Origin of the sequence: Bacillus sp. LB7, from assembly GCF_030449715.1 — a bacterium.
Taxonomy (GTDB): Bacteria; Bacillota; Bacilli; order Bacillales; family Bacillaceae; genus Bacillus; species Bacillus paralicheniformis.
Map to the genome: position 1 here is coordinate 57,672 of NZ_JASGCA010000004.1, position 55,894 is coordinate 113,565.

65 protein-coding genes (2 of these 65 only partly in view) are annotated in these 55,894 nt (G+C 45.8%); 14 read left to right on the plus strand and 51 right to left on the minus strand.

Going from position 1 to position 55,894, the window contains the following annotated elements:
- From QMZ64_RS06830 to QMZ64_RS06860, 7 genes are all read right to left on the minus strand, one after another.
- Nucleotides 1-176, minus strand: partial view of a zf-HC2 domain-containing protein gene (locus QMZ64_RS06830; RefSeq protein ID WP_265627132.1) — the 5' portion only. It extends 121 nt beyond the left edge of the window; the window shows 176 of its 297 coding nt (coding positions 1-176); the start codon lies at nucleotides 174-176; its stop codon lies off the left edge, out of view.
- Nucleotides 177-180: 4 nt separating this feature from the next.
- Nucleotides 181-696, minus strand: a complete 516-nt coding sequence (locus QMZ64_RS06835) for a sigma-70 family RNA polymerase sigma factor (protein WP_265627133.1) — start codon at nucleotides 694-696, stop codon at nucleotides 181-183.
- On the minus strand, nucleotides 697-969 hold the full coding sequence (locus QMZ64_RS06840; RefSeq protein WP_265627134.1) for a hypothetical protein: 273 nt from the start codon (nucleotides 967-969) through the stop codon (nucleotides 697-699).
- Nucleotides 959-2,881: a hypothetical protein gene (locus QMZ64_RS06845; RefSeq protein WP_301441207.1), complete on the minus strand. Its 1,923-nt coding sequence runs from the start codon at nucleotides 2,879-2,881 to the stop codon at nucleotides 959-961. The genes QMZ64_RS06840 and QMZ64_RS06845 overlap by 11 nt, the downstream gene beginning before the upstream one ends.
- A 117-nt stretch (nucleotides 2,882-2,998) precedes the next feature.
- Nucleotides 2,999-3,454 carry a GNAT family N-acetyltransferase gene (locus QMZ64_RS06850; RefSeq protein WP_243940122.1) on the minus strand — a complete coding sequence of 152 codons (456 nt, stop codon included), beginning with the start codon at nucleotides 3,452-3,454 and terminating at the stop codon, nucleotides 2,999-3,001.
- Nucleotides 3,447-4,241: an inositol monophosphatase family protein gene (locus QMZ64_RS06855; RefSeq protein WP_265627136.1), complete on the minus strand. Its 795-nt coding sequence runs from the start codon at nucleotides 4,239-4,241 to the stop codon at nucleotides 3,447-3,449. Before QMZ64_RS06855 ends, QMZ64_RS06850 begins: the two co-directional genes overlap by 8 nt.
- 141 nt (nucleotides 4,242-4,382) lie before the next feature.
- Nucleotides 4,383-4,571 (minus strand): hypothetical protein, encoded by a 189-nt coding sequence (locus QMZ64_RS06860; RefSeq protein ID WP_020451253.1) that lies wholly within the window; start codon nucleotides 4,569-4,571, stop codon nucleotides 4,383-4,385.
- A 242-nt stretch (nucleotides 4,572-4,813) separates the two neighbouring features.
- Here QMZ64_RS06860 and QMZ64_RS06865 point away from each other — a divergent pair, with 242 nt between their 5' ends.
- Nucleotides 4,814-5,449 (plus strand): YktB family protein, encoded by a 636-nt coding sequence (locus tag QMZ64_RS06865; protein ID WP_243940120.1) that lies wholly within the window; start codon nucleotides 4,814-4,816, stop codon nucleotides 5,447-5,449.
- A gap of 52 nt (nucleotides 5,450-5,501) precedes the next feature.
- On the opposite strand, the gene QMZ64_RS06870 is transcribed toward QMZ64_RS06865, so the two are convergent.
- Complete coding sequence (locus QMZ64_RS06870; RefSeq protein ID WP_301441208.1) at nucleotides 5,502-5,777, minus strand: UPF0223 family protein; 276 nt, start codon at nucleotides 5,775-5,777, stop codon at nucleotides 5,502-5,504.
- A gap of 5 nt (nucleotides 5,778-5,782) precedes the next feature.
- Nucleotides 5,783-6,037: a hypothetical protein gene (locus QMZ64_RS06875; RefSeq protein WP_265627138.1), complete on the minus strand. Its 255-nt coding sequence runs from the start codon at nucleotides 6,035-6,037 to the stop codon at nucleotides 5,783-5,785.
- On the opposite strand from QMZ64_RS06875, the gene QMZ64_RS06880 reads away from it, so the two are divergent.
- Nucleotides 6,026-7,498: an aminotransferase class I/II-fold pyridoxal phosphate-dependent enzyme gene (locus tag QMZ64_RS06880; protein WP_265627139.1), complete on the plus strand. Its 1,473-nt coding sequence runs from the start codon at nucleotides 6,026-6,028 to the stop codon at nucleotides 7,496-7,498. The two genes, QMZ64_RS06875 and QMZ64_RS06880, sit on opposite strands and share 12 nt — an antisense overlap.
- Nucleotides 7,499-7,543: 45 nt before the next feature.
- Here QMZ64_RS06880 and QMZ64_RS06885 read toward each other — a convergent pair whose 3' ends face one another.
- On the minus strand, nucleotides 7,544-7,663 hold the full coding sequence (locus QMZ64_RS06885) for a GapA-binding peptide SR1P (RefSeq protein WP_020451249.1): 120 nt from the start codon (nucleotides 7,661-7,663) through the stop codon (nucleotides 7,544-7,546).
- Nucleotides 7,664-8,189: 526 nt separating this feature from the next.
- Between QMZ64_RS06885 and QMZ64_RS06890 the strand changes: the two genes are divergently transcribed.
- On the plus strand, nucleotides 8,190-8,420 hold the full coding sequence (locus QMZ64_RS06890; RefSeq protein WP_301441209.1) for a hypothetical protein: 231 nt from the start codon (nucleotides 8,190-8,192) through the stop codon (nucleotides 8,418-8,420).
- A 90-nt stretch (nucleotides 8,421-8,510) separates the two neighbouring features.
- Here QMZ64_RS06890 and lpdA read toward each other — a convergent pair whose 3' ends face one another.
- The 5 genes from lpdA to QMZ64_RS06915 form a co-directional block, all read right to left on the minus strand.
- Nucleotides 8,511-9,923, minus strand: coding sequence for a dihydrolipoyl dehydrogenase (gene lpdA / locus QMZ64_RS06895; RefSeq protein ID WP_020451247.1), 1,413 nt, complete (start codon nucleotides 9,921-9,923; stop codon nucleotides 8,511-8,513).
- A gap of 4 nt (nucleotides 9,924-9,927) precedes the next feature.
- On the minus strand, nucleotides 9,928-11,220 hold the full coding sequence (locus QMZ64_RS06900; protein WP_265627140.1) for a dihydrolipoamide acetyltransferase family protein: 1,293 nt from the start codon (nucleotides 11,218-11,220) through the stop codon (nucleotides 9,928-9,930).
- A gap of 162 nt (nucleotides 11,221-11,382) precedes the next feature.
- Nucleotides 11,383-12,360, minus strand: coding sequence for an alpha-ketoacid dehydrogenase subunit beta (pdhB, locus tag QMZ64_RS06905; protein ID WP_243940110.1), 978 nt, complete (start codon nucleotides 12,358-12,360; stop codon nucleotides 11,383-11,385).
- 3 nt (nucleotides 12,361-12,363) lie between these two features.
- Nucleotides 12,364-13,479: a pyruvate dehydrogenase (acetyl-transferring) E1 component subunit alpha gene (gene pdhA / locus QMZ64_RS06910; RefSeq protein WP_075753024.1), complete on the minus strand. Its 1,116-nt coding sequence runs from the start codon at nucleotides 13,477-13,479 to the stop codon at nucleotides 12,364-12,366.
- A gap of 397 nt (nucleotides 13,480-13,876) precedes the next feature.
- A complete protein-coding gene (locus QMZ64_RS06915) occupies nucleotides 13,877-14,545 on the minus strand; it encodes a YkyA family protein (protein WP_265627141.1) in 669 nt (222 codons plus the stop codon).
- Nucleotides 14,546-14,802: 257 nt separating this feature from the next.
- On the opposite strand from QMZ64_RS06915, the gene QMZ64_RS06920 reads away from it, so the two are divergent.
- The gene (locus tag QMZ64_RS06920; RefSeq protein WP_003181399.1) at nucleotides 14,803-14,934 is read left to right on the plus strand and encodes a YjcZ family sporulation protein; all 132 of its coding nucleotides are present in this window, start codon (nucleotides 14,803-14,805) and stop codon (nucleotides 14,932-14,934) included.
- A 120-nt stretch (nucleotides 14,935-15,054) separates the two neighbouring features.
- The gene (gene def / locus QMZ64_RS06925) at nucleotides 15,055-15,609 is read left to right on the plus strand and encodes a peptide deformylase (protein WP_265627142.1); all 555 of its coding nucleotides are present in this window, start codon (nucleotides 15,055-15,057) and stop codon (nucleotides 15,607-15,609) included.
- A gap of 37 nt (nucleotides 15,610-15,646) precedes the next feature.
- On the opposite strand, the gene QMZ64_RS06930 is transcribed toward def, so the two are convergent.
- A complete protein-coding gene (locus tag QMZ64_RS06930; protein WP_265627143.1) occupies nucleotides 15,647-16,423 on the minus strand; it encodes a Cof-type HAD-IIB family hydrolase in 777 nt (258 codons plus the stop codon).
- Nucleotides 16,424-16,821: 398 nt separating this feature from the next.
- Between QMZ64_RS06930 and QMZ64_RS06935 the strand changes: the two genes are divergently transcribed.
- Both QMZ64_RS06935 and rnjA read left to right on the plus strand, forming a co-directional pair.
- Nucleotides 16,822-17,031, plus strand: a complete 210-nt coding sequence (locus QMZ64_RS06935; protein WP_020451240.1) for a DNA-dependent RNA polymerase subunit epsilon — start codon at nucleotides 16,822-16,824, stop codon at nucleotides 17,029-17,031.
- A 4-nt stretch (nucleotides 17,032-17,035) separates the two neighbouring features.
- A complete protein-coding gene (gene rnjA, locus QMZ64_RS06940; protein ID WP_243940106.1) occupies nucleotides 17,036-18,703 on the plus strand; it encodes a ribonuclease J1 in 1,668 nt (555 codons plus the stop codon).
- Between the two features lie 46 nt (nucleotides 18,704-18,749).
- On the opposite strand, the gene ade is transcribed toward rnjA, so the two are convergent.
- From ade to QMZ64_RS06960, 4 genes are all read right to left on the minus strand, one after another.
- Nucleotides 18,750-20,471: an adenine deaminase gene (ade, locus tag QMZ64_RS06945; protein ID WP_265627822.1), complete on the minus strand. Its 1,722-nt coding sequence runs from the start codon at nucleotides 20,469-20,471 to the stop codon at nucleotides 18,750-18,752.
- 127 nt (nucleotides 20,472-20,598) lie between these two features.
- Nucleotides 20,599-21,261: a potassium channel family protein gene (locus QMZ64_RS06950; RefSeq protein WP_020451237.1), complete on the minus strand. Its 663-nt coding sequence runs from the start codon at nucleotides 21,259-21,261 to the stop codon at nucleotides 20,599-20,601.
- 63 nt (nucleotides 21,262-21,324) lie between these two features.
- On the minus strand, nucleotides 21,325-22,662 hold the full coding sequence (locus QMZ64_RS06955; protein WP_243940102.1) for an ATP-binding protein: 1,338 nt from the start codon (nucleotides 22,660-22,662) through the stop codon (nucleotides 21,325-21,327).
- Between the two features lie 167 nt (nucleotides 22,663-22,829).
- Nucleotides 22,830-23,117, minus strand: coding sequence for a transcriptional regulator AbhA (locus tag QMZ64_RS06960; RefSeq protein WP_020451235.1), 288 nt, complete (start codon nucleotides 23,115-23,117; stop codon nucleotides 22,830-22,832).
- Nucleotides 23,118-23,422: 305 nt separating this feature from the next.
- Here QMZ64_RS06960 and mreBH point away from each other — a divergent pair, with 305 nt between their 5' ends.
- From mreBH to QMZ64_RS06975, 3 genes are all read left to right on the plus strand, one after another.
- A complete protein-coding gene (mreBH, locus tag QMZ64_RS06965; protein ID WP_003181381.1) occupies nucleotides 23,423-24,430 on the plus strand; it encodes a rod-share determining protein MreBH in 1,008 nt (335 codons plus the stop codon).
- A 73-nt stretch (nucleotides 24,431-24,503) separates the two neighbouring features.
- Entirely contained in the window at nucleotides 24,504-24,635 is a 132-nt protein-coding gene (locus QMZ64_RS06970) for a protein YkpC (protein ID WP_003181378.1), read from the plus strand.
- A 90-nt stretch (nucleotides 24,636-24,725) separates the two neighbouring features.
- Nucleotides 24,726-25,958 (plus strand): aminopeptidase, encoded by a 1,233-nt coding sequence (locus QMZ64_RS06975; RefSeq protein ID WP_265627144.1) that lies wholly within the window; start codon nucleotides 24,726-24,728, stop codon nucleotides 25,956-25,958.
- Between the two features lie 115 nt (nucleotides 25,959-26,073).
- Here QMZ64_RS06975 and QMZ64_RS06980 read toward each other — a convergent pair whose 3' ends face one another.
- Entirely contained in the window at nucleotides 26,074-26,448 is a 375-nt protein-coding gene (locus QMZ64_RS06980; protein WP_265627145.1) for a YybH family protein, read from the minus strand.
- Nucleotides 26,449-26,504: 56 nt separating this feature from the next.
- Complete coding sequence (locus tag QMZ64_RS06985; protein ID WP_065644046.1) at nucleotides 26,505-28,124, minus strand: ABC-F family ATP-binding cassette domain-containing protein; 1,620 nt, start codon at nucleotides 28,122-28,124, stop codon at nucleotides 26,505-26,507.
- A gap of 172 nt (nucleotides 28,125-28,296) precedes the next feature.
- On the opposite strand from QMZ64_RS06985, the gene QMZ64_RS06990 reads away from it, so the two are divergent.
- A complete protein-coding gene (locus tag QMZ64_RS06990; RefSeq protein WP_075753038.1) occupies nucleotides 28,297-28,539 on the plus strand; it encodes a hypothetical protein in 243 nt (80 codons plus the stop codon).
- Nucleotides 28,540-28,551: 12 nt separating this feature from the next.
- Nucleotides 28,552-28,821: a hypothetical protein gene (locus tag QMZ64_RS06995; protein ID WP_265627146.1), complete on the plus strand. Its 270-nt coding sequence runs from the start codon at nucleotides 28,552-28,554 to the stop codon at nucleotides 28,819-28,821.
- Nucleotides 28,822-28,866: 45 nt separating this feature from the next.
- Here QMZ64_RS06995 and lepB read toward each other — a convergent pair whose 3' ends face one another.
- From lepB to QMZ64_RS07045, 10 genes are all read right to left on the minus strand, one after another.
- The gene (gene lepB, locus QMZ64_RS07000; protein WP_043928613.1) at nucleotides 28,867-29,427 is read right to left on the minus strand and encodes a signal peptidase I; all 561 of its coding nucleotides are present in this window, start codon (nucleotides 29,425-29,427) and stop codon (nucleotides 28,867-28,869) included.
- Between the two features lie 164 nt (nucleotides 29,428-29,591).
- Nucleotides 29,592-31,484, minus strand: coding sequence for a PTS fructose transporter subunit IIABC (locus QMZ64_RS07005; protein ID WP_265627148.1), 1,893 nt, complete (start codon nucleotides 31,482-31,484; stop codon nucleotides 29,592-29,594).
- Nucleotides 31,485-31,497: 13 nt separating this feature from the next.
- Entirely contained in the window at nucleotides 31,498-32,409 is a 912-nt protein-coding gene (gene pfkB, locus QMZ64_RS07010) for a 1-phosphofructokinase (protein ID WP_043928615.1), read from the minus strand.
- A complete protein-coding gene (locus QMZ64_RS07015) occupies nucleotides 32,406-33,161 on the minus strand; it encodes a DeoR/GlpR family DNA-binding transcription regulator (RefSeq protein WP_243940095.1) in 756 nt (251 codons plus the stop codon). The genes pfkB and QMZ64_RS07015 overlap by 4 nt, the downstream gene beginning before the upstream one ends.
- Before the next feature lie 409 nt (nucleotides 33,162-33,570).
- Nucleotides 33,571-34,764, minus strand: coding sequence for an ABC transporter permease (locus tag QMZ64_RS07020; protein WP_243940093.1), 1,194 nt, complete (start codon nucleotides 34,762-34,764; stop codon nucleotides 33,571-33,573).
- The gene (locus QMZ64_RS07025) at nucleotides 34,761-35,453 is read right to left on the minus strand and encodes an ABC transporter ATP-binding protein (protein ID WP_243940091.1); all 693 of its coding nucleotides are present in this window, start codon (nucleotides 35,451-35,453) and stop codon (nucleotides 34,761-34,763) included. The genes QMZ64_RS07020 and QMZ64_RS07025 overlap by 4 nt, the downstream gene beginning before the upstream one ends.
- On the minus strand, nucleotides 35,450-36,586 hold the full coding sequence (locus tag QMZ64_RS07030) for an efflux RND transporter periplasmic adaptor subunit (RefSeq protein WP_265627149.1): 1,137 nt from the start codon (nucleotides 36,584-36,586) through the stop codon (nucleotides 35,450-35,452). Before QMZ64_RS07030 ends, QMZ64_RS07025 begins: the two co-directional genes overlap by 4 nt.
- Nucleotides 36,587-37,267, minus strand: coding sequence for a YknW family membrane protein (gene yknW / locus QMZ64_RS07035; protein WP_265627150.1), 681 nt, complete (start codon nucleotides 37,265-37,267; stop codon nucleotides 36,587-36,589).
- Between the two features lie 124 nt (nucleotides 37,268-37,391).
- Complete coding sequence (locus QMZ64_RS07040; RefSeq protein ID WP_265627151.1) at nucleotides 37,392-39,212, minus strand: ABC transporter ATP-binding protein; 1,821 nt, start codon at nucleotides 39,210-39,212, stop codon at nucleotides 37,392-37,394.
- Between the two features lie 12 nt (nucleotides 39,213-39,224).
- Complete coding sequence (locus tag QMZ64_RS07045; protein ID WP_301441210.1) at nucleotides 39,225-40,982, minus strand: ABC transporter ATP-binding protein; 1,758 nt, start codon at nucleotides 40,980-40,982, stop codon at nucleotides 39,225-39,227.
- 266 nt (nucleotides 40,983-41,248) lie between these two features.
- Here QMZ64_RS07045 and QMZ64_RS07050 point away from each other — a divergent pair, with 266 nt between their 5' ends.
- Nucleotides 41,249-41,626: a Rok-like winged helix domain-containing protein gene (locus tag QMZ64_RS07050; protein WP_243940082.1), complete on the plus strand. Its 378-nt coding sequence runs from the start codon at nucleotides 41,249-41,251 to the stop codon at nucleotides 41,624-41,626.
- Nucleotides 41,627-41,656: 30 nt separating this feature from the next.
- Here the strand turns inward: QMZ64_RS07050 and moaD are convergent, their stop codons facing one another.
- The 6 genes from moaD to mobA form a co-directional block, all read right to left on the minus strand.
- On the minus strand, nucleotides 41,657-41,890 hold the full coding sequence (gene moaD / locus QMZ64_RS07055; protein WP_265627153.1) for a molybdopterin converting factor subunit 1: 234 nt from the start codon (nucleotides 41,888-41,890) through the stop codon (nucleotides 41,657-41,659).
- A complete protein-coding gene (locus tag QMZ64_RS07060) occupies nucleotides 41,887-42,381 on the minus strand; it encodes a molybdenum cofactor biosynthesis protein MoaE (protein ID WP_265627154.1) in 495 nt (164 codons plus the stop codon). Before QMZ64_RS07060 ends, moaD begins: the two co-directional genes overlap by 4 nt.
- Nucleotides 42,360-42,887, minus strand: a complete 528-nt coding sequence (gene mobB, locus QMZ64_RS07065) for a molybdopterin-guanine dinucleotide biosynthesis protein B (RefSeq protein ID WP_265627155.1) — start codon at nucleotides 42,885-42,887, stop codon at nucleotides 42,360-42,362. The genes QMZ64_RS07060 and mobB overlap by 22 nt, the downstream gene beginning before the upstream one ends.
- Complete coding sequence (locus tag QMZ64_RS07070) at nucleotides 42,854-44,146, minus strand: molybdopterin molybdotransferase MoeA (RefSeq protein WP_265627156.1); 1,293 nt, start codon at nucleotides 44,144-44,146, stop codon at nucleotides 42,854-42,856. The genes mobB and QMZ64_RS07070 overlap by 34 nt, the downstream gene beginning before the upstream one ends.
- 18 nt (nucleotides 44,147-44,164) lie before the next feature.
- Nucleotides 44,165-45,178: a molybdopterin-synthase adenylyltransferase MoeB gene (locus tag QMZ64_RS07075; RefSeq protein ID WP_265627157.1), complete on the minus strand. Its 1,014-nt coding sequence runs from the start codon at nucleotides 45,176-45,178 to the stop codon at nucleotides 44,165-44,167.
- Nucleotides 45,179-45,283: 105 nt separating this feature from the next.
- Nucleotides 45,284-45,871: a molybdenum cofactor guanylyltransferase gene (gene mobA / locus QMZ64_RS07080; protein WP_265627158.1), complete on the minus strand. Its 588-nt coding sequence runs from the start codon at nucleotides 45,869-45,871 to the stop codon at nucleotides 45,284-45,286.
- Between the two features lie 152 nt (nucleotides 45,872-46,023).
- Here mobA and QMZ64_RS07085 point away from each other — a divergent pair, with 152 nt between their 5' ends.
- Nucleotides 46,024-46,980, plus strand: coding sequence for a coiled-coil domain-containing protein (locus QMZ64_RS07085; RefSeq protein WP_265627159.1), 957 nt, complete (start codon nucleotides 46,024-46,026; stop codon nucleotides 46,978-46,980).
- Between the two features lie 144 nt (nucleotides 46,981-47,124).
- Here QMZ64_RS07085 and rok read toward each other — a convergent pair whose 3' ends face one another.
- The 13 genes from rok to QMZ64_RS07150 form a co-directional block, all read right to left on the minus strand.
- On the minus strand, nucleotides 47,125-47,712 hold the full coding sequence (gene rok / locus QMZ64_RS07090; protein WP_020451209.1) for a transcriptional regulator Rok: 588 nt from the start codon (nucleotides 47,710-47,712) through the stop codon (nucleotides 47,125-47,127).
- 547 nt (nucleotides 47,713-48,259) lie between these two features.
- The gene (locus QMZ64_RS07095; protein WP_020451208.1) at nucleotides 48,260-48,718 is read right to left on the minus strand and encodes a redoxin domain-containing protein; all 459 of its coding nucleotides are present in this window, start codon (nucleotides 48,716-48,718) and stop codon (nucleotides 48,260-48,262) included.
- Nucleotides 48,719-48,807: 89 nt separating this feature from the next.
- Nucleotides 48,808-49,350, minus strand: a complete 543-nt coding sequence (gene ahpA / locus QMZ64_RS07100; RefSeq protein WP_020451207.1) for a biofilm-specific peroxidase AhpA — start codon at nucleotides 49,348-49,350, stop codon at nucleotides 48,808-48,810.
- A gap of 295 nt (nucleotides 49,351-49,645) precedes the next feature.
- Nucleotides 49,646-49,891: a YkuS family protein gene (locus tag QMZ64_RS07105; RefSeq protein ID WP_003181323.1), complete on the minus strand. Its 246-nt coding sequence runs from the start codon at nucleotides 49,889-49,891 to the stop codon at nucleotides 49,646-49,648.
- A 62-nt stretch (nucleotides 49,892-49,953) separates the two neighbouring features.
- Nucleotides 49,954-51,078, minus strand: a complete 1,125-nt coding sequence (locus QMZ64_RS07110) for an N-acetyldiaminopimelate deacetylase (protein WP_265627160.1) — start codon at nucleotides 51,076-51,078, stop codon at nucleotides 49,954-49,956.
- A gap of 69 nt (nucleotides 51,079-51,147) precedes the next feature.
- Complete coding sequence (dapD, locus tag QMZ64_RS07115; protein ID WP_265627161.1) at nucleotides 51,148-51,858, minus strand: 2,3,4,5-tetrahydropyridine-2,6-dicarboxylate N-acetyltransferase; 711 nt, start codon at nucleotides 51,856-51,858, stop codon at nucleotides 51,148-51,150.
- A 106-nt stretch (nucleotides 51,859-51,964) separates the two neighbouring features.
- Nucleotides 51,965-52,417, minus strand: coding sequence for a flavodoxin (locus tag QMZ64_RS07120; RefSeq protein WP_265627162.1), 453 nt, complete (start codon nucleotides 52,415-52,417; stop codon nucleotides 51,965-51,967).
- Between the two features lie 19 nt (nucleotides 52,418-52,436).
- A complete protein-coding gene (locus QMZ64_RS07125) occupies nucleotides 52,437-53,330 on the minus strand; it encodes a WD40/YVTN/BNR-like repeat-containing protein (RefSeq protein WP_265627163.1) in 894 nt (297 codons plus the stop codon).
- The gene (locus tag QMZ64_RS07130) at nucleotides 53,320-53,799 is read right to left on the minus strand and encodes a flavodoxin (RefSeq protein WP_265627164.1); all 480 of its coding nucleotides are present in this window, start codon (nucleotides 53,797-53,799) and stop codon (nucleotides 53,320-53,322) included. Before QMZ64_RS07130 ends, QMZ64_RS07125 begins: the two co-directional genes overlap by 11 nt.
- 130 nt (nucleotides 53,800-53,929) lie before the next feature.
- A complete protein-coding gene (locus tag QMZ64_RS07135) occupies nucleotides 53,930-54,805 on the minus strand; it encodes a transcriptional regulator CcpC (RefSeq protein ID WP_265627165.1) in 876 nt (291 codons plus the stop codon).
- Nucleotides 54,806-54,947: 142 nt separating this feature from the next.
- Nucleotides 54,948-55,391, minus strand: a complete 444-nt coding sequence (gene cbpB / locus QMZ64_RS07140) for a cyclic-di-AMP-binding protein CbpB (RefSeq protein WP_265627166.1) — start codon at nucleotides 55,389-55,391, stop codon at nucleotides 54,948-54,950.
- 180 nt (nucleotides 55,392-55,571) lie between these two features.
- Nucleotides 55,572-55,751, minus strand: a complete 180-nt coding sequence (abbA, locus tag QMZ64_RS07145) for an antirepressor AbbA (protein ID WP_003181305.1) — start codon at nucleotides 55,749-55,751, stop codon at nucleotides 55,572-55,574.
- Nucleotides 55,752-55,889: 138 nt separating this feature from the next.
- A protein-coding gene (locus QMZ64_RS07150; protein ID WP_020451199.1) for a ribonuclease H-like YkuK family protein crosses the window boundary here: on the minus strand, nucleotides 55,890-55,894 show its final stretch. It continues 514 nt past the right edge of the window; the window shows 5 of its 519 coding nt (coding positions 515-519); its start codon lies beyond the right edge, outside the window; it ends in the stop codon at nucleotides 55,890-55,892.

Consider the following 55,894-nt stretch of genomic DNA (forward strand, 5'->3'; position numbering starts at 1 on the left):
GCTTCCTTTGGCAATCTGCCGTCATCATGAAAATTGACAGGTTCGCTCATCATGTCGTACATTTCCCGGCAATCTGCGCACGTTTTGATGTGCGCTGTAACCAAACGTTCCGTTTTGCGGCTGCAATCGCCTTCTATGTATAGAGGCAGTAAATCTCTCACAAGATGACATTTCATATTGTTAAACCTCCCTGCCTTCCAAGCTTTTTCTCAGCTCAAGGCGGGCCCGGTGAAGATTGGTTTTTACCTTTGACAGTTTCCAATTCAGCACTTCCGCTATTTCCTCATAGGAAAGCTCCTGAAACTCTCTTAAAATAAGTACGGTCTGGTAATGTTCTTTCAGTCGGTTAATGTGATGTCTTAACTCCTCCTGCCTTATGGCGTTTGCCAAATGGCGCTCAGGCATTTCAAACGTGTGCTGTTCCATGTCGCCACAGGCCGTCACATCGGAAAACTGGATTTTTATATCTTTTCTGTACCAGTTGATAAACGTATAATGCGCGATCGTATACAGCCATGTTTTGATCGAGGAATGGCCCCTGAAAGACTCCAGGCCCGCAAAAGCTTTCAGAAACGTATCCTGTGCCAGGTCTTTCGCCGTCTCAAGCTGATGGGTTCGCCTGTACAAATAGTACATAATGTCATGATAATATTCCCTGTACAGTTCTTCAATCGTCTGTTTTTTATTGGAAGCCATTTAGAAAAAAAACCACACCGTCATCCAAATCGAAAGGAGCAGGAAAGAACCATACAACGAGTAAACAAAAACCTTGATATGACGGAGCTGTTGACGATCATCCGCCTTTTGTATGCCGGGGAGCTTTCTATTTTCGACTGCTGCCGCTTCAGCCTGGCTTTGAAAAAGCGGCTCATGCTCTTTCATCCAGTTCACGGTTTCCTCTTCCAGTTCACCTTCTTGATAGAGCTCATACAAATCAAGAAACACCGCTTTTTTTTCTTCACTTGTCATCAAATTGTTTCACCTCATTTGTCACGGCATCAACCAAGTATGAATCATGTTCGTTTGAGCCGAACGACTGGATGATGACAAGCCACGCATACCGGCTCTCTTGATCCCAGTCTGAAACAATCACAAGCTTCGTCCGTTTATAATAGACCAGCCCTTTTTGATAGCGTTCAGACACTTTCCGAAAAGCTTTTTCCCCGTCTTGATACGTGTAGGGGGGCTTTTCATCCGCTTCGCGAAATTCCTTTCTCACTGTCAGATAAGCACCCTCTTCATGTTTCGTCATGGTCCAGCTCGTATTTAATACAGCATCGCTTTCTTTTTTCTGAAATTCTATCAGACCCTTTTCTAACTCCACCCTTTTCAGCTGAGAAAAATCTTGATCAAATAATGAAAGCAAGCGTTTTTCGAGCTCTTGTCCGCGATAGGGCAAGGCGCTTTCAGATTTGAACGAAATAGCCGTTAATGCACCTGTTACAGGATGAAAACTCATCTCTGTTCCGTCGTTTGTCTTCACGTTGATGGCTGTCGAGTTGAGGTTGAATAATAATGATAAATTGAAGTCTGTCAGCTTATAATGTTGAACAGGCATATCCAGTTTCCGATAGACCGCTTCAACACCCCGCTCGATATCCTGATCAGAAACACGGGCTTGTTTGACGCTTTCTAAGCTGTAAACAGACGCGTCCTCATGGAATTCCATCAGAGTCTCCTTCCGCCATGTAAACCTCATTGTGCTTAACTCAGGGTCCTGTCCCTCAGGGTAAAATTCAACAATAGCTTCTCCGTCATCACGGCTTACCTTTGCCTTGATTTGTTTGTCAAGTTCCCGGCCGTGTTCCCGCAGAAATTGCTTTGACCGCTTGATATATGCCTGATCGGACAGTGTGTTCCCTTTAGGCTCCTTTTGGTTGTAATAATTAGTAACCATTCCTGTCCAGCCGTCAACGTACGCCTCGTAATCTTTCGTTTTGAAATGATAAACGTTATGAAAATCCTGGTTGGTGGCTGACAAATAGATCAAGCTGTCCGTCGGAAAAAACGAGCTGACAGTCTGCTTTGCTTCTTTAACCGAAACAGGTCGAAAATTGGCATCAACCACATCTGAAACCTCCGGGTGTGAGATTGTAAAAGCGGCATCTGCAAAATTGTAAAAAGGGTTAAGAAGTAGTGTGAAAAATACGGCGGTGCCCGCTGTTAAAACACGCTTCACCCTCAAAAAAGGCTTTCTCGAGCCATTCAGCAAGTGATATGTCATAAGAAAACCGAGCATTGTCAGAAATACGTTCAACGGAAAAAATTCGTAGCCGAGTTTTTTGATGAAGAAACCGCCGATCGTCACAATATAAAAAATCAAAAGGAGAACATAACGGTTTCTTTTCCAATAAAGTTGAAAAAACAAGCTGATCATAAGCCCCGGGATCCCGACAATGAACAACAGAACGAGTGGCAATTGCTCGAGATCAGCCCCGTTTTCCTTTAAATAGACAGCAGAGCCGAACAGCGATTGAAAAAACGGCATCGTCATCACCGCAATGTCAAATGCAAAAAACAGCCCCTTGCCCCCTTTTTCCGCGAGTGTCATCATATAATGAAAAGAGACAAGCAAAATATAGCCGAACAGCAAAAACTGCATAAAAGGCAGGAGCGCATCTTGTCCCTCTATGTACAGGTTTGAAAACTCAGCCGCTTTCATTTGGTGTGCCAATTCAAACGAAAGGGCGCCCACCAAAATCAGCCTGAGCGCGATGCCTGCATAAAAAAAGAGACTCCGTCTGCTCACTTTCGGATGAAATGACACGGCATACAGAAGGGCAAGCCCTGTCAAACACCATTGAATGACAAGCATGCTCTGCCTGCTTAAAATAAAATAACGTTCAAAATGGAGTACATAATCACTAAATCGTTCAATCAATTTCCACAATTCCTTTACATCAAATTAAGGCCTCATCATCATAGACAAACGAGGCTGCATTATGTTTCAAAAAATCATAAAAAATGAGACCTGTTGTCAAACAAGTCTCATTGAGCCTCAAGCAAGGGGCAACACCATAATCAAATATCGTTTTCCCCGCTCGTCTTTTTCCGTTTTCAGCTGTTCAAATCCCGAACGGGCAAGCATGTTGAGCCACGCGTCCTTTTCATAAGGCACCGCCGCAAACAACGCTTTATGCCCCTTTTCTCTCAAGCGTTTTCCGATCGTTTCAATCACTTCTTTTGCCCGGCCTTTTTGGCGGAAATCGGGATGGACAAGAAGCGTTCCGAGCCAAGGCTTGCCATTGGAAGGCGCCCATTCGAGATGAAAGCTGAGAGCCGCCGGCAGGCCCCTGTCTTCCCACACGAGCCATTCACCGTTATACATCGCATAAGTACTCATATAGCGTTCCAGGCTGTTTCCGTCAAGCTCTTCCTTCGCCCACCCGGGGCTTGCTTCGGCCAGCTCCTCAAAAAAGGCGAAATCAGAAGAAGAGAAAGACCTGCTATTCATGCGGCAAATATTCGTCGAAAATCGCCCGGTGAGCTGCCGGATTGCCGGCTACGATGCTGTGGTTTTCAAGAAAATTGAGCGGTTTCCCGTCAATGGTCGTATATGTTCCGCCGACTTCATCAAGCAGGATGCAGCCGGCGGCGTAATCCCAAGGAGCAAGTCTCATCGTCACATACACATCCATTCTGCCGGCCGCTACATAAGCGAGTTCCAAAGCCGCTGAACCGTATGAACGGGTCCCTCTGACGCGCTTGACAAGCGGAGATAATACATTTGGATCGATCCGTCTGTTCTCGGTGATCCATGTCGCATTGATGGCCAGAATCGATTCTTCAAGCGGCACTTCTTTCATCTTGCCGAGCTTTGTATCATTCATGTAAGCACCTTCGCCTTGAAAAGCATGATAAAGCTCGTCGTGAGTCACATCATAAATCAAACCGATTTTGCCTTTTCCGTTTTCAAAAATGCCGATTGAAATCGCAAAATTGCGTTTTTGATGAATAAAGTTCATCGTACCATCGATCGGATCGATGATCCAAACGATGCCGTCCAAAGATGTAAGCTTGTCCCCCTGGCCTTCTTCGCCAAGAATATGATGATCCGGAAAAACCGATTGGATTTTTTCAATGAAAAAACGCTCTGTTTCCTTGTCAATGTTTGTGACAAGGTCATTTGGATTCGATTTCGTTTCAATTGTCATCTTTTCTTTCATTGACTGCTGAATTCTCTGACCAGCTTCTTTCACCCAGCTTTTCGCCAGGCGGTCGATTTCCTTCCAGTTTGTCATCACACTACCTCTTTTCTATGTATACCTGTTGATTTATTCATAGCATACTGATATTAGCCGGGAAAAATCAAGAAAAATGACAAATGATCAGGCGGCCCAGATAAAAACGAACCTCTCAACCGGTTCGTTTTTATTATGGTTTCAACCATATAATCTAATCCATTCTTTTCTGAGTCGTTCCAGTTTGCGCTTGCTCAACTCGATTTGGGTTTCATCCTTTTTTTCCATGGCTTCAAAAAGCGTTGCAAGTTCATAATCGACCTCAAGCCTCCAAACAGCGGCCCGATTGTCTTTTTCCTCTTTCAATCCTTGTTTCACAATTGGTTTCATGTGCCCTACGCCCCCTCCAGAGAAAATTGATTTCAAAGAGAATCCTTCTGGTTTTAGTCCTAAGCGTGATTTATATTAATTTCTTATTCATATCGTATGAACTGCTCAAACATTCGCAACGTTATTCTAAAAATTGTGTGTTTACCTAACGATTCCCCAAAAACGCGAAGCGAAACGTAATTTTTTGTTTGAAAAGCCGACTGTGATACAATATCTTTACTGATTGGACAAGGAGGAACACAATGAGCAGTCTGCGTTTTACTGAAGAGGATTTTCGTACATTTACAATAGAAGGTTTAGATGCGCGGATGAACGTTCTGAAAGAAACAGTGCGCCCGAAACTTGAAGGGCTCGGCGATCATTTTGCGCCTGTTCTGTCCGCATTGACAGGAGACGAAATGTTTGTCCACGTCGCAAAACACGCGCGCCGCTCGGTCAATCCGCCGGACGACAGCTGGGTTGCTTTCGCAAACAATAAGCGCGGCTATAAAAAGCTGCCTCATTTCCAAATTGGTTTATGGGAAACCCACGTGTTCGTATGGTTTGCATTGATCTATGAGTCTCCTCTCAAGCAGGAATACGGCCAGCTGTTTAAAAAGCATCTGCCGGACATTGAAAGCAACATTCCAAGCCGTTTTGTCTGGTCGGCCGATCATACGAAACCGGGCGTCATAAGACAGTCTGAGATGGACGATAAAGAGCTGGAGAACCTGTTTGAACGGCTCGTCAACGTGAAGAAAGCAGAAGCGCTTTGCGGTATTCAGCTTGCAAAGGACGAAGTGCTGCAAATGAGCGAAGAGACATTTCTATCCGAAATCGAAGCGGCTTTTGAAAAGCTCGCCTTCCTTTACCGCCTGACGCAGAAAGTATCGGTTTAAACAAAAAGGGATGGCCTGTTGTGCCCATCCCTTTTTGTTTTGGATTTTCTCATTACATTTTAATTTTCGTATTTTCCGTTTGTTCCTTTGCTTTTTTGACTGCCTGATACGGAGAGTAATTGCTCGCTTCTTCAAACTGGCTGCAGAGCTTTTTTTCCTCCGCTTTTCCCGGAACGATTTCTTTAAAGCGGCGGTAAGCACTCATCAGTACGTCGCGCTCTACGCCTTTTTCATAAGCGAGCTCAACCTTCTGAAAAAACGATATGACGTCTATCGCTTCCTCTGTGCTCCAGTCTTCATTCATCGGATATTGGTATCCTTCTTCCATTTGGTTCATCTCCTTGTGCAGTTCGCCCTGACGGCTTGTTTTGCTTTAGTATTGGTTTTCTTTTTTGCGACTATCCAAAGGGACAGAGCAGCCTTAAAGATGATAAAATGTTCTTTACATTCTTTCAAGAACATAATATAATTCATTTGTTTTATGCCATCAAGCAAAAACGCAAAATAACTCAACGATTTTTGATAAAGAATAGTCTTTAAAGAAATAGCAGGTTTATCATGAAGGTGGGAAAACAATTGTTGCAGCACGAAACACCCCTATATACCGGATTAAAAAAACACGCCGGCAAAAACCCGATCCAGTTCCATATACCCGGGCACAAAAAAGGCTCCGGGATGGACCCTGAATTCAGGGCGTTTATCGGAGAAAACGCATTAAGCATAGATTTAATCAATATCGAGCCTCTCGATGATCTGCATGCACCGAAAGGAATCATCAAACAGGCGCAGGATCTGGCGGCTGAAGCATTCGGAGCCGACTACACGTTTTTTTCCGTTCAGGGAACGAGCGGCGCCATCATGACGATGGTCATGGCCGTATGCGGCCCCGGAGACAAAATCATCGTGCCGAGAAATGTTCATAAATCGGTCATGTCAGCGATCGTCTTTTCAGGCGCAGTACCGATCTTCATCCATCCGGAAATTGACGATGAGCTGGGAATTTCACACGGAATCACCCCTGAATCAGCGAAAAAAGCGCTGCTTGAGCATCCTGACGCAAAGGGGCTTCTCGTTATCAACCCGACTTATTTCGGCATAGCTGCAGACTTAAGAAGCATTGTGGAGCTGGCTCATTCATTTCATGTCCCTGTGCTTGTCGACGAAGCACACGGCGTTCACATCCATTTCCACGAAGATCTGCCTCTTTCGGCCATGCAGGCCGGAGCGGATATGGCGGCAACGAGCGTTCATAAGCTCGGAGGATCCCTTACACAGAGCTCGATTCTCAATATGAAAGAAGGTCTCGTTTCAAAAGAAAGGGTTCAATCGATTTTAAGCATGCTGACGACGACATCGACCTCCTATTTATTGCTCGCTTCACTTGATGTCGCAAGAAAACGCCTAGCCACAGAGGGACACGAACTGATCGAACAAACGATTAAGCTCGCTGACGAAACAAGGATCCGCATCAATGATATCAACGGTATTTCATGCGTCGGGAGGGAAATTCTCGGCTCCAAAGCGGCTTTTAACTATGATCCGACCAAATTGATCATATCTGTGAAAGATCTCGGCCTGACCGGGCATGATGTGGAAAAATGGCTGCGCGAGTCATATCAAATCGAAGTGGAGCTTTCTGACTTATACAACATCCTGTGCATTTTTACACCGGGAGACCGGAAAGAGGATGCGGATGCGCTGATCAAAGGCTTAACCGACATCGCTCAACAGGCCGCCTCTGCTGCGGAAAACAGACGCAAGCCTGAAGTGCTTCTGCCAAACATTCCGGCGCTTGCAATGACACCGCGTGACGCTTTTTATGCAAATACGGAAATCATTCCGTTTAAAAAAGCGGCTGGCAGAATCATTGCCGAATTTGTGATGGTTTATCCGCCGGGAATACCGATCTTCATTCCAGGCGAGATCATTACCGAGGATAATATCAACTACATCGAAAAGAACCTCGAAGCAGGGCTGCCTGTTCAGGGACCGGAAGATGACACCCTCCATATGATCCGCGTCATTAAAGAACAGCAAGCAATCCTTTAAAAAACATAAAAGCATGCGGCACTGTAAATGGCCGCATGCTTTTTTCTATTCTTCCTCTCTAAGATGGCAGTTGCACTGTCCGCACGTTCCGTAAAGAATCGTCACTTTCTCATCTTCAAAATGCTGAATAGTTTCATTGCAGTCTTGACAAACGATCGTGCCCATCTTTCATTCCCCTTTTCTTTTCAAAATGGAAGCGTTTAAATTTGTTACCCTTATAATATTATGTCACATTAATATTGTCAACGGTTAATTGTATAACACATTTAAATCATTTTTGCTCTTTTTTCAAAAAAGGGCCATTCATGTTATATATGTATTCCTGCTTAAAGCGTATGCAGAACGCTTCTCTGCTGATCCCGACTATGTACCCATCAAATCCGTTCAATCTACAACGTCTCATAAATAAAACGGCAGTTATCAATTGTGTAACAAATGGGTAACAACGAAAGATTATTTCAATTATCATGATAAAATAGGAATTGTTTACTAATCGAACAGGAAAATCGGCTTGCATTATATAGAGAGGTGAGGAGACGTCATGTGGTTTCGAGCGATATTCACCGCCGCAATTTGTTTCCTTTTTTTGACGAGTGGATGTTCTTTATCTCACATCATGCCTGACCATCAGCAGCAGCAAAGCGCCAACCAACGCCACCTCAAGCTCATCTTTTTTTCCGATGACGAGCATATGGGGCAGGAAGTGGCTTATTATGATGCGCTTTTGGATTTAAAAAAAGAATTTCCCGAACAGGTTTCAAATATGGAAATTTCACATGAGAAAGGCCAGTGGAAAAAAGAGGTTAAAATCTTTCCAAGCTTGCTGCTTGTTCATGATAAAAAAGTACTGGTTAAAATTGAAGGAAAAATAAAAGATAAAGATAAAATTGTAGAGCTTCTTCAAAAAGAATTGAAGCATTAAATCCCCTGTGTATGTGCAAGGGGATTTTTTATCTTGAGCTATTGCTAAAATACAAAGAAAAAAACCCCCAGCAGGGGGTTTTTCTGTTAATTATTTTACAACGTGAATCGGCATGCCAATGGCAACTTCTGCAGCTTCCATTGTGATTTCTCCCAATGTAGGGTGAGCATGGATTGTCATGGCGATATCTTCAGCAGTCATGCCTGCTTCGATCGCCAAGCTCAGCTCAGAAATCATGTCAGAAGCGCTTGCTCCGGCGATTTGTGCACCGATAACTAAGCCGTCTTCTTTGCGTGTTACAAGTTTAAGGAAACCGTCAGTTTCGTTTAATGACAGCGCACGTCCGTTTGCAGCAAACGGGAATTTGGCTGCAGTCACTGCAAGACCTTCTTCTTTAGCCTGTGCTTCAGTGTATCCCACAGATGCAAGTTCAGGTTCAGAGAAGACGACCGCAGGAATTCCGAGATAATCGATTTCCGCTGCTTCTCCGGCAATCGCTTCAGCAGCGATTTTACCTTCATAAGAAGCTTTATGTGCAAGCGGAGGACCTTCGATGATGTCACCGATCGCATAGATGTTCGGAATGTTTGTACGGCATTGTTTGTCCGTTTTGATGATGCCGCGGTCCGTCATTTCAACGCCCACTTGTTCAAGTCCGAGCTCGTCCGTGTTTGCAACGCGGCCGACAGTAACAAGTACGTAGTCCGCATCGATCGTTTGCTCTTCGCCTTTTACTTCGAACGTAACGGTTACGCCGTCAGCTTTTTCTTCTACGCCTTTAGCCATAGCTTTTGTATGGATTTCAACGTTGCCTTTTTTCTTCAGGTTGCGTTTGACAAGAGAGCTCATTTGCTTCTCAAAGCCTGGAAGGATTTCTTCTCCGCCTTCAAGAATGACAACTTCAGTGCCGAAGTTTGCATATGCAGTACCGAGCTCTGTTCCGATGTAGCCGCCGCCGATGACAACGAGCTTCTTAGGAATTTCTTTCAGTGCAAGCGCGCCGGTTGAATTCAGTACGCGGTCGCTATATTTGAAGTTTGGCAATTCGATAGGGCGAGAACCTGTTGCAATGATCGCATTTTTGAACGTGTAAGTCTGAGCTGAATTCTCATCCATCACGCGTACAGAATTGCTGTCTACAAAGTACGCTTCACCTTTTACGATGTCGACTTTGTTGCCTTTCAGAAGGCCTTCAACACCGCCGGTCAGCTTATTGACGACAGAGGCTTTCCATTCTTGAACTTTTGTAAAGTCAACTTTTACGTTTTCAGCAGTGATCCCCATCTCTTCAGAATGCTTTGCATTCTCATAACGGTGGCCTGCATTGATCAGCGCTTTTGAAGGGATACATCCGACATTCAGACATACGCCTCCAAGATTGCCTTTTTCAACGATTGTTACTTTTTGTCCAAGCTGAGCAGCGCGGATGGCAGCTACATAGCCGCCAGGTCCCGCACCAATGACAAGAGTATCTGTTTCAATAGGGAAATCTCCTACTACCATTACATTACGCCTCCATTAAAATTAATTGTGGATCGTTCAGCAAACGCTTGATGTGATTTAATGCGTTTTGTGCAGTTGCGCCGTCGATCATACGGTGGTCGAAGCTTAGAGAAAGAGCCAGAACAGGTGCAGCGACGATTTCGCCGTCACGAACGACAGCTTTCTCAGCGATGCGGCCGATTCCAAGGATCGCAACTTCCGGATGGTTGATAACCGGTGTGAACCATTGACCGCCGGCAGAGCCGATATTCGTAATTGTGCAAGAAGCGCCTTTCATTTCAGCAGGAGCAAGTTTGCCTTCGCGTGCTTTTGTCGCAAGTTCGTTGATTTCGTTTGAAATCTCAAAAACAGCTTTGCGGTCCGCATTTTTAACGACCGGCACAAGCAGGCCTTTGTCAGTGTCTGCCGCAATACCGATGTTGTAGTAATGCTTCTGAATCACTTCATCTGTATTGTCGTCAATTGATGTATTCAAGACTGGATATTTTTTCAGAGCTGATGTTAAAGCTTTTACCACGTAAGGCAGGTAAGTCAGCTTAATTCCTTGATCAGCCGCAACTTGTTTAAACTGCTTGCGGTGAGCGACAAGGTTTGTCACATCGACTTCGTCCATTAGTGTAACGTGTGGAGCGGTATGTTTTGAGTTGACCATAGCTTTCGCGATGGCTTTGCGGATTCCGCTCATTTTCTCGCGCGTTTCAGGGAGTTCGCCTTCAGGCACTTGAACCGCCGCTGCAGGTTTTTGTGCAGCAGGCTCTGCTTTTTCTTCAGCTTGAGCAGCCTGAGCGTTTCCGGCAGTTCCTCCGTTTAAGAAGCTATCGATATCTTCTTTCAGAACGCGGGCGTTTTTGCCGGAACCTGAAACATTCACGATATCAACGCCTTTTTCGCGGGCATACTTGCGGACAGATGGCATTGCAATGACGCGCTTATTCGGATCTGCATCCGCTTGCTCGTTTGCTTCCGCTGCTTCTGCAGGTGCATCAGTTTCTTGTTTTTCAGCTTCTTCCGCTTTCGCTTCGCCTGATTCGTCGCCTTTGAATTGAAGATCTTCGTAACCTGGTGCATCAAATGTGATGATTGTCTGCCCAACGGTTGCGACTGTTCCCTCTTCAACTTTTAATTCTAATACTTTTCCTTTAACAGGTGAAGGAATTTCTACAACTGCTTTATCGTTTTGCACCTCTGCCAAAACGTCGTCTTCGTTTACCTCGTCGTTTGGCTTGACGAACCATTTCACGATTTCGCCTTCGTGGATTCCTTCCCCGATATCCGGAAGTTTAAATTCAAATGCCACAGTTTTCGACCTCCTAAGATTATTACGTAGTTGATATAGTTGTCAGCCTGCTTGTTGAGGCTGACTGTCAGTAGACGGCTACAGTTTCTCCGACTGACTGTGGAAATGCATGAAGGGAAAAAGACTGATATCAGCTTTTCCCTTTGAATTGTTCAGATCTAATTAAAATTCCAATACTTTTTTCGCAGTTTCAAGCACGTCTTTATGGTTCGGAAGCCATACGCTTTCAGCTTGAGAGAATGCGAATACAGTATCAGGAGCAGTGACGCGAAGCACCGGAGCTTCGAGGCTCAAAATGGCGCGGTCGTTGATTTCGGCAACAACGTTTGCAGCCACTCCAGCCTGTTTTTGCGCCTCTTGAACGACGATCGCGCGGCCTGTTTTTTCCACAGATGCGATGATCGTGTCGATGTCAAGCGGGCTGACTGTGCGAAGGTCGACAACCTCAGCAGATACGCCTTCTTTTTCAAGCTCTTCTGCAGCTTTTAATGACTCGTGAACCATCGCTCCATATGTGATGATGGAAAGGTCTTTTCCTTCGCGTTTCACATCGGCTTTGCCGATTTCAATTGTGTATTCCTCTTCAGGAACTTCCTGACGGAATGAACGGTAAAGTTTCATGTGCTCAAGGAAGACAACCGGATCGTTATCGCGGATCGCGGAGATTAAAAGTCCTTTAGCATCGTACGGAGTTGAAGGAATGACGACTTTAAGTCCAGGCTGCTGTGCAACGAGTCCTTCCAAGCTGTCCGCGTGAAGTTCAGGCGTATGAACACCGCCGCCGAATGGAGAGCGGATTGTCACTGGTGAAGTCCAGCGGCCGCCGGAACGGTAGCGCATCCGTGCCATTTGTCCGGAAACTGAGTCCATCACTTCGTACACAAAGCCGAAAAATTGAATTTCCATTACAGGACGGAAGCCTTGTAAGCCTAAGCCGAGTGCAAGGCCGCCGATACCAGATTCAGCAAGAGGAGTGTCAAATACGCGATCCTCACCAAACTCTTTTTGCAATCCTTCAGTCGCACGGAACACGCCGCCGTTAACACCGACGTCTTCTCCGAAAACTAAGACATTTTCGTCATTTTTCAGTTCTGTGCGTAACGCATCAGTGATTGCTTGAATCATTGTCATTTGCGCCATGGCTTACTTCGACTCCTTCTCTTTATAAATTTCCTTTTGTTCTGCAAGGTTGTAAGGAAGCTCTTCATACATGATGTCGATCAGGTCGGTTACTTTTTGCTTCGGCTCTTCGTCAGCTTTTTTGATCGCCTGCTTGATTTCTTCTTTCGCTTCTTCAATTACCTTGTTTTCTTCTTCTTCAGACCAAAGGCCTTTGTTTTCCAAGAATTTGCGGAAACGGACAAGCGGATCTTTCTGCTCCCACTCATTCTCGATTTCTTTCGTACGGTATTTCGTCGGGTCGTCACCGGCCATAGTATGAGGACCGTAACGGAAGCAAAGCGTTTCGATCAGGGTAGGGCCTTCGCCGTTTACAGCGCGCTCGCGTGCTTCGCGTGTCGCAGCGTATACAGCAAGGGCATCCATGCCGTCTACTTGAACGCCGACGATACCTGCAGCCGCAGCTTTTTGTGCGATTGTTTGAGCTGCTGATTGCTTCTCAACAGGTGTAGAAATCGCATAGCGGTTGTTTTGAACAACGAAAATAGCTGGAGCTTTATACGCACCGGCAAAGTTGATTCCTTCGTAGAAGTCACCTTGGGAAGCACCGCCGTCTCCAGTATAAGTGATCGCCACAGCCTGTTTGCCGCGTTTTTTCAAGCCGAGTGCAACGCCAGCCGTCTGGATGTATTGCGCACCGATAATAATTTGCGGTGACAGCGCATTGACATCATCCGGCATTTGGTTGCCGCGGAAATGTCCGCGAGAGAACAAGAATGCTTGATAAAGCGGAAGTCCGTGCCAGATCAGCTGCGGAACATCACGGTAGCCCGGAAGAACGAAGTCTTCTTTTTCAAGCGCGAAATGCGTGGCAATTTGAGACGCTTCCTGACCGGCAGTCGGCGCGTAGAAGCCAAGGCGGCCTTGTCTGTTCAAAGAAATAGAACGCTGATCCAAAATGCGTGTATACACCATGCGGCGCATTAATTCTTTTAATTGATCATCAGATAGATCGGGCATTGCCGCTTCATTAACGACTTCGCCTTCTTCATTCAAAATTTGAAACGTTTCGAACTGCTTTTTAATGGCATCGAATTGCTTTTTGCTATCAACGATTGCTTTTTTCGTTTTTGCAGCCATATAAAGTCACCTCTTCCTTTCTTTTGACAGTCATAGACGTGTATCCCTTATACATACAGAATTAGGGTGTCCTAAATTGACGGGCGCAACTCATATTTATTTCTTATTAGCCGCTTTGATGGTTGTCGAAACTTTTATGTAAGGACAGCACAACGCGTTCTAAAACTGTATCATTTATAGTTTATGACAAACTAATACAACAAGTTCCACCAAGGCTAAGTTTACACCAGTCGATCATGCTCGTCAATCGATTTCATTCCTGAAATTCAATAAATGTATTCGCTTTACTGAATTTCTGTTTCAGCGTTGTTCAGACTGTTTCAAACTGTTCTAGTATAGATAGCATTCTGTATTACAATAGCAATACAGATTTTGTCGAAAAAAGAGGGCTGAATATTCAGCCCTCTTTCATCTCGAACCCCGCAGCCTTGTAAAAATCCTTTCTGGCTTTGTTGTAATCCTTTGTATACTCATTGAAATGTTTGCTTTCTTTCAGCACTTTGTCATACGATTGATTGATTTTTTTCAGCTGTGCCTCGAGGTCATCCAGTTCAAGACCTTTGTTTTTGAGCAGCTTGTACAGCTCTTTGTCAAGGCCGATTGCGTTCTGATAGGCGTCATAAAGCGAGTCGTAGGCTTTGTAGCGCTTTTCCATAAAAGAAGCAGCGTTCTCAGCTTTTTTCCTGACCTTCTGATCATCGATTTTTTCTGCCGACGCTTTGTTCGCTTCAAACTCCTGCTTTGCTTCGTCTATGCTTTTTTTCTCAGAATTCAAGTGCTTCTCGCGGTTTCCGGCTGTCTTGAGCGCTTTGTCGGAGAGCGCAGTGATCCGGTCAAAATCATCCATATTGAGCCTGATCATCTCCTCGTAAAGCTTTGATTCGGCTTTTTCCAGACTTTTAAGGGAACCCTGCTCTTGTTTAAAAGGCTCTTCCAATTTCACGATCTTCTCCAGCGAGCCGTGAAAAGACTCGATAGGATCTTTCCAGAGACAGCCCGATAATACAAATGCTGCCGTGAAAAGAACAACGATGCCTGCTGGCACCCGCATGTTTGAAAATTTCACTCTGAACTTCCCCCAATCTCGACAAATTCCACTATAAAATGAATTCGTTTGTTTGACAACAGAAGTCTAAAGCGCATGGACAAGCCGATATCAGATCGGTATGCCCCCGCCTTCGCTTTTAGACCAAAACATTTAGGGAAAATTCCTTGAAGTTGGGCATTCGACTATACAACCTTTGGACTTTTACATAATTTATATTAGACGCCATGCCTACCAAAAAGAAAAGGCTGGCGTAAAATAACGGAGGAGGTCTTCATATGTACGGTTATTGCTGCCCTGGATACGGGTACGGCGGCGGTTATGGATACGGCTACGGCCGCACATTCGCTTTGATCGTCGTTCTCTTTATTTTGCTGATTATTGTAGGGGCCGCTTATTTAGGCTGCTAGCCCCTGATGAATCCGTCATGACCAGCCTCCTTTGGCTGGTCATTTTATCATGCACAGAGATTGCGCGAAAAGAGCAAGATCCGCTATACTTTACATAATGAATCGTTGGGAGTGAAGATGTTGATCACAATGGAAAACATTGTCCGCGACGGGCACCCCGCTTTAAGAGCCGTCGCCGAAGAAGTTCAATTGCCAGCTAGCGAAGAAGAAATCAAACAGCTGAGCGACATGATCGAGTTTGTCAAAAACAGCCAGGACCCTGAAATCGCTCAAAAGTACAACCTTCGTCCTGGTGTCGGCCTAGCCGCTCCGCAAATTAATATCAATAAACGAATGATCGCTGTTCATGCCGAAAATGAAGACGGGACACTTTACAGCTATGCGCTTTTCAATCCGAAGATCGTCAGCCACTCTGTTCAAAAATGCTATTTGACAAGCGGCGAGGGCTGCCTGTCCGTCGACGAACCGATTCCCGGATATGTTCCGCGCTATGAACGGATCCGTGTCAAAGGAACGACACTTGATGGCGAAAACGTCGACATCCGCTTAAAAGGATTTCCGGCAATCGTATTCCAGCATGAAATCGATCATTTAAACGGCGTTATGTTTTACGATCATATCGACAAAGAAAACCCGCTGAAACAACCCGAAAACGCAACGCCTGTCGGCAGATAATGCCGCAAAAAAAACGGATCAGACATGATCCGTTTTTTTATGGTTTCAAAAGCCCGAGGGCTTCTACCGCGTATTGAATGCCGTCTTCATCGACGGGCTTTGTGACAAAGTCGGCTATTTTTTTCAGCTCGGGCACAGCGTTGCCCATCGCCACTCCTGTTCCCGCAAACTCGATCATCTCGAGGTCGTTCAGACCGTCTCCGAACGCGTAAGTATCCTCTCTGTCGAACGGAAGCTTTTCAATGACTTTTTTGATTCCTTCTGCTTTCGAACCGCCAGAAGGCAGCACATCTGTGGAGCGCTCGTGCCAGCGGACGAGATCAAACTCCTGAAACCGGCTGTACCGCTCTTCCTCGTCTTGCGTACAGAACAAGAGGACCTGAAAAATATCCCTGCCTTTAAAATAGGCGCGATCCTCTTCCGGCGGATTGACTTTTAAGCTGCCGATCCCTTCATGGACGAACGGATGGCCGGCAGTTGTAGCGCGCATCCCCTCTTCTCCCATGAAGACGAGGGGATGGCCGCAGCTGTCCGAATGCGCAAGCAGCGCTTCCAGTGACTGTTCGGCAATGGGGTTTTTATAAATGACCTTTCCTTCAAAAACGACATATTGTCCGTTATAAGAGACAAAAGAATCGATGCCCAGTTCTTCAAGCACAGGCCTGACCATAAACGGCGCCCGGCCTGATGCGATGAAAACATGATGGCCGTGCGCTTTCAAATCGGAGACAGCCTGTTTCGCGGTGTCGGGAATACGTTTATCATGATCATAAATCGTTCCGTCGATATCAAAGAAAATCAGCTTTTTATCCATGGCAGTGAATCCTTCTCCCTTAGCTAGTATGATTGATGGTTCTCCTGTACCATCATACAAAAACTGCGTACGCGAGAAAACCTTTTCACTCCAAAATCAAAACAAAATCAACATGCCAATAATATCCATGTAACAATAGACGGATTCATCATATAATAGAACTAAAGAGATACGGTAGTGACCGGACAAATCAGAGAAAGGAGGAATCCGTATGCTACGCCGACTGCGGAAAAAATTAAAAAAACAGCTGAATGGCATGATGCGCAGAAAGTCGATTGCCTAAAAGGACCTTCACTCGTGTGGAAGGGTCCTTTTTTTCTCAAGCGCTTTTCTTATGAGGCAATTTCGAATATAATAGAAAGATGAGTCTAACAATCGGCAGTTAAGGAGAGATTTGGATGATCTATAAGGTATTTTATCAAGCAAGCAATGACGAAGTACCTGTTCGTGAAAAAACAGATTCAATTTTTGTGGAAGCTCAATCTGAACGTGAAGTCAGATCTAAATTAAAACAATACAACTACAATATTGAGTTTATACAGCAAGTTGAAGACGCTTTTTTAGAATATGAAAAGCAAAGCGAAAATTTTAAAGTATTGGAGTTATGAATGCATGAAATTTGTTAAAAATGATCAAACGGCTGTATTTGCCCTTGGAGGACTTGGGGAAATCGGCAAAAACACGTACGGGGTCCAGTTCCAGGACGAGATCGTGCTCATCGATGCGGGGATTAAGTTTCCGGAAGACGAGCTCCTCGGAATCGACTATGTCATCCCCGACTATACTTATTTAGTCAAAAACGAAGAAAAAATCAAAGGTCTTTTTATTACGCACGGCCACGAAGACCATATCGGCGGAATACCGTACCTGCTCAAACAGGTGAACATTCCCGTTTACGGCGGGCAGCTCGCCATCGGCCTTCTCAGAAAGAAGCTTGAAGAGCACGGTCTGCTGCGCCAAACAAAGCTTCATATCATTGAAGAAGACGATATCGTCAAATTCAGAAAAACGTCGGTTTCTTTTTTCAGGACGACCCACAGCATTCCGGACTCATACGGGATTGTCGTAAAAACACCGCAAGGAAACATCGTACATACCGGTGACTTTAAATTCGATTTTACACCGGTAGGCGAACCCGCCAACTTGACCAAGATGGCCGAAATCGGAAAAGAAGGCGTGCTTTGCCTGCTTTCTGACAGCACCAACAGTGAAATCCCTGATTTCACGATGTCAGAGCGCAAAGTCGGAGAAAGCATTGATGACATTTTCCGAAAAGTCGAAGGGCGGATCATCTTCGCAACCTTCGCGTCAAACATCCACCGCCTGCAGCAGGTGATCGAAGCAGCTGTTGCAAACGGACGGAAGGTTGCCGTATTTGGGAGAAGCATGGAGTCGGCGATTGAAATCGGCCAAACGCTCGGGTATATTAAGGCTCCGAAAAATACGTTTGTTGAAGCGAATGAAATCAACAGGCTTCCTGCCGGCAAAGTGACGATTCTCTGTACCGGAAGCCAAGGTGAACCGATGGCTGCGCTATCTCGAATTGCTAACGGCACACACCGGCAGATCTCCATCAATCCCGGGGATACGGTCGTATTTTCATCATCTCCGATCCCGGGCAATACAATCAGCGTCAGTCGCACAATTAACCAGCTTTACCGGGCGGGTGCCGATGTCATCCACGGTGCTGTGACTAACATTCATACATCAGGACATGGCGGCCAGGAAGAGCAGAAGCTGATGCTCCGCCTCATCAAGCCAAAGTTTTTCATGCCGATTCACGGTGAATACAGAATGCAGAAAATGCACGTCAAACTGGCGACAGACTGCGGAATTCCTGAGGAAAACTGCTTTATTATGGACAACGGCGAAGTGCTTGCTTTGACAAGCGAAGAAGCCTCAGTCGCAGGTAAAATCCCGTCAGGCAATGTCTATATTGACGGAAGCGGCATCGGCGACATCGGGAACATCGTGCTTCGCGACCGCCGGATTCTTTCTGAAGAAGGGCTTGTCATTGTCGTTGTCAGCATCAACATGAAAGAATTCAAAGTGTCCGCAGGACCTGACTTAATTTCCAGAGGGTTTGTTTACATGAGAGAGTCCGGTGATTTAATCAATGATGCTCAGGACCTGATTGCAGGACACCTTAAAAAAGTGATGGAGCGCAAAACAACGCAGTGGTCTGAAATTAAGAACGAGATCACAGACACGCTTGCTCCGTTCCTCTATGAAAAAACAAAACGCCGGCCGATGATCCTTCCGATTATTATGGAAGTCTAATCGCGGCTTTAGCAAAAAACGGATGCACCGGTGTGCATCCGTTTTTTTATGGTTGAATCGGGATATGCCTGAACGCTTTAACATCAAACAAGCCTTCCGTCGTCATTTTAATGTCGGGAATAACAGGAAGCGCTAAAAAAGAAAGCGTCAGAAAAGGATTGAACGCTCCTGAAAATCCTGTCTCCGTTAATGCTGCATGAAGAGATTTTAAGCTTTCGTTTACCGTCTCAAGCGGTTTGTCCGACAAGAGGCCGGCAATCGGCAGAGCGACGGATTGAAGCTCCTTTCCTCCTTTTGCAATGGTGAGGCCTCCCCCGATTTCTCCGAGACGTTCAACCGCTTTTAAGATGTCTTGATCATTTGTACCGACAGCGATTAAATTGTGGGAATCATGAGAAATCGTTGTCGCGATGGCGCCTTCTTTTAAACCGAAGCCCCTGACAACGCCGAGTCCGATTCCTTTAACGCCGCGATGGCGCTCAATCACTGCAATTTTCATCAGATCGCTTTCCAGATCCGGCTGAAAAAAAGCGCCGCTTTTCGGCTTGGCCAAGGACAGCTTTGTTTCAAGCTGATTGGGGATAATGTCAATGACCCTGATTTCACTCCCTTGAACGATCGGAATTTCCAGATCATTCGCATGCAAATCAGGGAGATGGACAGATTGGAGCAGAGCGGTTGCCGCATTGCCGCCCGTCGATTCGCTTTGTTCTGCCGCGCTCCAGATCACGCCGTTAATCATCGTCTTTGAAATGCTGACGTTCTCAAAATCGCTGATGAAAAGGAGGTCTGCGTCATAACCCGGCGCGACCGCTCCCTTCGTCTTTAACCCGAAGCATTCCGCTGCATTGAGGCTGCCCATTTGATATGCGAGAAACGGGTCAAGTCCCTCTTGAATGGCAAGCTTGACCTGGTGGTTAATGCTTCCTTCATCGATCAGTTCATCCAAATGCTTATCATCCGTACAGAAAAAGAAGCGTCTCGCATTTTTCTCATTGACCGCAGGCAAAACATGACGTGTATTCTTTGCCGCAGAGCCTTCTCTCAGCATGACGTACATACCTCTTCTGACCCGTTCAAGCGCCTCTTCAGGTGTTGTGACCTCATGGTCTGTCAGCACGCCCGCCGCTCTGTAGACATTGACGAACCCGGCTGACAAGCCGGCCAGATGTCCGTCAATACGCTTGCCTGCTGTATGGGCATCCATGAGCTTTTGCACCATATCCGGCTCTCCCGCTTCAACAGCCACATAGTCCATCACTTCCGCAAGCCCGAGCACCTCTTCGCGGCTGTAAAAAGGATGTAAATCTGCGGCGTTCAAAACCGCACCCGATTTTTCAAATGGTGCCGCAGGCACACAAGAAGGGAGCATAAAACGAATGTTCAGCCTGGTCATCTTAGCCTGCTCCAACATGAACTCAAGACCCCTCACTCCTGAGACATTCGCGATTTCATGGGGATCGGTGACAACGGTTGTCACACCGTGGGGAATCACCGCTTTGGCAAATTCGGGCGGCGTCACCATTGAAGACTCAATGTGGACATGACCGTCGATAAAGCCGGGAACGATCATTTGTCCTTCTGCGTCAATGGTATTCTCCCCCTCATAATCGCCCAAACCGACGATGGCCCCGTCTGTGATAGCGATGTCTGTCTTCAACCATTCCTGATTAAAAACATCCATGATCTTTCCGTTTTTAATTGCAGTATCCGCTTTTTTACGATGACTGGCGGCGCCAAGCCGGCGAATGAACATCTCTTTGTCCAAAGATATATGTCCCCTCTCTTTTTTATATGGATATGGTTCAATATCGTAGCTGAATCGTTTGAAACAGTCAATGAAAAGATCAAAAAAACCGCGGGCTGTGGGGTTCCCGCGGCTGATCGATGGCATTTTAATGTTGAAAGACTTTTTTTTCAAATCTCTCGATGTCAGGATTTGAGCCGATGACGATTAAAATATCGTCTTTTTGAATCTCTTCGGTGGCAAGCGGAGATACGATGACTTCTTTCCCCCGCTTGATCGCGACAATATTAATTCCGTATCTGGCCCTGATATCAAGGTCAAGCAGCGTATTTCCGGCCAGTTTGCCGTTCGCTGCGATTTCGACAAGGCTGTGTTCATCAGAAAGTTCAAGATAATCAAGCACATTGTTGGAGACGATATTGTGGGCGATTCTTTTTCCCATTTCACGCTCCGGATGAACGATCCGGTCCGCTCCGATTTTGGATAATACTTTTTCGTGATAATCGTTTTGAGCTTTGACGGTAATCATTTTCACACCAAGCTCTTTCAAAATCAGCGTTGTCAAAATGCTCGCTTGAATGTTCTCCCCGATCGCTACAATGACGTGGTCAAAATTGCGCAGTCCAAGGTTTTTCAGCACTGATTCATCTGTAGTGTCTCCTATCACAGCATGTGAGGCAATTTTGGCGTATTCGTTTACGCGATCTTCATCTCTGTCGATCGCCATTACCTCAAGCCCTTCTTCACTCAATGCTTTACAAATGCTGCCGCCGAACCGGCCGAGTCCAATTACTGCAAATTCTTTTTTCATCGGTAATTCCTCCATGGGTCAATCTGAACAAATTCTATCATATGAAGTGGAATTTTTCCTCTTTTATTTTATCGTTGCGCGGCTGCAGCATCCTTGCTGAAGATCGTTCTCTTCGGATGCCGCTCCTTTGTCGATCGGAAGCAGGATGTGGAATGTGCTTCCCTCGCCCAATTCGCTGTCGATTTTCATTTCTCCGTTGTGGGCGCCGATAATATTCAGGCAAATCGTCAGCCCAAGACCCGTCCCTTCTTCTTTCGTTGAAAAGAAAGGCTCCCCGAGCTTTGCCAAATCGGCTTGGGAAATGCCGCCGCCTTCGTCTTTGATGCTGATTTTCACATAGTCACCTTCAACCTCCGAGGAGATCGTGATTTTTCCGCCGTCAGGCATCGCTTCTATCCCGTTTTTTATTAAATTAATGAATACCTGTTTGATTTGATTTTCATCACCGTTTATTTCCCACTCCTCCCCGTTCTGAAACGCTTTTTCGATCTTAATGTGGGAAAGCACGGCGTTGGTCTCAAGAAGCGTTGCCACCTGCTGAAGAACCGAATTGATGTTGACCTTTTTAAATTGAACCTGGTGCGGTTTGGCCAGCACAAGCAGTTCGCCGAGCACAGAATCGATTCGTTTAATCTCTGAGAAAATAATGTCAAAGTAATCTTTCCGGTCGGGATATTCCGCTTTCATCAGCTGCAAAAATCCGTTTACCGATGTCAGCGGGTTCCTGACTTCGTGAGCGATCCCTGCGGCGAGCTGCCCGGCCATCGCCAGCTTCTGAGACTGCATGGCCAGCCGCTGATTCGACTTGAACAGTTCCATCTCCGCTTTTTTCCTTTCTGTCACATCAGTCAGCGTCCCCAAGCTGCTCGTAAATTGACCGTTTTTATAATAAAGTTTATAGTGAACTTCGCCCCAGAACTTGCTCCCGTCTTTGCGATGGTAGAGCACCTCGATCCTGCCTTCAGGCTCCTTGTTCTTCAGCTGGGCGATCAGGTGATTCGAGATCCGTTCTTCATGGTCAAAATAATCGTTGTACATCGTTCCAAGACTCTCTTCGACACTGTATCCGGTCAAGGTTGTCCACGCCTGATTCAAAAATGTAATGTATCCTATCCGGTCCGTCTGAAAGACGATTTCCTGAAGGTTATCCATGATGCGGTTGGTTTCTGAGGAAAGCTCTTTATATTTCTTTTCGCTTTCCTTCAGTTTATAGACAAGCTGATTTGACTCATCGATATAAAGCGTGAGCCACCAAACGCTGATTAATGTCACCAGCGTAAACAGCAGATCAACCGTCCAATTGATTTTATTTCCCAACACCCCATAGAATAAAAAATTCCAAAACATGATAAAAGTCATTGCCAGCACGGTTGCAATGATTCGTCCTTGATATCTTCTCATACCCCCACCTGCCACTTGTATTTCTCAGTCAATTGTAACATTCTTTACACCACATTTGAGAGGATTGTTCGAAGTATTTATCGTCTCTATGGCTGAATTTTTCAGTGACGGCGGTTTTATCTTCTGTCAGTGCAAGAAAAAGCCCTTCTGATAAAGGGCTTCAAATCTTATGCTTTCACTTCGTTTAAGGCGGCTTTAATTTCTTCCAAAAGCAATTCAGCCCCCTCAGGACTCAGCGTAATTTTCCCGTTTCCATACTCGCGGTTTTCAGAAGTGATTTCACCGGTCATCAGGCACACACCGTGCGGTTTATATTTTTTCAGGACAATTTTATCTTGGTCGACAAAGAATTCGATGCTATCCTTGATCGAAATATCCAAAGCTCTTCTCAATTCAATCGGCATCACGATCCGGCCGAGTTCGTCTACTTTTCTCACAACTCCAATTGCTTTCAAAACTTTCGCCTACTTCCTCTTTTGTTTCTATTTTTCTAAGATATTGTCTTAGCATAACAATAGACGAACGAAGACTGAAAAAGGTTTCCCTTATTGAACGTTTCTTTGACAAAAATTCGGTCATAAAAATGAAATAATTTCTCATCATGTCAATATGAGGACAGCATTTTACAGATTGGTTTCAAACTCGTCACAAACCCCCAAAAACCGCCGATCATTTGAGAAAATTTAAATGAAATTCATTTTTTCAGCACGAAGAAAATTTCGTTTTTCGGAAAAATTTTAAATAGAGATTGGGTGAAAACATGTTTCAAACAACCGAGATCGGAATTGATCTAGGCACAGCTAACATATTGGTTTACAGCAAAAACAAAGGAATCATTTTAAATGAGCCTTCCGTTGTTGCCGTGGATACGGAAACAAAGAGCGTATTGGCGGTCGGCACAGAAGCCAAAAACATGATCGGGAAGACACCGGGAAAAATCGTCGCGGTCAGGCCGATGAAAGACGGAGTCATCGCCGATTATGACATGACGACAGACCTCTTGAAGCAGATTATGAAAAAAGCCGGAAAGAACATCGGCTTTACGTTCAGAAAGCCGAGCGTCGTCGTCTGCACGCCGTCGGGTTCAACCGCGGTTGAAAGGCGCGCGATCAGCGATGCTGTCAAAAACTGCGGAGCCAAGCAAGTCCATTTGATTGAAGAGCCTGTCGCTGCCGCCATCGGTGCAGACCTGCCTGTCGATGAACCTGTCGCAAACGTTGTCGTCGATATCGGCGGCGGAACGACAGAAGTGGCGATCATTTCATTCGGAGGCGTAGTCTCATGCCACTCGATCCGGATCGGCGGCGATCAGCTTGATGAAGACATCGTGTCATTCGTCAGAAAAAAATACAACCTGCTGATCGGTGAACGGACGGCCGAAGAAGTCAAGATCGAGATCGGCTACGCATTGATTGACCATGAGACGAAAACGATGGAAGTCAGAGGGCGCGACCTTGTCACAGGCCTTCCGAAAACGATTACCCTGGAATCAAAAGAGATTCAGAAAGCGATGCGCGAATCGCTCCTTCATATTATCGAAGCCATCAGAGCGACGCTTGAAGACTGTCCTCCCGAGCTGAGCGGAGACATTGTCGACCGGGGCGTGATTTTAACCGGAGGAGGCGCGCTATTGAACGGCATCAAAGAATGGCTGTCACAGGAAATCGTTGTGCCCGTGCATGTTGCTGCAAATCCGCTCGAGTCTGTCGCCATCGGAACGGGCCGCTCTCTTGAAGTAATCGATAAATTGCAAAAAGCGGCTAAATAATTTTTGTTTTCGCGTCTTTTTTCCCTGCTTCTTTCATATCGTGAGGAATGGAGAAACGATAAGGAGGAAGAACATGCTTAGAGATATGGGAAGACGCCTGGCCATCACCGTTATTTTAAGCGGTATTATTCTCGGGGGGATGAGCATCTCCCTTGCAAACATGCCAAGCTCGCCCCCCGGCCAAACGGCCAAAATCAACCGTTAAAAAAAGATGCAGCCTTACCGGGCTGCATCTTTTTTTCTTTTCAATCAAATATTTGATATGATGTTATGGACAATAAAGGAGGTTTTGCCAATGAATTCGTTTACTGATAAATTGAGCAAGTATGCGAAGCTTGTAGCCGAAGTCGGTGTAAACGTTCAAAAAGGACAGAAAGTCGTCATCAACGCGTCAACAGAAGTACGCGATTTTGCACGTCTCCTCGTCAAAAGCGCCTATCAAAGAGGGGCAAAAAACGTGACGGTCCGCTGGCAGGATGATGAGGTGACAAGGCTGAAATATGAGCTGGCCCCAGCGGAAGCCTTTGAAGAATTCCCTGAGTGGGAAGCGAAAGGTCTGGAGACGCTCGCTAAAGAAAGCGCCGCTTTTATTTCCATTGTCTCTTCAAGCCCTGATCTTTTAAAAGGCATCGATTCCAAAAAAATCGCAGCCCAGCAAAAAGCCGCCGGAAAGGCGATGCATACATACAGGCAAATGATTCAATCGGATAAAGTCAGCTGGACTGTCGTCGCAGCACCTTCACCGGCCTGGGCAAAAAAAGTATTCCCTGACGCAGATGAAGAGACAGCGGTGCAAAAGCTGTGGAATGAGATCTTCAAAACGACCCGCGTCGACCGTGAAGATCCTGTTCAGGCGTGGAAAGACCACGATCAAACTTTGCGCGATAAAGTAAGCGTCTTAAACGACAAGCATTACCAAGCCCTTCATTACCAAGCAAAAGGAACAGATTTGACGATCGAGCTTCCTGAGAAGCACCTGTGGGTCGGCGCAGGAAGCACAAACGAAAACGGCATCGAGTTCATGGCCAATATGCCGACAGAAGAAGTATTCACCGCTCCGAAAAAAGACGGAGTAAACGGCACTGTTTCAAGCACGAAGCCGTTAAGCTACGGCGGCAATCTGATCGACGGCTTTCAGCTGACATTTGTAAACGGACGGATCACCGATGTCAAAGCTGAACAAGGTGAAGAGATTTTAAAAGAACTGATCGAAACAGATGAGGGTTCACACTACTTAGGCGAAATTGCGCTCGTTGCCCACGATTCGCCGATTTCCAAGTCCAATATTCTGTTTTACAACACGCTGTTTGACGAAAACGCGTCAAACCACCTCGCGATCGGCAGTGCGTACGCATTCAACATCGAAGGCGGAAAGCAGATGTCGCGCGAGGAGCTGGCGAAAGAAGGATTAAACGAAAGCATCACACATGTTGACTTCATGATCGGTTCAGGAGAAATGAATATAGACGGAATCACAGCAGACGGAAAAAGAGAGCCGATTTTCAGAAACGGCAACTGGGCGATCTAAAGCATTCCGCACAAAAGGACCTCAGAAAACTACTGAGGTCCTTTTATATCGTGTCCGCATGCGGCCGGTCTTCCTAACTTCCGTACATATAAAGCCGGTCCAATGCCCCGCCTCCTCATGATTTAGGCAAACTGCTTAAATGTTCATGCTTCAGCTTCCAGCTTCCTGACTCGTCCTTTACAAATACGTTTGTCGCACGGCCTGCCCCTTGAACCGGTTCGCCCCTATAAAACCCTCTCCATTCGTATGTATAAAGACAGACGGCCTGTTCTTCCGTTTCCGTGATCCAACTGATATGACTGGCGCTGTATACTTCGTTTTCAATTTGCTTCCAGGCGTTTTCAAAATAACGCTGAATTTCCTCAGCGCCCGAGCACGTTTGATCCGAGAACCAGTACACAGCGTCGGGATGAAGGATTTTTTTGACATTCTCAAACTCATGTGTGTTTGTTGCTTGAATATATTGCTCAAGAGCCTTGCGGCATGACACGGCAACCATCTCCCTTTTTATAAAAAAACCCGCTTTTTGAGGCGGGTTTTCTAGCATTACGCGTAAAGTTCAGCAAGCTTGTCCTGAACCGCTTTGTCTTCCAAAAACTCGTCATAGCTCATCTGTTTATCGACGATTCCGTTTGGCGTGATTTCGATGATGCGGTTGGCGATTGTTTGGACAAACTGATGGTCATGAGATGTAAACAGCATAGCGCCTTTAAAGCTGATTAAACCGTTATTCAGCGCTGTAATGGATTCGAGGTCCAAATGGTTTGTCGGCTCATCAAGCATCAGCACATTGGCGCCGGACAGCATCATTTTGGACAGCATGCAGCGGACTTTCTCTCCCCCTGACAAAACGCTTGCTTTTTTCAGCACTTCTTCCCCGGAGAACAGCATCCGGCCCAAAAATCCGCGCAGGAAGCTTTCGCTTTGGTCATGCGGCGAAAATTGGCGGAGCCAGTCGACAAGGTTTAAATCGCTGTTTTCAAAATACTCGCTGTTGTCTTTCGGGAAAAACGCCTGTGATGTTGTGACGCCCCATTTAAACGATCCGCTGTCAGGCTCCATTTCCCCGGCAAGGATTTTAAAGAGCGTAGTAGCGGCAAGCTCATTCCGGCCTGTAAAAGCGATTTTATCCTCTTTATTCATCATAAAGCTGACCGAGTCAAGCACCTTGACACCGTCAATCGTTTTCGACAGATCTTTGACGACAAGCACATCGTTTCCAATTTCACGTTCAGGTGTGAAATGCACATACGGATACTTGCGCGATGACGGTTTAATATCGTCAAGCGTAATCTTTTCAAGCAGTTTTTTTCTTGATGTCGCCTGCTTCGATTTGGAGGCGTTGGCGCTGAATCTGGCGACGAACTCCTGGAGCTGTTTGATCTGCTCTTCTTTTTTCTTATTGGCTTCCTGATTCATTTTTAGCGCAAGCTGGCTTGATTCATACCAGAAATCATAGTTTCCGACATAAATTTGAATTTTGTTAAAATCCAGGTCGGCAATATGCGTACATACTTTATTCAAAAAGTGGCGGTCATGCGATACGACGATAACCGTATTCTCAAAATTGATTAAAAACTCTTCAAGCCACTGGATCGCCTGAATATCCAAGTGGTTGGTCGGCTCATCGAGAAGAAGGACGTCAGGTTTTCCGAACAGGGCCTGCGCAAGGAGAACTTTCACCTTTTCGGAACCGCCCAGATCGGCCATTTTCTTCGTATGGAGCTCTTCAGGAATGCCGAGGCCTTTTAACAAAATCGCCGCTTCCCCTTCAGCTTCCCAGCCGTTCAGCTCGGCGAATTCGCCCTCAAGTTCAGCGGCGCGGATTCCGTCTTCATCTGAAAAATCGGGTTTCATGTAAATCGCGTCTTTTTCCTGCATGACTTCATAAAGGCGTTTATGCCCCATGATCACGACTTTCAGCACTTCATGTTCTTCATACTCAAAGTGGTTCTGCTTCAGGACGGCAAGGCGTTCGCCCGGGCTCATATGAACCTCGCCCGTCTGAGGCTCGATTTCGCCTGATAATATTTTCAAAAAAGTGGACTTTCCGGCGCCGTTTGCTCCGATCAATCCGTAGCAGTTTCCCGGCGTAAACTTAATATTTACATCTTCAAACAGCTTCCGGTCCGCAAACCGCAAGCTGACATTTTGAACAGCTATCATTTAAAATCCTCCATCTATACTTCATTAAAAAGAGTATAACACGAAAATTCCGCAAGAGAAATGCTTTGCTTTTTTACGATAAAGTTTTAAAGAAAAATATATCAAAAAAACTCTTGTTCACACTTTCTTGGTGACAATATGTTACAATTATTGAAGAATGGGGGAAGGAATAATGAAATTGAAAGATGACCCTGATATCATCAGGTGGATCAATTCGAGGCCGCGCCAAGCGCTTTTCGTGTCAGTGGCCATGGTGATTTCTACGATGTCTATCGGGCTTTTCAAAGGGTTTGATATGTGGACCTCTGACTTTTTTATATTTTCCTGTCTGCTGATCGGCTTCGGCCTCCTTGTGGGATGGCTGCAAAAGATATATTATAAAAAGGTGATATTTGAAGAAAACTCGGATCGTTAGACGGAGGAAGACATGAAGCTTATCACTTTGACGGAATACTGCATGTTTATTTTTTTCGCAGGGGTTTATCTTGCCGTAACCGGCTTTACAGCACGGGATGTCGGCCTTTACATCGGGATTGCCATGATTTACGTGTTCGTTCATATCGCGGCGAAACGAATGCTGTCAAAACGGGGAAAAGAAGCCGCGGAAATCAGAATCTTGTACAGCGTTCTTCTGATTATGGCCTCTGTGTTCGTTACCGTACTGTTTATCGCAGTGCTGGCATCATTAGCCGCATAAATCAAGCAAAAATGCCTGATTGTCCAAATGGACATCAGGCATTTTTCAGTCTGTTTTTCGGATTTCGTTGAACGGGAAAAACACAAATTGTGAAGTCCCGGCGACTCGTTTTTTATCGATCAGTCCGAGTCCGTTCCGGCTGTCCATCGACCTCTGGCGATTGTCTCCCATCACGAAATACTTGCCTTCCGGAACCTTCACAGGGCCAAAGTCGCCCGTCAGCTTGACGCCGACTGCTTCCGCCTCTTTTCTGTTTTCCGAAAGATACGGCTCAGACACCTTTTTCCCGTTTATGTACAGTGTGTCATCTTTCATTTGCACGGTATCTCCCGGCAGGCCGATCAAGCGCTTTACATAATGGACATTTTTTTCATCACCGTCGATAATGACGATATCTCCCCGCTTAAATTCGCCTACGTATTTAACCGTTTTATAGACGAACAGCCGCTCTCCGTCGTGCAGCGTCGGGTCCATTGATGTACCTTCGACTAAATACGGTTCGAATAAAAATGCCCTGATCAATAACGCCAGAACGACTGCGATAATAATGGCTTTTACCCATTCAAAGAGAGAGTTTTTATTTTTGGTGGATTTTTCTTCAGTCAAAACGCTTCCTCCTAAAAACAGTCTGTCACAGCATACATGCAAAATAAAGCTTTCCTATACTTTATCACAAGTTCCTGCCGAATACATAATCCCCGCGCTCACTTCCGGCAAAAACGGTAAAAAAGAAAGTGCCACGTAAGGGATTACTGTGGCACTTTCAGCACTTATTTTTCAGTTGGAACCGGCTTTTTCAAGACGCCGAGAATGAGAGCCGTCACAACCGCACCGATCAAGATACTGAGGAGATACAGCAGCGCATGGTTCGTCGTAAAGAAGAGAACGAATATTCCGCCATGCGGCGCTTGCAGTGTGACATGGAAAAATTGAGACAAACCTCCGGCAACTGCTGATCCGATCATACAAGCAGGAATGACGCGCGCCGGATCTGCTGCCGCAAAAGGAATCGCACCTTCAGTAATAAATGACAAGCCCATCACGTAGTTGGTAATTCCGGCTTCGCGATCCCGTTTTGAGAATTTATTCTTAAAGAAAGTCGTTGCAAGAGCAATTCCAAGCGGAGGCACCATACCGCCTGCCATGATCGCTGCGTGAGGTCCAAAGTTCCCAGCTTCAATCATCGCGATACCGAATGTAAAGGCCGCTTTGTTGATCGGACCGCCCATATCAATCGCCATCATACCGCCTAAAACAATACCCATTACGACAAGGTTTCCTGTTCCAAGACCTTCAAGCCAATGTGTCAGACCATCCATAATGAACTTGACAGGCGTATTGACAACATATTGCATAATGATTCCGGTCAAGAATATTCCAAACAGCGGGTAAAGCAGCACAGGTTTTAAACCGTCAAGGACTTGCGGCAAACCAGCGAACACTTTTTTCAACAGGACAACAATATAACCAGCTAAGAAACCGGCAATCAGGCCGCCTAAGAAACCGGCGCCAGCTTGTGTCGCCATGAAACCGCCGACCATACCAGGCGCAAATCCCGGACGATCTGCAATGCTCATCGCGATAAATCCGGCCAATACAGCGACAATTAATCCAAGTGCATTCGTTCCGCCAATATTATTTAATACAGCAGCAAACTCATTATAAGTCGGATCACCCGGTTTGGTCGCGTTGATTCCCCAGAAGAACGAAACCGCAACTAAGATCCCGCCCCCGACGACGAATGGCAGCATGTTGCTGACACCGCTCATCAAGTGTTTGTAGAAACCGCCGCCTTTTCCTTTGGCAGCTCCGTCTTCAGAATCGGATGCACCGCCGCCTTTACCCTGATAGATAGGCGCGTCTTGTTTCAGCGCCTGCTCAATCAGCTCTTTCGGACGTCTGATTCCTGCTGTAACTGGTACTTCAATGACATGCTTGCCTTGAAAGCGATCCATTTCAACCTGCTTGTCGGCGGCGACGATGATCGCAACCGCATCTTCGATTTCCTGCGCTGTCAGACCATTTTTAATACCGCTTGAACCGTTCGTTTCAACTTTGATATCAACGCCGAGCTCTTTCGCTTTTTCCTTCAAAGCATCGGCAGCCATGAACGTGTGGGCGATCCCTGTCGGACATGCTGTAACCGCAAGGATTTTTCCTTTTGCTGATGGTGCAGGCGCTTCTTCTGCCTGTTCTTCTTCTTCATCATCTTTATCATGCTGGTTGATGATGTCGATGATTTCGTCTTCGGATGAAGCTTCAAGCAGCTGTTTGCGAATCTCTTCCCTCATTAGCAAAGTCGACAGTCTTGACAATGCTTCCAAGTGAGTGTTATTCGCGCCGTCTGTAGCGGCGATCATGAAAACAAGATGGCTTGGCTGGCCGTCAAGCGATTCATAATCGACGCCGCCTTTTGAACGGCCGAACGCGATCGCAGGCTCTTTAACGCTTGCCGTTTTCGCATGAGGGATGGCGATGCCTTCGCCGATACCGGTGGAACTTTGTTTCTCACGGTTGATCACGGCTTCTTTGTAGCCTTCTTTATCATTCAACTTGCCTGCCTGATCCAAAACGCTGACGAGTTCTTCGATAACGTTTTCTTTCTGGCTGCTCTCAAGGTTTAACTTGATCGTATGCTTTGTTAGTAGCTCAGTTATTTTCATAACCTTTCCTCCTTTATATCGCTTTGACTTGAACTTCCGGAAGCAGCTTGTGAACGAGCTCTTCCGTTCCCAGCTCCTCTGAAAAGGCGGTTGCGCTTCCTGACGCAACACCTAAGCGAAAAGCTTCTTTGATGTCGAGCTGTTTTTCAATGCCTGCGAGAAAGCCTGCAACCACTGAATCTCCTGCGCCGACTGAGTTTACGAGCTTTCCTTTAGGTACGTTGGCATGGTAGACGCCGTCTTTTGTAAATAAAAGTGCGCCTTCGCCAGCCATGGAAACGATCGCGTTTTCGGCCCCGCGTTCAACGAGTTTCTTACCGTAAGGCACCGCTTCTTCCGCTGAAGTGATGGTTGTCCCAAACATTTCACCGAGCTCGTGATGGTTCGGTTTCATTAAAAGCGGCTTCATTTCTGCTGCTTTTAAGAGCGCCTCACCCGAAATATCAACGACAACCCGGACATTTTGCTCTTCGCATTTTTCTGCAATCTTTTCATAGGTGTCCTGCGGCAATGAAGAAGGAATGCTGCCAGCCAATACGACAATGTCCCCTTCTTTCATCGCTGAAAATTGGTCTAAAAAGGCGGCGAAATCTTCTTCGCTGATGACAGGCCCCTGCCCGTTGATTTCCGTCTCATCCCCGGTCTTCAATTTGACATTGATGCGCGTGTCTCCATTCACTTCATGAAAAGCCGTTTCAAGCTTCTCTTCTTCGAGAAATGATTTGATATACCCCCCGGTAAAACCGCCGATAAAACCGAGAACTTTAGAAGGTACATGGTGTCTGTTCAGCACGCGTGAGACATTGATACCTTTGCCTCCGGGATATTTCGTGTCATAGACTGAACGATTCAGCCCGCCTACGGAAAATTCTTCAACGTGAACAATATAGTCGACCGATGGGTTGAGAGTTACAGTGTATATCATTTTTTCACTACCTTTACGACAGTTTTTTCTTGATAGTTATCAAATGAATGTTTTGCAGATCCTGTTGTAATGATAGTTGCTTCGTCTAAACCGGCAAAGGCAGAAAATGAAATTTCCCCAAACTTGGAAACGTCAGCTAAAATAAATGCTTTTTTCGCCTGGTTGACAGCTTTTGTTTTCAAAAGCGCTTCTTCAGGATCCGGAGTCGTATACCCCGCTTCTTTATGAATGCCGTTGACGCCGATGAAGCTTTTGTCAAACCGGTATTGGCTGATGGCTGATAAAGCCGAACCGCCCACGATTGCTCCGGTTTTATACTTCACATACCCGCCTAATAAATAAAAAGGAATGCCTTTTTTACCTAATGCCTCAATGTGCATAACTCCATTTGTGACCACGATAATATCCATCTCCGGATCGATAAAATCGATCATTTGCAATGTGGTCGTTCCGGCATCAAGATAGATACAATCACCTTCTTCAAGAAGTGAGGCCGCTTCTTGAGCGATTTTTCTCTTTTCATGAAGGTTTTTGGATGATTTCTCTAGCATGTCAGGCTCCGTACGAATATCGGAAAGCCTCGATGCCCCTCCATGAACACGCTTTAAATATCCGCGGGCTTCCAGCGTCGACAAATCTCTTCTGATCGTTGACTCGGATGCGTTCGTTAAATTCATTAAGTACTGGATTTTCACGACATCATGCTTTTCAATCTCGTCAATAATCAGCTGATGCCGTTCGGGAGTCAACACATTATCACCCCTTTTGGAAACGCCTTCATTTAGCTTACAATTACATTGTAAACGCTTTTTCGACATAACTCAACAAAAATCTTTCAAATTCATTCAATAACCATCAAAATCTTTCACATTTTAACATACTATCGTGATATGTACTGTTTGTAAACTGTATAAACTATAAAAATCCGCAAAAATATGTGACATTATTATTATCTATTCCTTCAAACATCATTCAGATCACAACGATAAAAACCTCATGCTCGCCGCATGAGGTTTTACAATCATACATCAGCCTATTGAACGTTCTAAAAATACTTGCCATAAGCCTAATAAATAAGACAACATCAGCATCATAATAAATATGGCGGAAATGCCGATCCACGCTGGCCATACGCTTATAGGCTGACGGCAATTTGCCGCTTTACTCATACCTCAATGCATCAATCGGATGAAGGCGGGCCGCTTTATTGGCCGGGATGAGGCCAAAGATAACTCCGATCGCCATGCTGAACAGGACGCCTCCGAGGACCACCTGCCAGGAAACGAGCGGCGGCCAACCGGCAAAAAACGATACGAGAGCTGCTCCGCCGTATCCGAAGCCGATGCCAAACACCCCGCCGATCAGCGTGATCAAAGACGATTCTATTAAAAATTGCATCAGAATCTGGCCTCTTGTTGCACCAAGCGATTTTCGAATCCCGATTTCCCTCGTCCGTTCCGTGACCGACACCAGCATAATATTCATGACGCCGATCCCGCCAACGAGTAAAGAAATGCCTGCAATTGAGCCGATGAACATTGTCATAATTGTTGTAATCTGGCTAATTCCGGCCGCTATGGCCTCCATATTCATCACTTCGTACGAGTCCGTAGTGCCGTGATTGTTGTTGACCGCCGCGGCAGCCTGCTTTCCGACGGCTTGCAGATGGTCGGCAGATTCAGCTTGAACGGAGACAGAGTCATAGTCGCTGATGCCGAAGGACGATTTTAACATTGAAAACGGAACATACATCTCATTCATCCCCAACGCAAGCAGCCCGGTTTCTTCTTTTAATACGCCGATGATTTCAACGGGCTGGCCATTTATCCATACGGCGCGGCCGAGAGGCGACTGCTGAGAAAAAAGTTCCTCCGCAAGTTTCGGCGAGACGACGGCGACCCTGCTTCCAGCATTGTAATCCTCTTCTGAAAACTCTCTTCCCTTTTCGACTTCCATCGAATTGATGCTGATATATCCGTCATTAATGCCGTTTACAGTGGCATCGGTTTTTTCATCCCGGAAGCGGACATTCATAGACTCGGTAGTTTTCGCAACGACATGCTTCACGCCTTCGAGTGACTTTAAACTTCTGATGTCTTCTTCGGTGAAGCCGGCGTCTAAATAGGCGTTGGGATTGGCCGTTAATTCTTCATTGCTGGGCTGATAATAGATTTCGACCGTGTTGCCGGGCCCGCTGATCGTCTGCTTGAGCATCTGCTCTCCTCCTTGCCCCGCTGCAACAACGACAATAACAGAGCCTACACCGATAATGATTCCGAGCATTGTTAAAATCGATCGCAGTTTATGGGAAAGGATGGAACTTAACGCCATTCTCAAGTTTTCGATGAGATTCATTGCACCGTCCCCCTCCGCTCTGTTTCCGGCGAGACGATCACACCGTCCCTCACCATGATGATCCGGCTTGTATAATCTGCAATCTCCGGTTCGTGGGTGACGAGCACCACCGTCGTTCCTTCCTCATTCAATTCGGTGAATTGCTCCATGATGTCCCGGCTTGTTTTCGTATCGAGCGCTCCGGTCGGTTCATCAGCCAATATCAGCTTCGGTTCATTGACGATCGCTCTTGCGATGGCTACACGCTGTTTTTGGCCGCCGGAAAGCTCGTTCGGCAAATGGCGCATCCTGTCCTTAAGCCCGACTTTTTCAAGCGCCCGTTCGGCCCGCTCCCGCCGCTCTTTTCTTGGAATGCCGGAGTAGATCATCGGAAGCTCCACATTCTTTATGGCATTCAGTCTCGGCAGAAGCTGAAACTGCTGAAAAACAAAACCGATTAAACGGTTTCTGACGCCGGCAAGCTCCCTTTCGCCATATGCTGAAATATCCTCGCCGTCCAGCCTGTAAATACCCGATGTCGGGCGGTCAAGACAGCCGATAATGTTCATGATCGTTGATTTTCCAGAACCGGAAGGCCCCATGATAGACAGATATTCACCAGACTCAATTTTCATATTGATCTCCCTGAGAACATCAATGGTTTCCCCTCCGATTTGGTAGCTTTTTTTCACGTGGGAAAGCTCAATCATTGAAGCTTCACTTCCGTTCCGCTTTTCATGTCCTCAGCCGGGTTTTCGATAACCGGGTCCTTGTTCGTCAGACCGCCGGTAATTTCAACGAGGCCATCTGCTTTCTCGCCGGTTTTGACATTGATCCGTTTCGCCTTTCCGTCTCTGACGGCATACACGTATGATTGATCATCATCCTGCTTCACGGCACCTTCAGGAAGAGCCTGAATCGTTCTTTTATCCGTCTGGATTTTGAGAATCATATTGAAGCCGGGCTTTGCTTTAGGACGCTCCCCTTTTATTTTGACTTCAAACGGATATTGAACAGCTTGTTCCTTTCCTCCCGCAGCACCTGCAGTCGCCTCTTCTTCGGGAACCAATCCGACTTGTGAGATTCTGCCCCGCCACTCTTTATTCTGGATGACATCCGACGTGATGGTCACGTTCTGTCCCTTTTTCACTTTCAATGTGTCATACTCTGACAGCACGCCTTTAACAACAAGCTTGTCCTCGTTACCTATATGTATAACCGGCTTTTGAATATCCGATTGCTTTAAGGCGGCTTGTTTATCAACGGTGATCACTGTCCCGTATATGCCGCTTTTCACTTGCAGCGCTGCCGATTTTTTCTCGAGCGTTTCCTTTTGCAAGTCGGCTTGTTTCAGTTCAAGTTGAAGCGATTTTTCTTCCATTTCAAGCTGTGACCGTTCGTCATCAATCTGCCTCTTGGCTTTTTCCGCTCCGAGCTCAGCCTTCAGCTCGTCTTCCTTGCTTTTTAGGCTGCTGATTTTTCGCTTAACCTGTTCAAGCTGGAGCTCCTTCGATTGAATGGACAAAGCATTCTGTTCTTTTTCCAGGCGTATTTCTTCGTTCGTATAGGTGAAAAGCACATCTCCTTTTTTCACCTTGCCACCTTCTTTTACTTTGATGTCGGCAATTTTTCCTTTTTCAGGTTCAAAATATTCGTATTGTTCATTGGCAAACTTTAGGGTGCCCGGAACCATGACTTCAGAAGAAATCTCTTTCTCTTCCAATTTCACGGTTTGGACCGCTGTTTCAGCCCCTCCGCCCGTTTGCACCGAGCGGTAGAGGTTGAGTCCGATAAAAAGCGCAGCAGCCCCAACAATGATGATGCCGATCCATATTTTTTTCATTTACATTGCTCCTTCAAATGTATCGAAGAAATTCATCGCGATTCCGGCTGTTAATGCGAGCAGAATGGAGATCACAAATAAAATAATCACACCGGTCCAAGCCGCTTTTTTGGAGATCCCCCCAACCTTTTGGAGACCTAGTGCAACCAATGCGAGCGACCAGATGGTGAAAATATCAAATACACCCAATACCGATTTAAGCGGCTCGTCTGCCGGGATGATGCTGCTTAAAGATGTGACGGCGATCGTGGGATCAATATTTGAATAATAGATCACAAGTCCGCCTATGAATTGCCCGATAGCCACAATAAAATGCGTAAAAACAGACAGCGAAAACATATGAACAAAATCGGTTGTTCCTCTTCCGATTTTGACAATCAGCCAATAGATTAAAGCGCTGATCAGCATGGCGATCACAGAACCGAAAATCCCGCCGATGATGCTGAATCCCTTCATAGCGGCTTGAAATGCTTCAGCATCCGGCATTTCTGCTAAATCGGCAGATAGCGGTATTTTTTGACTGAGCATATACCCTGCGGTAACCGACAAGATTAAAACAATGACAAGCGGAAACCAGAAAGCAGGCTTTTCTCTCATTCTCTCAAACTGTTCTCCGGGATGGGTAATCAATCCGAACAATGACGGATTTTTTACTTTTTCAGTTTCTAAATGCGTTTCCATATGTATCCCCCTTAAAAATGAATTACCAGTTTATACGCAGAATGGTCTAAAATGTTTCACATCTGTTTTCTCAAAAAAACGCCCCGGCCGCATTTCAGAATATGCGGCCGGGGACGGTTTCAGTTTAGTTTCGCTGAAACATTTGATACTGCGCTTTCACCAGCTCATAATACATTCCACGTTTTTCGATTAATTCCTGGTGATTTCCTTCCTCTATTTTCCGGCCGTGGTCAAGAACCAGGATTTTATCCGCATCCCTTATCGTTGAAAGCCTGTGAGCGATCATAATAGCCGTTCTGCCATGGAGCAGGGTTTTCAATGCAGCCTGAATCTTGACTTCCGTTTCTGTGTCAATACTTGCGGTTGCTTCATCAAGGATCAGAATGCGGGGGTCTGCCAGGAGTGCCCTCGCAAATGAAATGAGCTGCCGCTCACCTGCCGATAATACATTGCCGCGTTCCTCCACTTCTGTGGAGTATCCATTCGGAAGCGCTGAAATAAACGAATCGGCCCCGACAGCTTTTGCTGCTTCGATCACTTCTTCATCGGCGGCGTTCGGACGGCCAAAACGAATATTTTCCATAATCGTTCCCGAAAAAATAAACGTATCCTGCAGCACGATGCTGATTTGCGAACGAAGATCGGAAAGCGAGATATCGGTAATCGGTATTCCGTCCACTTTGACAGTCCCGCCTGTTGCATCGTAAAACCTGCTGATCAGATTCGCGATCGTCGTCTTCCCTGATCCTGTATGTCCGACAAGCGCGAGCGATGTTCCCGCCGGCACCTCAAATGAAATGCTGTGCAGCGCCTTGCGATTGCCGTCATAAGAAAATTCCACCTGTTCAAATTCGATCCGGCCTTTTAATTCTTTAATTTTGACCGCATCTTCCTTGTCTGCGACACTCGGTTTTTCATCCAGAAATTCAAATATCCTCTCCGACGAAGCCATCCCCATCAACAGCTGGTTGTAGACTTGGCCGAGCCTTGAAATCGGCTCCCAGAACATTCCGAGATAGAAGGCGAACGAGACAAATACACCGATCGTAATCGTTTCATTGATGATTAAGCTTGTGCCGTACCAGATTAAAATGGCCGTCCCGACAGCGTTTGTCATTTCTACAAGCGGGCGGAATGTCGCATTTTTTTTCGTCGCTTCCCGCCAGGCTTCAAAGTTCTCGCTGTTGACGCCTTCAAAATACATCATATTCTCTTTTTCCTGCGTAAATGCCTGAGTGACGCGGATGCCTTGAATGCTTTCATTCAAATGGGAATTCAGCTTGGACTGCTTTAAGCGCACCTTTTGCCAGGATCGCCGGATTTTCCTTCTGAGATTGGTAGAAATAAAGAACATAACAGGCAGCGTCACCATGATGGCGATGGTCAGCTCAGGACTGAGCGAAAACAGAATGACGATAATGCCAAAGAGAAGCAAGACATCCATCAATAGATTGATGACTCCGCTTGTAAATAATTCCTGAAGAGAATTGATGTCATTCATGATCCGGACAAGGATGGAACCTGCCGAACGCTCGTCGAAAAAGCGGTGTGACAGCCGCTGAACATGCGTAAATAAATGCTGTCTGAGATCATAAATGACATGCTGACCAAGCTTGTTCATCCAGCGGATTCTCAACACATTGCTAACATAATTGACAAGATATAATCCGCTGATGACGGAGATCAGAATCACAAGAAGATTCATATCCCGGCCTGCGATTGCTTTGTCGAGCGCATAGACGCCGATCAAAATCGGCACCGTCAGCCGGATCGCCGCCGAGATCATGACCGTTAAAAAGGAGAGCGGCAGCAAATTTTTTCGGTAAGGCTTTAAATATTTGAGCAGCCTCCACATCTGCGCCCAGTTAAAAGGCTTTTCAATGATTTGGTCTGAAGTATAAAAAAACCGGTTCATCAACGTTTGTTTTTTCGCCTGATTTTCCATAGCAAGAGCCTCCTATCCTGCAAAATGCGGCTCATTCAATACATTTTGATCTTTATACTGCAAATCAAAAATCCGTTTGTATAAACCGTTTTCTTCCATTAATTGTTCGTGTGTTCCCCTTTCCTTGACAACACCTTTATCAAGCACAAGGATTTCGTCGGCATGCTTTAAGGATGAGATTCTGTGAGCGATGATGAACGTCGTCCGATCCCGCATCACTTCCCGCAATGCAAGCTGAATACGGTGCTCCGTTTCCATGTCAACGGCACTCGTCGAATCATCGAGGATGAGAATGCCCGGGTTCAGACAAATCGCTCTCGCAATCGCGATTCGCTGTTTTTGGCCTCCGGACAGTCCGAGCCCCCTCTCGCCGAGCATCGTATCGTATTGGTTCGGAAGCTCCATGATAAAATCGTGCGCCTGGGCTCTTTTCGCGCTTTCGATGATCTCTTCCATTGATGCATCAGGCTTTCCATAAGATATATTTGACCTGATCGTTGAGGAAAATAAAAACGATTCCTGCGGGACGACGCCGATATTGGAGCGCAGCATCTTTAATGAGTAGTGTTCAAGCGGCTTGCCGTCGATCGTGATCCGGCCGGATGTCGGCTCATAAAAGCGGCTCAGCAGTTGAATGATACTGCTCTTTCCTGACCCCGTCGCACCGATTAACCCGATCGTTTTGCCGCGCTCGGCTTGAAAAGACACCCCATGCAGTGCTTCAGCGTTTTCTTTTGTATATTGAAGGGAAACATCGCTGAATACGACATCTCCGTTCAGTCTGCCGTTTTTCACCTCATGTCCGCTGTCGGTGATTTCCTCTTCGGCATCAAGAATTTCCAGCAGCCGCTCTCCTGATGCTTTCGCTTGTGAAAACAGGTTGATGACATAACCGAGGTTCATGATCGGCCACATCAAGTAATTGACAAGACTGAAAAAAGCGACAAGCTCCCCCGGTTTTAAGCTGTTTTGCATCACGAGCCAGCCGCCGAACGACAGCAGGGCAACAAGGCAAATATTGCCGATAAACTCCATCAGCGGAAAGAATTTCGACATGATAAACGAAACGTTTAAGCTTTTATTTCGAAAATGGTCATTTGAATGAGTAAAGTTTTGAATCTCAAAATCTTCTTTTGATAAAGATTTAACGGTATTCATGCCGCTGATATTTTCCTGAACTTTCGTATTTAAACGAGCGAAAGATTTTCTTATGTTCCGAAAAGCCGGATGCACTTTTTTATCAAACCTGTAGACAACCGCTCCCAAAAACGGCAGAGAAGCAATCGTTACCAGAGTCAGCGGCACAGAATAAGAAAACATGACAGACAGACTGAAGCTGACAAGCAGGATAAAGCGAATCGCCTCAGCAAAGCCGAAAGATAAAAAGAATCTGATACCTTCGACGTCAGCCGTAAGCCTCGACATTAAATCTCCCGTTTTAGCGCTGTCATAATACTTGAACGGCAGACGCTGCAATTTCGCATACAGCTCTTTTCTTAACCGGTAGACAGAGCGGATTCCGAACATATCTCCAAGATACTGATGAAAAAAAGTGGCTGCGCCCTTCGCCGCCATGACAGCGATGAACCCGAGACTGATCCATATGACCAAACCGTACCTTCCACCGAGAATCACTTCGTCAATTGTCATTTGCAGAATAATCGGATAAACAACAGTGATCGCCGTCATCAGAAGCATCGACACAAGCGACCACAAGAACATTTTTTTATAAGGCCAATAAAAATCTTTTAGTTTTTTAAGGGACTCCATTTGCACCAGCACCTTTCCAATTCATGTAAAACAAGGACACATCATCTAATATATCGGTTTGCGAAATAAAATTCCACCGATTTTACAAAATTCAGACTTATTATGGAGTTTTCCTCCTTCTTCCGCTTGAAATAACGCCTTTTTAAAATGTGACAGTCAATAAAAAATAGTTTCTTGTTGTCAAAGGAAATTTTTTGATGAATGAAGGAAGATGATGTAAAATAATAGAAAATGTTATCAAATTATGAATGACGGAGTTGATTGCAATGGCGAAAAGAGAGGCTTTAAAAAAACAGCTTCTCCTCTTAGGTGAATTGGAACAAAGAATCTGGAAGGACTTCCGGAAAGAACGCGAAGGGATTTACGCAAGGTTAGGAGAACTTGACAGACAAATCCAGCGACATAGACGTTCCACTAAAGAGTATTATGCAGCACATTGCGTAGACATTATTAAACAGCAAAAAGGAAAAATTGTAACGACAAAAGAACTGAAAATGAAACTGAAAGAAAGAACCAATTTTAACGTACACCGTATTAGTGAGCTTTATGACTTGATTCAAAAATTAGAACCAAACATTTCGAAAGAACGGCGCGGCTGTTTTATTTATCTGGAAAACGCTTCAAAAAAAAACGTCGGTCGGTAACAGGCTCTATGCCTGAACCGACCGACGTTCTCAACCTCCGCTGACCGGGGGAATAAGAGCAACCGTATCTCCAGACTTAACCGCACTGTTTCCTCTTCTGTACACTTCGTTGACAGCGATCATCGCCCTGTCCGTTCCCTGAAGATTGTAAGTTTCTTTTAAAAACTGTCTGATGTCGTCTGTTGTCGTTTTTTCTTCATCTATATCAATGCTCTGCGCACCCGCTTGTTCGGCAAGCTGGGCAAACAGTAAAACTTTAATCAATGGTCAGCACCTCTTTTTCTGCCGGAAGCCGCTGCTTCCATATCTGGTTTCCCTTCCGGGTATTCAGTTGTCTCAAGCTGGTCGCCGATCCAAGTCTCGCCGTCCTCCCAATGTTCTTTTTTCCAAATCGGGACAATTTGCTTTATCCTTTCGATCGCATATTCGTTCGCTTCATACGCCGCTTTCCGGTGAGGTGATGACACCGCGATCACAACAGCCGCGTCAGAGATGTCCAGCCTGCCGATGCGATGGGTAATCGCTGCAGCTGTACCGGGCCATTTTTCATTGATCTCTTTCCCGATCTGAGCAAGCATGCTGACCGCCATTGGAATATAAGCTTCATATTCGAGATAGAGGGTCTTTTTTCCATTTGTCCATTCTCTCACTGTTCCAATAAACGTCGTGATGGCACCGGCTTCCCTTCTTTCAACTTTTTTGACGATATCTTCGATGACAATCGGCTCTTTTGTTATAACAAATCGTTCAGACAAACGCCTTCCTCCTTTAGATGATTCAGAATAAAAGCCACGGCGCTCGGGTCTTCAATATGAAAGGCTGGAACATCCGTTTTCGGCTCGCTCTTTTGATAAATGACGGCGATGATGCCGTCCAATTCCTCCAAGAGCTGACAGTCCGCTTCGTTTCTGACCATGACAACTTTTTGATATGGCGCATGTTTAAATCCTTCAATGAGCAGACACTCAACCGCTAAAACGCCATAAGCGGCAATCAGTTGATCAAGCGTCCACTCGCCGCGCGCCGTCAGCTGAAAAACGCCTGCTCCTTCGACGCCGGACGCAGCCGCTCCAGCCCGAAAAAAGCGGTCAGAATCCTTTCCCTCGGCGAAAACATCCGGTTCTCCTCCATGTCCGTGGTGTTTCAGGCAGCCGATCTTGACTCCGAGTTGATCGAGCTTTTCCGCCAGTTTTTCAACGAACGTCGTTTTGCCGCTGTTTTGGTACCCTACGATCTGGATGATTGGAAAATGTGCGGCCACAGCTCTTCACTTCCGTTCTCATCCCGGTATAAAAGAACATGCACTCTTGCCCCGGCCTCATAGCCTCTCGTTCCGCCCGGCAAAACCATCAGCGCATTGGCATCTGCCAGAGACGTGACGGCGCTCGATTTATCCAGACCGACAGGCTCCGCATGAAGCGCACCGTCTTTAATGGATACAAACGAGCGGACAAACCTTGTAAACGGATTAGGTTTTGGAAAATCCTTGCTTAAAACCGCTTCTGCACATAAAGAATACGACTTCTGATGATGCAGCCAGGTGCGCAGGGACGGTTTGACAAACAGCTCAAATCCAACGAAGCAGGCTGACGGGTTCCCTGATAGCCCAAACAGTAATTTGCCGTTTAATTGAGCAACAGTCGTTACACTTCCCGGACGCATCGCCACCTTATTAAACAGGACCTCGGCACCGAGCTTTTCGTAAATTGCCGGCAGAAAATCAAAGTCCCCGACGGACACCCCTCCGGTCGTAATCAGAAAATCCACCTTGTCCAAAGCTTTTTCCACCGCTGCAAAGCTTTCCTCAAATCGATCAGAAATCTTTCCTAAATAAAGGGGTTTTCCGCCTGCCTCTTCAACCTGGGCGGCCGCCATGCCTGCATTGCTGTTGCGGATTTTTCCGGGAACGAGGGGATCGCTGACATTCAGAAGCTCCGTTCCGGTGGCAATGATGCCTACCACAGGCTTTTTGACTGCAGGTACCGCTGCATATCCGAATGTTGCAAGCAAAGCGACGACACCCGGCGTGATCCGGGTTCCTTTCTTCACAAGAACTGATCCTTTTCTCGCATCTTCTCCGGTTTTTGAAATATTTTCTCCCGGCTCCAATGAGCGCTTTAACACCATATAGTTTTTACCGTCTTCTGAGAAGGTTTTTGTCAGCTCAAGCATGACTACCGCATCAGCGCCCTCCGGAATCTGCGCTCCGGTCATAATTCTGACAGCTTGAAAAGGCCCGAGCGTTTTACCTGACACGGCTCCGGCTCCAATGTGATCAACCACCTCGAATTGCAGCGGATTTTCCCGCGAAGCACCGGCGGTATCGCAAGCTCGGACAGCAAAGCCGTCGTACGGCGAACGGTCAAAAGCGGGTACGTCGTGATCAGCCTTGACATCTTCGGCTAAAAATCTATGGAGACTCTCCTCAAGGTGGATCCACTCTGTATCTCCCTGCTTCCGGTGCCGAGAGACACGCGCAGCGGCTTCAAAAACTGGAATGGGCGTTCTTTTTTCAATCATTAAAAAAACCTCCTGTTGTTACATTCCGATGACTCTCGCCAATATGGAGTTGGCTTCTTTTATATCATTTGTGCCGTGAACAAGGGCTCTTCCATCGTTAAATATGACGATTCTGAATGTCTCGTATTGTACATGCAGCAAATAATCATTCGCTTCCACTTTTCCGATGCCCGAAAGTTTTTTCCTGAGCTCCTCTTTAGGCAGCCGTTTTAACATATCGCTGCGAATTTGGACGGTCTCTCTTCCGCACAGCACGTCGGCTTTTTTTTGGCTCATGTTGCTGAGAAAAGGATAAACCGGCGTTTCTCCGCACGAAGGACATGTCTCATTGCGGCCGATCTCCATTCGGAAGTGGGTGTTCGCCCATAAATCAAACGTGACAAAAGCGGTTTGAAGCGCATCTTGGTCGTCCGTTAAGACTTTTAAAATTTCAGCTTGTTGATAAGCCGACACCATTTGAACGGCCGGCGAAATAATCCCCGACGTGTCGCATGTAGCCCCGCCAATCGGAACATCTTCAAACAGGCAGGCAAGGCATGGCGTTTTTTTAGGAATAATCGTCATATACATGCCCTGACTGCTGACACAAGCACCGTAAACCCACGGAGTGCCCGTCTCTTGGGCAAGGTCATTGATGATCATGCGGGTCTCAAAGTTATCCGTTGCATCGATGACAGCATCCGCTTCTTTGATCAGCGGTCTGAGTGTTTCCACGGTGCCGTCGGCAACATATGTACGAAGCTCAACATCTCGATTGATCTGGGAAAGGCGTTCTTTGGCGGCTGCCGCTTTCGGAAGCCTTTCCTCCGCGTCTTTCTCTGTGTAGAGCTGCTGCCTTTGCAAGTTGCTCCATTCCACATAATCGCGGTCTATAATAGACAGTGTACCGATGCCTGCGCGAACAAGCCCCTCGGCAGCCGACGTGCCGAGCGCCCCGGCTCCGACGATCAAAACATGGCTCTGCCTGATTCTGTCCTGACCCGCCTGTCCGATGTTTTGATATCTGATTTGTCTTGAATACCGTTCATGCATCAGGATGATCCCCTTTACTTCCTTTTCTCTATCATATCATTTTTCCGTCTGCTGTTTTTTGAAAAACCCTTTTCGAAAAACCCTTGCAATCTATAATAAAATATTTCATCCCGGAAAGAACGGTTCTATTTTATCTAAATCCGACTTTTTATTGACATTTATAAATTCCCGCGGCTCTGCCCCGACCGTATCAGCTTCAATATACTTGACGCGGATGCGGTCGAGAAAACTGCTGATCTTCAGTTCGTTCTGCTGAAGCTGTTCGAGGAGGACGGATTTCACCCTTCTATTGTAGACGGCAACAAGCGGCTGCGCCCTACCGTCTGCGACCGGCACGACGGCGTCATCTGCCGGGGTCATCTGCCGTTTTAAAGCCGATATGGTCTCCTGCCGGACAAGCGGGGTATCACAGGCCGAAAAAATATAGCATTCCCCTTCCGCCCGCTCCATGGCTGTGTACATACCTGCAAGCGGCCCTTTCCCACTGAAAGGTTCGATATCTTCCAGCACCGCTTTTTCTCCGAGCTCTATAAACCGCTCCGTCAGCCCCGGACGGCTCAATATCAAGACGTCGCCTCCCAGCGCCTGTTTGCACCATTGATAAAGCGGCTTGCCTTTCCAGCGGGCAAACGCCTTCGGTTCCCCAAAACGGCGCGAAAATCCCCCTGATAATATGACATGTATTTCTTTCATGCAGCTCAACCTTCCTTCACATGTTCCTGCCTGCGAACATCATAGCAAAATTTTAGAAATCCGAACAAGTCTGTAAAATCTCTTTTTCAAAAGGCATGGCGGGTTTCATTTATGCATATTGTAGTTGTAACATCAATAGGGGGCTGGTCACCATGAAAAAAACATCGGGTTCGCTGCCTTATTTTCATGATTTATCACAGGAAAACCTTTTTTTAAAGGCGGAGCTGGCAAGATCACATCAATTGATACACGAGCTTGAAGCAAGCTATTTTCATCAAAAAAATCATAAGCTTAACCAGGAAAACGCCGAGATGAAACAGCAGCTTCAGCAGCTGTCAATCGAACTGGAGCGGGTCTCGGCAAACAAGGAAGACGAGTCGGCCGAAACGCTCAACCGAATAAAAAGCGAACTGCTGGGTAAAATCGTTGTTCTTCAGGAGCTCCTTCAAAAAGAAACCTATGCAAGAAAACAGGAGATAGAAGAAAAGCACCGCCTTCATTTAACAAATGTAAAAGTCGAAGAGGAGAAAAAAAGCTTACATAGCCAAATAGAATATGAAAAGCTTCATGCGGAAAAAGAAAAAACGCTGAGGGAAAAAAAGGAGCAGGAGCTCAAAAACGCTGCCCACGAAAATGCCCGCCTGAAAGACGAACTTCACGCTAAAGGTCTTCAGCTCAAACAAATCGAAACAGATGTTGCGGTATTAAAAGAGCGGGTGACAGAAACGAAAAACCGCCTTTTGGAGGCTGAAAAAACAAAAGAAGCGCTGTTTTACGAAACGATTCTATCCTATAAAAGGCAGCTCGATGAAAGTGATAAGTGGATCGCTTCTCATTTTGCCGATATTGATACATCTCAGCAGACGGAGAAGGCGCTTGAACAAAACGAAGAGCTTTTTGAACGGTCTGAACAGATCGAGGCGGTGCTTCAAACAGTTACGGAGCAAGTCGATCAGCTCCAACAGCAATTGAGCGTCATCAAACAAAATGACACGAAAATGGATCAGAAAATAACTGAGTGGAAAAAACAGACGAAAGAAGAAACTACCCCGCAAAAATGGGTCTATCAAATGAAACGCAAAGACAAAGAAACAAAACCTTTAAATTGAATACCACTTTAAGGGATAATTTGGATTTTATAAAAAACCGCTTGAGTCGATTGTCTCAAGCAGTTGATTACGGCGGCGGCGTATATAGCGGCCGCCTTAGTGTCCCTCAAAATGGAAACGCTATCTGGAAAAGCAAGGGTTTGACTATTGCTGCTCTGTCTCGGTAGAAATCTCACCCTCTAATATATATTGACCGCGGTATGGTTTTTTGACTTCCGGGTACATTTTAATCAGGCTTTGCATAAAGGTTGTCATATTAGGGATCTCAAGTCCGCTCTCTTTTTCGATTTCTTTTTGAAGTTCGGAGCTTTTGATGGCCGCATTATGGCGTTTTAATGTTTTAATCGCCGCTTCACGCAGTTTTGCAGCTTTTGAGCCTGGACGTGCTGTACCCCTTCTGCGCCTTGTCGTTCCATCTGGAATTCCGGCAGGCAGTGAGGAGGTTTGCGGAGAAGTCTGCTGCTGGTTCTTTTGAGATGCTTGCGGCTGCTGCTGTTGTTGCTGATAGCTCTTCATCTCCTGCGCAGCTAATTCAGCTAAAACAGGGAGAGATTCCGTTTTACGCTCCGGGCGAAAATCTTTTTTTGTATCATTAAAGCTGGATGGACGATCCAATTCACGCAGCTTTGCATATATATTATCCCGCTCAATTTGATACTCCCTAATCACCTTAACCTCAGCCTCATTCAGCTGCTCCAATCTTAAACGCAATGCTTCCCTCTCGTTAAACATACCGTTTATACCCTCCTATCAGAATAAATAAACCTTCTAATAAAAATATTAGATTACCAAACTAATTTTATCAACTATTTTTTCGTTTTTCTACTGTTGCTTTCCGTTAAGAAAATAGAACTAAATTTCCGGAAAACTTGAAGCCTGAGGAGTTTTTGAAGCATTTCGTCCTACTCTAAACCCGTTGTCGAAAAATGGTAAATAATGAAGGAACCTAGAAAATTACTTTTCAATAAAACATAATTTACGATTAGACTCTACTGTTTAATCATGATGGAAAGTGTGAAATATCAATGATTATTCCGGCTTATAAATCCAGAATATTCAAAATTGACAGATTTCACTTGTCGAATTCACAGTCTGTTGTGCACGGGGAAAGTCAGAAAAACTCCTGAAACAAAAACAGGACATAAGACTCATCAAATGAAATAAACAGTGTCTAATGAATTATTTGTCGAAAGGGGCGGATAGAGGAAATTTTTTTATTTTTTTTTGCGATGAGGAGCCGAATAAATAAAAAACCCCATGAAAACGGGGCTTTTCAATTTTATTCAGCAGACTGTTCTGTTTCGGCAAGAACACGGTTTACACGTTTTTCGAGCATTTTCATCCCGCTTCCTCCAGCTTGAAAATGGCGAAGCTGGCCTGTTTTATCAAAAACGTAATAAGCCGGGACATATTCATTTTCGAAAGCGTCAGTCAGCTTATGGTCGCTGTCAACAAAAACAGGCTGAGTAATATCATGTTCTGCGGCAACCTCTTTGATTTTATTCAGGTCTAAATCGTCTTCTGAACGCGGCATATGCACGGCCACCACGTTTAGTTTATCGCTGTAGCGGTCGCGGAATTCATTGACTTGCGGCATCGCCTCTTTGCACAAGTGGCAGCTGATCGACCAAAAATGAATTAATGTTGGCTTTTCTCCGATAAGCTGCTCTTTTGTCACTTCTCCGTTTAACCACTCTTTTGCACCGGTCAGTTCCGGCATCGGCTGACGTAATTTCATGATTTTTCCTCCATTGTCATTTTTGTCGATTAAAAAGGTCTAACAAATGTTAGACCTTTCCAATCTGATTTCTAATTTGAGAATAAAAATTAAAGAGTTGCTTGACCCGGTTTCCAGTTTGCAGGGCAAAGACCGCCTGTTTGCAGCGCTTGGAGCACGCGCAATGTTTCGTCTACATCACGGCCGATATTGTTATGGAACACTGTTTGATATTGAAGTTCGCCTTCCGGATTAATGATGAACAATCCGCGAAGCGCCACACCTTCTTCTTCAATCAGTACGCCGTATTCACGGGATACTTCATGGTTTGTGTCGGCAGCAAGCGGGTATTTCAGCTGGCCGAGACCGTTCTCTTTGCGGTCTGTGTTAATCCATGCCAAGTGAGTGTGGATGGTGTCAGTTGAGACGCCAATCACTTCTGCATCAAGGTCTTCAAACTCGTCATAGCGGTCAGACATTGCTGTAATTTCTGTCGGGCACACGAAAGTGAAGTCCATAGGATAGAAGAATAGAACCGTCCACTTATCATTTTTCATGTTTTCTTCAAGGCTTACTTTTCCGAATTCTTTGTTTGCAAGAACCGCTTCCATTTCAAAGCGCGGCGCTTGTTTACCTACCATGCGTTCTGCCATTTTATGTATCCCTCCAATTGTGATTTTTGGGTTCTGCTACCCATATCAAAATGAGAATTTAAATATTAAATTCTCATTTAGTTAATAACATCACATACATCACTCATTATAATACTTACCATATTTTTAGTCAATATTAATTGATAATAAATTTAAATTAGTGGTTGTTCTTTTCTAAGCCTTTAAAAAAAGTGTAACATGCCTCCGGATGAGGAAACAACCGTTTAACACCCGGCAGCCGTTTTTTTGGAAAAACAAGTTAAAACCGAAGCTGGAACTTCGGTTTTATGTCTAATTACTGAAGTTTTTGCTCAACCTGCTGACAGATTTCATCGGCAGTTAAACCTGTCGCCTGGATGACAGATGCTCCGGTCATCGTATCTGAAATCCCGAGCATGTCAGTGTCCAGACCAGTGACAACACAGCAGTCGCAGCCTTTTGCATCGTCTTCGGTTTTCATCGTTACAACCTCATACCCTTTTTCCTTCAAAGCAGCCTCGACATCAGAAAGAGATTGTTCGATTCCGATTTTTTTCGACATGAAGAAACACCTCCACCAATTAAGATGCCACGTTTGCCGATTTTTTATACCAGCCGCTTGATCTAATTGGCTTTGGAAGAGAAATAAGCCGTCATGACGCGGACTGCCGTCTCAAGCGCTTCCTCTTTCGGCTCAAGTTTGGCATGGTGAAGCCCGTAAGGTGAATCGACGCCGAGCCAAAACATGAAGCCCGGATACTTTTTCAACATATAGCCGAAGTCCTCCCCTGTCATCGCTTCTTTTGAACGGACGACCTCTGCAAGGCCGTTTTCAGAAACGAACTGCATAAAGTCTTCAACTAAACCGCTTGAATTATAGACCTGATAATATGCGGCAGGATAGCTGACTTTACCGCTGCATTGATAAGCTGTTTCCAGCCCTCTTACCATGGCCTCGATCCTTTTTTTCACCTGTTCCATTGACGCTGGGGACAGCGTCCTGATCGTTCCTTCAAGCCTTGCTTGCTGAGCGATGATGTTTTGTGCCGATCCGCCTGTAATCGTCCCGATCGTAATGACAGCACTGTCCAGCGGATCGACATTCCTGGCTACGATCGACTGCATTTGCGTAACGAGCGAACTGGCGGCGACCACCATATCTTCTGCAAGGTGGGGATATGCGGCATGCCCGCCCTTTCCTTCAAGTTCGATTACGAGCTCTGACGTATTGGCAAAGAGCAGCCCGCTTTTCGTTCCGATCGTTCCGACCGGGAGCTCAGGCGCGATGTGCAGCGCTGTGATCATGCTCGGCTCCCACTTTTTAAACAAGTCGCTTTCAAGCATCGGCTCAGCGCCGCCCGGTCCTTCTTCAGCCGGCTGGAACAAAAACAGCAGATCTTGTTTAACCGGGTGGCTGACGAAATGATCGATGATGCCGAGGGCAATCGTCATGTGGAAATCATGCCCGCACGCATGCATCCTGTCGTGATGAACGGAAGAAAAAGGGTATCCGGTATCTTCCCGAATCGAGAGCCCGTCCATATCCGCCCTGTACGCCAAAATCTTTTCAGGGGCTTTCCCTTTAACCTTTACAAACAGTCCGGTTCTCCACTTTTCAATTTCAATCCGGTCTTCCGGATGCTTTGCTAAGTGGTTCAAAAGATAAGCCTGTGTCTTATATTCCTGAAAACCGAGTTCAGGAATTTGGTGCAGCTCTCTGCGAATCGCTGCTAATTCGTCCAATTTCATCTTTCTAACCTCCCCGGCGATATGAAAATGCGTGGATTGTCACATCCACGCACTTTTCGCTGCCGCTTCTTAAAGCTGGCGCAATTCCTGTTTGATTTCTGTTTTGCCTTTTGTTTTCTCATCGATGTCTTTGATTTTTTTCGCAGGCGTTCCCGCGACTACTGTGTAAGGCTCAACATCTTCCACAACGATCGCGCCGGCAGCAACGACGGCTCCTTTTCCGACAGTCACGCCTTCAAGTACGACGGCGTTTGCACCGATGACGACATCGTCTTCAATAACGACAGGTTTTGCTGAAGGAGGCTCAATGACACCGGCAAGCACGGAGCCGGCTCCGATGTGGCAGTTTTTGCCGACGGTAGCTCGTCCGCCCAGCACGACATTCATATCGATCATCGTTCCTTCGCCGATCACAGAGCCGATGTTGATGGAAGCTCCCATCATGATGACGGCGTTGTCGCCGATTTCCACTTGATCGCGGATGATCGCACCCGGCTCGATGCGCGCTTTAATATTTTTCAAATCGAGCGTTGGGATCGCCGAATTGCGGCGGTCATTTTCGACAACATAGTCTTCAATTTTGCCTTTGTTTGCTTCGAGCGCAGCTTGAATCTCCGCCCACTCTCCGAATACAACCCCAGTATGCCCTGTAATAAAAGACTTGGCTGAAGCGCCGAAGTCAATTCCTTCAAGATCGCCTTTCACATACACTTTAACAGGTGTTGATTTCTTACTATTTTGAATAAATGAGATAATCTCATTTGCATCCATCATTTTCATTATGTAAGTCCTCCTTCTCTTTTTCTCCTCATTACTGTATCAAAGGAAAGATTTAAAAACAAGAAAAAAAGGAAAGGGGGCGTCCCGTTTCCTTTTTTATCAAATGTCATGCCGGCATTTCACATTTCTTTGCAAAATCCTTGCCGAATTGAAGCAGCATATCTTCTTCTTCACCCTCCGGATTCATTTCGATTTTGACGGACGGAAGCACCGTGTCTCCGCCAAGCTCTTTGATTTTGTCCTCAAGAATATCGACGGCACCGCAAAAATGCTCGTAAGAAGTATCTCCTGACCCGAAAACAGCAAACGTCTTGCCTGTGAAATCCATCCCTTCCATATCATCGTAAATATCCAAAAACTCATCAGGGAGATCCCCGTCACCCCATGTATAGGCGCCAAATATCATGTGCTGATAATCGTTAAAGAGCGCCGCATCTACATCCATCGCTTCATGGCGGTCCACTTCAGCCCCGCCCTCAACAAGGCCTTTTTCGATTAAATCGGCCATCGCTTCTGTATTTCCAGACATGCTTGCATAAACCAGCAAAACTTTCCCCATCGTTATTCCTCCTATAAAATCAGTGGGCTGCAGCAGGCTGTTCATAAGGCCTGACAAATTTGCATTCATAAAGACCTGCGCAAAAGAAGTTCTCCTTTTGATTGGCCACTCTGAATCCATGCCCTTTAATCGTGTCAAACCATTTCAGTTCTCTTTCAAAGAAATCAAGCCGGTAGATTCTTGAAAATCCGTCTCGGTCTTGAGCCGATGTGACATAGATGATTCCGTTGTCTTCGGACACATCCAGGAATGATTCTTCATGCTCAACAAGGCCCTGCCTGATTTGGATTTCATCATTCGTGTGGGTGTTAACCAAATTGACGGCACCGTGATTTCCTTTTTTGGATCCCATCGCACAAACCAGCCATTCGCCTTCAAATGCGATCATCGAAGCGGTCATGCGGCCGGTTTCTTTTTTGATCAAAAAAGCCGATTCTGCTGCCAAATCGTATGCCCAAACACCGCCATGCACTTCATGAATCTGCGTTCCGATGTAAAGGCGCTCCTCATGGAGGCACAGAGAGCGGATCACGGGCGGATGACTCAAACCGGAAAACGGCTTGACGATTTTCCATGAGACGCCGAAATCCTCTGATATGTAAATGCAATGCTTCCCATGGGCACAAACAAAGCCGTCCGTTCTCCCTGTAATCGACCAAATCGTGGCGTTTGTCGGAAAGCTTGAGATTGACCAGGTTGTTCCTTGGTCAGACGATCTGATAATCGTTCCCCTCTCCCCTGCGCCGAATAAATAATCGCCGATATAGGTGATGGAACAAATCTTGCTTTTTAATTGAAAAAGCTTTGTCCAGCCTTGTTCAAGTGAATAGTGAAAAATCCCTTCCCGCTTGATGGCGACAAAGTAACCGGAATGCTTTGCCGAAGCGACGGCCGTCGCACCTTTATGAAACATGAGACTCAGCCTGCCGCTTTTCCTGTTCTGCCCATCTTATAAAACCTTCGGCAAATTCCTTGCAGCACTCGGCATCTTCATCCGTTTCGGGGGCAAGTTCTATTTTCAAGGTCTCTCGATAAAGATCGGCGCCGGTTCGTTCGAGCATGCTGTAAAACGTGTTGACCGCTTCACAAAACCGGGGGTATGCATAATCGCCGGACCCGAAGCATGCCGCTTTCTTTCCTTTAAGGTCAAGCGAAGAGACCTCGTCGTAAAACGATTCCGCTTCATAAGGAAGATCCCCGTCTCCCCATGTGTAGGTGCCGATTAAAAGAAGATCGTATTCAGCCAAAGAGTCGGTATCGACATCATCCATTTCCTGAATTGCGACATCAAAACCGTTCTCCCTCAATATATCTTTGATGATCATCGCGATATCCTCCGTGTTGCCGGACATGCTGGCATATGCAATTAATGCTTTAGACAACAGAATCACCTCTATTATTGATAATGATTTTCATTATTATATAGATACACTTTAAATGATAATGATTATCAATGTCAATAACTCACTCAAAAAAAGCAGCCCTCTTCTTGGAGTCCTGCCTTTCTGATGTTTATTCAATTGCCGTACATGCTTTCACAACCTCTACAAACGCCTGTACTTGCTTCAGCTGAAAAGCCGGCTCATAACCGAGCAGCCACGTATCTCTGCCGATTGCTTTTCCTTTAGCATCAAGCAAAGGGATTTGATGAACATGGCTTGCGCTTCCGTGAAGCGTCACAGATGGAAGGATCGCATAACCGATTCCGTGGAAAGCCATCTGTTTGCATGTTTCAATTTGGTCGACAATAATGGTCTGCTTTGGCGACGTTTTGAACTTTTGGTGCCACCAGTGCTGAATTTCCTGATAGTATGTGCTGTCGCTTTTGAACTGGATGAACGGCCGTTCCGTTTTGGCAATGTCCTCAATGTTTCGGATCTCTGTATCGACAAGGTACAATTCGTCCCGCATCAAGTAGTGCTTCGGCCCTTTCCATTCCGGGTTTCCTCTGATAATGCCGACATGAACATGGTCTTCGTAGAGGCTTTTCAGCATTTCGCTGCTCCAGCCGGTGATGAGCGAAATTTTCACGTTTGGATATTGTTTGACATAGGTTTTCAAAACGTTGGGAAGCCAATGCTGCCCGATGATCGAAGCGGCCGCCAATTTGAGCGTACCGTGAATCTCGCCCTCCAGCTCATCGATATTCTCTCGCACTTTTTCCTGTTCCAATGTCACATCTTTTGCAAACTGGATGATTTTTTCTCCGGCAGACGTAACGGTCAGCCCTTTTTGCGATCTTAAAAAAATTTTCGTTCCCCATGATTTCTCAATGGTCTGCAGGCGCTGGGACAAAGCCGGCTGGGAAACAAACAGGCGTTCAGCCGCTTTCCGCATATTTAATTCTTCCGCCAGAACGACAAGCATGTGGAGCTCTTGAAGCTGCATGGACATTCCTCATTCCAATAAGTTTTTCTTATCATACATTTAATCAAACGGCTGTTTTTTAATCAAGCGGGAAGTCTGGCTTCGGAGAATGTACGGAGGGTTTGGTGGAGCGCTGCAAATAAAAAATAGGCCGCTGCCGCGCCTATTTATTCAACGTTCTCAAATGCTTATTCAGCTGTTTTAACACGACACGCCTTGTAAATATGCCTTCGAAAACCTGCTCTTCATTTTCGACACATACAAACGCGTTGTTGATGACCAGTCCGAATCCTTTTAAGATCGGATCGTCAATTTTCAAGCGCGGGATGTCTGTCAGCATGACTTCTTCAACATGAATCTTGTCAAGCTTCTCAAATTCGATTCGTTCCAAGCCGAAGATTTTATCCATGATCATATTCGTTCCGATTAATCCGTACAAACGGAAAGAAGCATCAAGTACAGGGATCGCGGTATATCCGGTTTTCGTCAATACGAGAAGGGCATGTTCCAGATTATTTCCGACTTGAACATGGGCTACTTTATCAGCATCGATCATAAACTGACCTACTGTCGTTTCAAGAAGTTCATCTGATTGCAAACTAATCATGATTTTTCGACTCCTTTTCAGCTTTAATCCATCAACGCTTATTTTCCCTATACTACAATAATATAAACGATATCAATATTTGTCGAAAACTTTCCTTTCTTCCAAGGTCAGTTTATCATTACATATCCTTTTAGGAAACAAAAAAGATACTCTAATGAGTATCAATTGATATAATCTGACCTAATTTTCAGACCGGACACGGTCGTATAAGGTAACCAGTTTTTTATATGTCAGGCTATCCACATTTTTTGTACCCGTTTCTATATCATTGATCTCACTGCTTAGTAGCTCTACGGCATACTCATGGTCCAAAAGTACGTTCAGCAACAGTTTTCTCTCTTCTTCTGAAAAGCGTTCCATTCTTAACCAGCCCCCTAATTGATTTAGCTAGAGTCAGAAACGATATGTTCTCTCTAGTTTCTATAGGGCTAGAATATGAAATTGCAATTCAAACGTCAACCGCACATTTCGACATCTGTTCGATTTTCTTTCAAACAATTATT

Coding starts and splice junctions, on each gene's coding strand:
- QMZ64_RS07050 (WP_243940082.1), top strand. CDS start 41,249: ATGGCGAAAAGAGAGGCTTTAAAAAAACAGCTTCTCCTCTTAGGTGAA.
- pdhA (WP_075753024.1), bottom strand. CDS start 13,479: ATGGCTGCAAAAACGAAAAAAGCAATCGTTGATAGCAAAAAGCAATTC.
- QMZ64_RS06985 (WP_065644046.1), bottom strand. CDS start 28,124: ATGATAGCTGTTCAAAATGTCAGCTTGCGGTTTGCGGACCGGAAGCTG.
- QMZ64_RS07095 (WP_020451208.1), bottom strand. CDS start 48,718: ATGAAATTACGTCAGCCGATGCCGGAACTGACCGGTGCAAAAGAGTGG.
- mobA (WP_265627158.1), bottom strand. CDS start 45,871: ATGAAAGAAATACATGTCATATTATCAGGGGGATTTTCGCGCCGTTTT.
- rnjA (WP_243940106.1), top strand. CDS start 17,036: ATGAAATTTGTTAAAAATGATCAAACGGCTGTATTTGCCCTTGGAGGA.
- lpdA (WP_020451247.1), bottom strand. CDS start 9,923: ATGGTAGTAGGAGATTTCCCTATTGAAACAGATACTCTTGTCATTGGT.
- QMZ64_RS06840 (WP_265627134.1), bottom strand. CDS start 969: ATGACAAGTGAAGAAAAAAAAGCGGTGTTTCTTGATTTGTATGAGCTC.
- QMZ64_RS06995 (WP_265627146.1), top strand. CDS start 28,552: ATGAAGCTTATCACTTTGACGGAATACTGCATGTTTATTTTTTTCGCA.
- QMZ64_RS06970 (WP_003181378.1), top strand. CDS start 24,504: ATGCTTAGAGATATGGGAAGACGCCTGGCCATCACCGTTATTTTAAGC.
- QMZ64_RS06835 (WP_265627133.1), bottom strand. CDS start 696: ATGGCTTCCAATAAAAAACAGACGATTGAAGAACTGTACAGGGAATAT.
- QMZ64_RS06955 (WP_243940102.1), bottom strand. CDS start 22,662: ATGAGAAGATATCAAGGACGAATCATTGCAACCGTGCTGGCAATGACT.
- QMZ64_RS07045 (WP_301441210.1), bottom strand. CDS start 40,982: ATGGAGTCCCTTAAAAAACTAAAAGATTTTTATTGGCCTTATAAAAAA.
- QMZ64_RS06870 (WP_301441208.1), bottom strand. CDS start 5,777: ATGGAAGAAGGATACCAATATCCGATGAATGAAGACTGGAGCACAGAG.
- QMZ64_RS07110 (WP_265627160.1), bottom strand. CDS start 51,078: ATGAAATTGGACGAATTAGCAGCGATTCGCAGAGAGCTGCACCAAATT.
- QMZ64_RS07075 (WP_265627157.1), bottom strand. CDS start 45,178: ATGCATGAACGGTATTCAAGACAAATCAGATATCAAAACATCGGACAG.
- dapD (WP_265627161.1), bottom strand. CDS start 51,858: ATGAAAATGATGGATGCAAATGAGATTATCTCATTTATTCAAAATAGT.
- abbA (WP_003181305.1), bottom strand. CDS start 55,751: ATGGAACGCTTTTCAGAAGAAGAGAGAAAACTGTTGCTGAACGTACTT.
- pfkB (WP_043928615.1), bottom strand. CDS start 32,409: ATGATATACACTGTAACTCTCAACCCATCGGTCGACTATATTGTTCAC.
- QMZ64_RS07105 (WP_003181323.1), bottom strand. CDS start 49,891: ATGTCGAAAAAAATCGGAATCGAACAATCTCTTTCTGATGTCGAGGCT.
- QMZ64_RS07005 (WP_265627148.1), bottom strand. CDS start 31,484: ATGAAAATAACTGAGCTACTAACAAAGCATACGATCAAGTTAAACCTT.
- QMZ64_RS07085 (WP_265627159.1), top strand. CDS start 46,024: ATGAAAAAAACATCGGGTTCGCTGCCTTATTTTCATGATTTATCACAG.
- QMZ64_RS06865 (WP_243940120.1), top strand. CDS start 4,814: ATGAGCAGTCTGCGTTTTACTGAAGAGGATTTTCGTACATTTACAATA.
- QMZ64_RS06990 (WP_075753038.1), top strand. CDS start 28,297: ATGAAATTGAAAGATGACCCTGATATCATCAGGTGGATCAATTCGAGG.
- yknW (WP_265627150.1), bottom strand. CDS start 37,267: ATGGAAACGCATTTAGAAACTGAAAAAGTAAAAAATCCGTCATTGTTC.
- QMZ64_RS06850 (WP_243940122.1), bottom strand. CDS start 3,454: ATGAATAGCAGGTCTTTCTCTTCTTCTGATTTCGCCTTTTTTGAGGAG.
- QMZ64_RS07070 (WP_265627156.1), bottom strand. CDS start 44,146: ATGATTGAAAAAAGAACGCCCATTCCAGTTTTTGAAGCCGCTGCGCGT.
- QMZ64_RS06890 (WP_301441209.1), top strand. CDS start 8,190: ATGGGGCAGGAAGTGGCTTATTATGATGCGCTTTTGGATTTAAAAAAA.
- QMZ64_RS06950 (WP_020451237.1), bottom strand. CDS start 21,261: ATGAAAAAAGAATTTGCAGTAATTGGACTCGGCCGGTTCGGCGGCAGC.
- QMZ64_RS06975 (WP_265627144.1), top strand. CDS start 24,726: ATGAATTCGTTTACTGATAAATTGAGCAAGTATGCGAAGCTTGTAGCC.
- QMZ64_RS06855 (WP_265627136.1), bottom strand. CDS start 4,241: ATGACAAACTGGAAGGAAATCGACCGCCTGGCGAAAAGCTGGGTGAAA.
- QMZ64_RS07125 (WP_265627163.1), bottom strand. CDS start 53,330: ATGTTTCATAAAGGTGCGACGGCCGTCGCTTCGGCAAAGCATTCCGGT.
- QMZ64_RS07020 (WP_243940093.1), bottom strand. CDS start 34,764: ATGAATCTCATCGAAAACTTGAGAATGGCGTTAAGTTCCATCCTTTCC.
- QMZ64_RS07120 (WP_265627162.1), bottom strand. CDS start 52,417: ATGGGGAAAGTTTTGCTGGTTTATGCAAGCATGTCTGGAAATACAGAA.
- mreBH (WP_003181381.1), top strand. CDS start 23,423: ATGTTTCAAACAACCGAGATCGGAATTGATCTAGGCACAGCTAACATA.
- rok (WP_020451209.1), bottom strand. CDS start 47,712: ATGTTTAACGAGAGGGAAGCATTGCGTTTAAGATTGGAGCAGCTGAAT.
- QMZ64_RS06885 (WP_020451249.1), bottom strand. CDS start 7,663: ATGGGCACGATCGTTTGTCAAGACTGCAATGAAACTATTCAGCATTTT.
- ahpA (WP_020451207.1), bottom strand. CDS start 49,350: ATGGCAGAACGCATGGTAGGTAAACAAGCGCCGCGCTTTGAAATGGAA.
- QMZ64_RS07135 (WP_265627165.1), bottom strand. CDS start 54,805: ATGCAGCTTCAAGAGCTCCACATGCTTGTCGTTCTGGCGGAAGAATTA.
- QMZ64_RS06860 (WP_020451253.1), bottom strand. CDS start 4,571: ATGAAACCAATTGTGAAACAAGGATTGAAAGAGGAAAAAGACAATCGG.
- QMZ64_RS07040 (WP_265627151.1), bottom strand. CDS start 39,212: ATGGAAAATCAGGCGAAAAAACAAACGTTGATGAACCGGTTTTTTTAT.
- pdhB (WP_243940110.1), bottom strand. CDS start 12,360: ATGGCGCAAATGACAATGATTCAAGCAATCACTGATGCGTTACGCACA.
- QMZ64_RS06930 (WP_265627143.1), bottom strand. CDS start 16,423: ATGGATAAAAAGCTGATTTTCTTTGATATCGACGGAACGATTTATGAT.
- QMZ64_RS07025 (WP_243940091.1), bottom strand. CDS start 35,453: ATGATTGAGCTTTCCCACGTGAAAAAAAGCTACCAAATCGGAGGGGAA.
- QMZ64_RS06935 (WP_020451240.1), top strand. CDS start 16,822: ATGATCTATAAGGTATTTTATCAAGCAAGCAATGACGAAGTACCTGTT.
- QMZ64_RS06920 (WP_003181399.1), top strand. CDS start 14,803: ATGTACGGTTATTGCTGCCCTGGATACGGGTACGGCGGCGGTTATGGA.
- cbpB (WP_265627166.1), bottom strand. CDS start 55,391: ATGATTAGTTTGCAATCAGATGAACTTCTTGAAACGACAGTAGGTCAG.
- QMZ64_RS07030 (WP_265627149.1), bottom strand. CDS start 36,586: ATGAAAAAAATATGGATCGGCATCATCATTGTTGGGGCTGCTGCGCTT.